Origin of the sequence: Demequina sp. NBRC 110054, assembly GCF_002090115.1 — a bacterium.
In the GTDB taxonomy this organism is placed as follows: domain Bacteria; phylum Actinomycetota; class Actinomycetes; order Actinomycetales; family Demequinaceae; genus Demequina.
Window position 1 is genome coordinate 566,302 of record NZ_BBRK01000004.1, and the last position, 57,415, is coordinate 623,716.

Genomic DNA, 57,415 nt, shown 5'->3' on the forward strand with positions numbered 1-57,415 from the left:
ATCGCGAGGCGACGATCCCGCACGTCGTGGAGCGCCTCGAGACCTCCGGCGTCATGGACAACCTCCGTCGCGTCGTCGGCGAGTCCGACGCCGACTACCGGGGTTTCAACTTCGCGGACTCCGACCTCCACAAGACGCTCGAGGCGATCGCGTGGGAGGCCGCCCGCGTACCTGGCGACCAGCCCTGGGAGGAGTTCACCCGCGACGCCATCGCGCTGCTGAACAAGGTCCAGGAGCCCAACGGCTACCTCTACTCGCACGTGCAGTCCGGCAAGTTCCAGGGCCCGTGGGAGGACATGCGCTGGGGCCACGAGCTGTACGTGCTCGGCCACCTCGTGCAGGCGGCCGTCGCCCGCTCGCGCGCGACCGGCAACGACGACCTTCTCGAGGTCGCCCGCCGCTTCGCCGACCTCGCGGTCGAGCTCTTCGGCCCCGACTGCGAGCGCCCGGACGGCTACGGCGGTCACCCGGAGATCGAGACCGCACTGGTCGAGCTCTACCGCCACACCGGCGAGAAGAAGTACCTGGACGCCACGATCGCGATGCTCGAGCGCCGTGGGCACGGCGCGCTCGGCACGGGACCCTTCGAGTCCGCTTATCACCAGGACCACCTGCCCATCCGCGAGGTGGACGAGGTCCTCGGCCACGCCGTGCGCCAGCTGTACCTGGCGGCCGGCATCGCCGACGTCGCCGCGGAGACGGACGATGCGCAGCTCGCCGAGGTGCTCGACCGCATGTGGGACTCAGCGCACGGCACCAAGGAGTACATCACCGGCGGAATGGGCTCGCGCCACAAGGACGAGTCCTTCGGCGACCCGTTCGAGCTCCCGCCGGACCGCTCGTACGCCGAGACCTGCGCCTCGATCAGCGCCCTCCACTGGAACTGGCGCATGCTGCTCGCCACGGGCCGCTCCAAGCATGCCGACGCGATGGAGCGCGCGCTGTACAACGGCATCGCGTCGTCCACCTCGCTCGACGGCACCCGCTTCCTGTACTCGAACCCGCTCCAGCTGCGCAGCGACCACGACGGCTCGAGCGAGTACCAGCCGTCCGAGCGCCTCGACTGGTTCGCCTGTGCGTGCTGCCCTCCGAACCTCGCGCGGCTCGTCTCCTCGCTCGGCGCGTACGTCGCGTCCGGCACGGAGACCCAGGCCCGCATCCACCTGTACGCGCAGGGACAGATCCGCCTCGGCGCCACCACGCTCACCGTCACCACGGACTACCCGTGGGACGGGCGCGTGACCGTCGAGGCCGCGGGCCCGCTCGAGACGCTGGCGCTGCGCGTCCCGGCCTGGTCTCACGACGCGACGCTCAGCGTTGACGGCACCTCGGCGCCCGCATCCGCGGACGAGGACGGCTACGTCCGCGCCTCCGTGCACGACGGATCCACCGTGGTCCTTGACCTTCCCATGCCGGCCGAGCTGATGGTGCCGCACCCCCGCGTCGATGCCGTGCGCGGCTCGGTCGCGATCCAGCGCGGCCCCGTCGTGCACTGCATCGAGACGGCAGACGTGCCCGAGGGCGTCGTCCTCGAGGACGTCCGCATCGACGCGTCCGAGGCGCCGCGCGTGGGTCCCGCCCTCGACAGCATCCGGGCGGGCGCGACCGTGGTGGCGACGGGCGTGGTCCGCCCTGCGTCCGAGGCACCGCTCGGCACCTCGATGAGGCTCTCCGCGGCTCCTGCGGCGGACCCCGATCCGACACGGTTCGACCTGCGCGCGGTGCCCTATGCCCGCTGGGCGAACCGCGGCAAGGGCGCGATGCGAGTGTGGATCCCCGTCGACGAGGGCCGCTGATGGCAGGCACGGGCAGCGGCGGCACCGTCACGATGAACGACGTGGCCCTCGAGGCCGGCGTGTCCATCAAGACGGTGTCGAACGTCGTCAACGACTACCCGCACATCCGGCCGACCACGCGCGCCAAGGTGGAGGCGGCGATCGAGAAGCTCGGCTACCGCATGAACTTCTCTGCCCGCCACCTGCGCCAGGGCCGCACCGGGATCATCGGCCTCGCGCTGCCCGAGCTCTCGCTGCCCTACTTCGCCGAGCTTGCCGACTCGGTGATCCGCGCCGCGGAGGCGCGCGGAGTCGTCGTGCTCATCGAGCAGACGAGCGGGGGGCGCGACCGCGAGCTCGACGTCCTCACCTCGGACCGCCGCCAGCTCACCGACGGCCTGATCTTCTCGCCGCTCGAGCTCGGCCCGGAGGACGCCCAGGCACTCAAGGTCGACTACCCGCTCGTCGTGCTCGGCGAGCGCATCTTCGGCGGCGACTGGGACCACGTGACGATGAACAACGTCGACGCAGCCCGCGCGGCCACCCAGCACCTGATCGACCAAGGACGACGACGCATCGCAGTGATCGGCGCGCACCACGGCGAGTCCATGGGCTCCGCCGCGCTGCGCGTCCTCGGCTACCAGGCCGCGCTCGCCGCCAACGGCATCGCGCTCGACACTGACCTGATCGTCGAGGGCGGGCTGTGGCACCGCAGCACCGGTGCGGACGTCACCGCCTCCCTGCTCGACTCGGGCATCGAGGTGGACGCGATCTTCGGCCTCAACGACGCGATGGCGCTCGGTGCGCTCCGCACGCTTCACGCGCGCGGCGTCAAGGTCCCCGAGGAGATCGCGGTGATCGGCTTCGACGACATCGAGGAGTCAGAGTACTCGGCCCCGTCGCTGTCCTCCGTCGCCCCCGGTCGGGAGCAGATCGCGGAGACCGCGGTGGACCTGCTGCTCGCAAGGATCGCCGGAGACGATCAGCCGTTCCGCCGGGTGATCACCGACTACTCGGTCAAGGCGCGCGAGTCGACGCGCGCGTAGAACGGGGCCGGCAGGAGACCCCCGCCGCCCTCCTGTCAGCGTGAACGCGGATCCCGGAACGCCCGCGCGAGCGAGTACAGCACCGCCGCTGAGCTCGCGAGCACGATGAGCGCGGTGCCCGCGCGGTCGACCAGGGTGGGCCCGCACATCGTCGCGCTGCCCGACGCGCATGAGGTCGTGGACTGCGCCAGGAACAGCGCGACGCCGAGGGCGAGCGCTCCGCACGCGGCCGCGATCCAACTCCATCGCACGTACATCTGCTCTCCTTCGGACCACTGCGTTCCACTATTTGACACTAATGGAAAGACCTTGGCAAGGGAAGGCCTTGTGCGGGATAAATGCGCAGGCAGATGGGGTCAGTCCTACGATCGGGGGCTGGGAGGGCCGAAGGTGGGCGCGGGCCAGCCTCTCGCCAGCACCGGCTCTACGCGGAGGCCGCGCGCGCGTCGATCCTGTCGAGCCAGCGGTCCACGAGGAGACCGGTGAGGAGCAGGGGGATCGACAGCCCCGCGAGGATGAGCACCGGGAGGAACTTGATGCCGACCACGGTGAGCGCCACGGCCGTCAGGATGCAGCCGACGGCGGTGAGCGGCGACAGCAGCGCCGAGACCGCCACGAAACGCAGGGACGGCCCGATGGGGTCGGTGTAGCGGCGAAGCACGTGAGGCGCGTACGCGAGGCACGCCACCGCGTAGCCGCCGACGGCGAGCACCGCACCGATGAGGATCGCACCGATGGATCCCGCCGAGTTCACGAGCAGGATCAGCACTTCGTACCAGGACATCGCGATCACGAGGATGAACGGCACCGTGACCGCGGCGGCGCGCCTGAACTGGGCGCGGTAGATGCCCCAGAAGTCCTTCCAGAGCTGGTCGGACGGGTCCCCGTCGACGATGCGACGGAGCAGGGTGGAGCCGGCGACGGCGGCCGGGCCCAGGCCGAGAAGGCCCAGACCCAGCGCCGTGCCGAGGATCATGAGCAGCTGGATCACGACGAGCTGCGCGGCGACGCGCAGCCACACCATGATCCGGCCGGACCAGCCGGGGATCTCGGCCGCATCCGCCGGCGATCCTTCGAGCGGAGTGAGGCGCTGGCGCGCGCGCCGCTGCTCTCGGTTTCCTTGCTGATCCACGAGAGCCATCATCCCACCTTGGTGCCCGCGAGCGCCGTGCCCTTCGGCCCACGAGCGACGAAGCAGAGCGTGGCCTGCTGACGCACCGAGTCCCACGCGGGGAACACGACGGCGTCGACCGGGGAGTCCCCCGCACGCGTGAAACGGCCCCTGCCGTGGGCGACGAGGCCCTCGAGCATGTCGTCCGTCACTGTGACGCGGCGCGAGTCCTGGACGGTGTCCGACGGAAGCGACCAGTCCACGATCTCCCACTTGCCCCGCACTGCGGCGACGTCGGCGGGCCAGGTGGCCTCGTCGTCGTCCTCGTGCGCACCTGCCCAGGGCTGGATCGAGACGAGGGGCCAGCCCTCGTGCGTCCAGACGAGCCTGCGCGCCTGCACCTCATGCTGCGTGGGCGTCTCGGCGAAGCGAGTGTGGTGGACAAGGAGCTGGTGGCCCTCCTCGGTCAGCACCGAGGCGTGCCCCGGGGCCAGGATGCCGCACTCCGCGCCCTCGAGCCGATGGCTCGCGAGCACGTTGAGGCCCACTTCGAGCGGGTCGGCGTCGAGGTCGGTCAGCTCGCGACCGGCCGGGTCCACGTACGGGCCGTACAGGTCATCCGAGACCCCGACTCGCACGTGATACGTGTTCACGAGCGAGTCGTAGGAGACGATCAGGGCCCAGCCGCCACCCGGACGGGGGATGATGTACGGCCCCTCGATCGCCGTGTCGACGGACTTGGGACGACGAGCGATCAGGGTGCCGAAGTCGGCGGCGGGCTCGCCCGGCGCGGGCGCCGAGAGCGCGAAGCCCGTCACCGGGTCGATCTCGAGGATGTGCAGTCCGCCGAAGAAGGATCCGTAGACCATGTGGTGGCGGTCGCCGTCGATGATCAGCTGCGCATCGATCGCGTTGTGCCCGTCGCGATCGTGCTGCGTCGCCACGACGATGCCTCGATCGGTCCAGGGGCCGGCGGGGTGCGACGCGACCGCGAGGCCGATCGCGCTGGTCCGCGAGCCGAAGGACGAGGCCGAGTAGTACATGCGCCACTCGGTCCCGGACGGGGTCTCGACCGGGACGACGTCGGGGGCCCAGAGGCCCTCGGCGCCCGCCCAGTCCTTGGCCGGCTCGGGCACTCCGTCGAGCGCACAGCCGACGAACTCCCAGGTCACCAGGTCGGTCGAGCGACGGATCTGCGCTCCGGAGTCCCGGAGCGGGCCGTCGGCGTCGGCGTCGGTGGAGAAGAGCCAGTACACACCGTCGGCATCGCGCACAGCTGTCGGGTCGTGGGCGTTGCGCGCGCCCCACGTGGACGGTTCGGGCCGTGAAAGGCCCGCGGGCCCGGCGATCGCCGGGCCCGCAAGCTGGTCGTTCGTCATGTCAGGTCTTCGATCCGGTCAGAGCGATGGACTCGATGATCTGGCGCTGGAACACCAGGAACACGATGAGGATCGGGATCACCGAGATGACCGACGCGCCCATGATGAGCGGGTAGTCGCGCTGCGTGGCGTACTGCACGTTCATGTTGGCGATCACGACCTGGAGCGTCTGCTTCTCGGGCGAGTTCAGGTAGATGATCGGCGCGAGGTAGTCGTTCCAGACGAACATGAACCACAGGATGAACTGCGCGGCGACGGCCGGGCGGATCAGCGGGAAGATCATCGTCCAGAAGATCTTCCAGTAGGACGCGCCATCGATCTTGGCGGCCTCGACGAGCGAGTCCGGCACGTTGTGCAGGTACTGGCGGAGGAAGAAGATCATGATGACGTTGCCCAGGATCACGGGCACGATCAGCGGCAGCAGCGTGTCGACCCAGCCGAGCTTCGAGAAGAGCACGAACTGCGGGATCATCAGCGTCGGGAACGGGACCATCATGCCGGACAGCAGCATGATGAAGATCACGTTCTTTCCGGGCAGCCGCATCTTCGCGAGGGCGAAGGCCGCGAGCGAGGAGAACACGGTGCCGACCACGGTCACCGTGACGGCGACGATCAGCGAGTTCTTGATGCCGGACAGGACGTAGGTGTCGTCGAAGACGCGCACGTACGTGTCCCACACGAAGGGGTCCGGGATCCACTGCGGGGGCAGCGAGTACACCGCGTCCTTCGTCTTGAGCGACGTGGAGACCATCCAGACGAGGGGGGCCGCCATGACGACCGCGCCGAGCGACAGGATGATCGTCAGGATGAAGTTGACGACGGGGCTCTCCTGCGTCGCGCCGGACTTCCTGAAGAGGCCGCGCTTGAGCTTGGGCGCCGGGTTGTCGTCGGTGGTCCGGTCGGGTTCACCGGCGTGGGCGAGCGCGCCCGAGGCGACGGTGGCCGTGTTCGAGTTGAGGCTCATCGTGATTCTCCTTTGCCTCAGTCGATCGAGAAGTCGTTGCGGGCGTTCATCCGGAACTGGATGGCCGTGACGATCAGGACGAGGATGCCGAGCACGAGCGCCATCGCGGTCGCGTAGCCCATGCTCAGGTTGCGGAACGCCTGGTTCCAGACGTACCAGACCAGCGAGGCCGTGCTGAAGGACGGACCACCGGTCGACGTCATGATGTTGATCTCGGTGAAGATCATGGATCCACCGATGATGTTGGTCACGACGAGGAAGAAGGTGACGGGGCGCACCATGGGCCACGTGATCTTCGTGAAGCGCTTCCAGCTGTTCGCGCCGTCGAGAGCGGCGGCTTCGTAGAGCGAGCGCGGCACGGCCTGCACGGCCGCCAAGTAGAGGAGCATCGAGTAGCCGAGGCCCTTCCAGACGGTCATGATGATGATCGCGGGCTTGGCCCACATCGGGTCGGCCAGCCAGTTGGGGCCGTCGATGCCGATGAGCGCGAGCGCCTGGTTCACGAGACCGAAGTCACCGTTGTAGGCCCACTGCCAGAGGATCGCGATCGCGGCGAGCGACGAGATGACCGGGATGTAGTACACGGTGCGGAAGAACGTGCGGCCGCGGATCTTGCGGCTAAGCGCGAGGGCGAGCAGCAGCGAGAGCGCGAGGCCGATCGGGATGCCGATCATGTAGAAGACGGTGTTGTACAGCGCCTGCCAGAAGTACTGGTCCTGCAGCAGCCTCGTGTAGTTGTCGAGGCCGATGAAGGTCATGTTGCCGATGCCGTTCCAGTTGGTGAACGACGCGTAGATCGAGAACGCCATCGGGAACAGGAGGAAGACCACCCAGCCGATGACTGGAGCCGCCATGAAGGCCGCGGCCCACCCGTACTCCTTGCGGTGAAGCTTCGCGTTGGCCTTGCGGGAGGCCTTCTGGTCCTCCTTGGTCCACACGCTGGCGCTGGTCTCCGCGGGGGGAGCTGAAGTCGACATGATCCGTCCTTAACGTTCTCGCGAGTGTGGGGGCCGCCGCCGTGGCGGCGGCCCCCACCTTCGCTTCAGTGCTGCTTAGCCCTGGGCCTTGGCGGCGTCAGCCGAGGTCCACGACTGGTCGAGGAGCTTCTGCATCTCCTCCTGCTTGCCGGCGAGGAACTCCTCAGCCGTCACGGAGCCGTTGTCCACGACGTTCTCGATGCCGATCCAGAAGTTGTCGTACCACTCCGGGGTGTAGGTGTACGTCGCGGGCAGCGGACGACCCTTCTCCATCGCGATGTCGAGGAAGATCTGCGAGTTCTCGGGCCAGCCGGTCTCGGTGGCGTCGGTCGTGATCCAGTCGCCCTCGGCGTAGTCGATGAGGTTCGGGATCTGGATCTGGCCGGCGGCCAGCGTCTTCTGAGCGTCGAGGTCGGTCGACAGGTACTCGGCAAGCTTCGCGGCGAGCTCGACGTTCTCCGAGTCGGCCGAGACACCGATGCCGAGCGAACCGAGCCAGGTCGACCAGTCGTCGCCCTCCTCAGCAACCGGGTAGGGGATCATGGCGTAGCCGAAGGTGTCGGGGTTCTCCTCCGCGACGGCGTTGTAGGTCGCGATGTCCCACGGGGCCACCGGGAAGAAGCCGATCTCACCGGCCATCCAGCGCTGGTAGGTGTCGAGCGTCTGCGCCTGCTCGACCGACGGGGTCACGCCCTCGACGAGGCCCAGGTCGGCGAACCACTGCAGCGCCTCGGCGAACTCAGGGGTGTCGACCGTGACCGTCTTCTTGTCCTCAGAGATCCAGTCCGCGCCGGCGCCCCAGATGAAGGCCTGCGAGTTCCAGGTGACGTTGAGGCCGGTGCCCCAGTGGTCAAGCTCGCCGTCGCCGTCCATGTCGACCGTGAGCGCCTTGGCCAGCTCGACGAACTCGTCGAAGGTCATGGGCTCGGACGGGTCCGGGTAGTCCAGGCCGAGCTCGTCGAACAGCACCGTGTTGTAGCCGAAGGCGAACGGGCCGACGTCCTTGGGCAGGGCGTAGAAGGGGTCGCCATCCTGGCCGCGCTCGCCGGTCTCGACGTTGAAGCGGTAGGCGTCGACACCGAAGTCCCACAGGTTGTCGACGACCGAGTCGTCGACGTACTCGGACAGATCAGCGAGGACGTCCGCGTAGACGTAGCCCATCATGTTGGCGGGGTCGACGTAGAAGACGTCGGGAACGTTGCCGCCGGCGATGGCCGCCTGAAGCTTGGTGCTGTACTGGTCGGCGTCGGTGATGATCATCTTCACCGTGGCGCCGGTCTCCTCCGTGAACGCCGTGATGGCGGTCTCGTAGGCAGCCTTGTCGTAGTCGCTTCCGCGGTACATGAAGGTGAGCTCGACACCCTCGCCGTCACCGACGACGGTGCCCTCGTCAGCGCCGCTGGAGCTGCAGGCCGTGAGAGCCAAGGCTCCCGCCATGGCCACGGCTCCCGCCGCTAGAACGTTCTTCCTCATCTTCTTTCCTCCCTGATCATCATTGATAGGTAAGTGAGGTCCGGCCCGACCCTGGGAGCTGCATCTGCGATGCCGGTTCCGCTCCCGCGGGTCTTCTTTGACCTCTTGCTGGCCGTGCCGATGGGAATCACCGGCTTCCGGGTTATTTACAACGATGGAACTGTGACACACCGCTGAGGCAAGGTCAAGTCAGCGAAGATCACGATTCGGAATACATCGATGTATATGCTTTTTTACCAGGCTTGATGATCGTCTCAAGCGTCTTGTGGGATATGCAGTACGGTCCAGCTGCCTCGCGCGCGAGCCCCGCGAGGGCTCGGCCTGAACACCTCTCGGCTGCCGAAATCTCAGAATTGCGACGGATATTCGGTACAACGATGTAATGCGCGAAAGGTGCGGCCGTCGCACGCCTCACGCGTGCGGCGACTCAGGATAGGGCGCGCGAAGAATGCACTGAGGGGACCAAGGGCCGAGCCTCGCCTGTGAGCGGTCCACACCCCCGCGCACCGATCGGACCGGGCACACGGCCGACGAGGACCGCGCGCACGAACGACTCCCCTGCAGCGCGCGACACGACCACGGCCGCCGCTCGCGAGTAGTCCGCACGAAGCCCTGCAACGTCGCAGAACTCGGCGTGAGCGCCCACCTGCAGGGAGGAGCCCCGGAACTCGGGGTGGGGAGCGGCCGCGACGCGCCCCTTGACACATCGTTCCTGATAGAAACCTACACAAGGCAACTTCAGCATCGTCTGTGAAGGCACTTTCAGAAGGCGTCGCGGGGAGCCGTGCGCCCGTGCGCGTCGATCACATATCGATGCAAGGAAAGTCGGCCCCGGGTCTCGTGCGCACTGCCTTCGAACCACTAGAATCAACGCAAGCGTACCTGTCGCGGCTCACCTGCCACAGGCGCCGAGAAAGGAACCATGTCGGGACAACGACGCCCCGCCACGATGCGTGACGTGGCGCAGTTCGCAGGCGTGTCCGTGCGCACCGTCTCCAACGTGGTCAACGACCAGCCGTATGTGAAGGACGAGACGCGGCGCCTGGTGCAGAACGCGATCGCCGTGCTCGGCTACCGCCCGAACCTCATCGCGCGCAACCTTCGCGTGGGCTCGACGCACACGCTCGCGCTCGTGCTGCCCCGCATGACTCAGCCCTACTTCGCCGAGCTCGCCGACGACCTCCTCCTCGCCGCTCGCGATCGCGGCTACGCAGTACTGATCGACCCGACGGACGAGAACGACACCCGCAAGGTGGACGACGTGTTCGCCAGTCTCGGCATGATCACCGATGGTATCTTCGTCGACCCCACCCACCTCCCCGGCAGCGTCGACCTCGCGAGCCTGCCCGTCCCCGTGGTGGCGCTCACCTCGCACAGCAGCCGGTACGGCGAGACCGTCGACCGTGTCGCGATGGACGACGTGGGCGGGGCAAGGCTCGCGACGGCGCATCTGCTCGCCTCGGGCCGCACGCGCATCGCGGCCGTCGGGCTGCCGCCCGCAGCGATCGCAGGATCGACCGGGCGGCTGCGCCTGGCCGGCTTCCTCGATGCGCACGCGGAGGCGGGCATCGACGTGGGCCCGCGACGGCTCCTCGCGGTCAACGCCTGGGATCCGACGGAGGGCTACCGCGTGATGTCCGAGGCGCTCGAGGCCAAAGTGCCGATCGACGCCGTGTTCGCGTTCAACGACTACATGGCGATGGGCGTGATCCACGCCGTGCAGGCGCACGGCCTGCGCGTCCCCGAGGACATCGCCGTCGTCGGCTTCGACGACCTGAACTTCAGCCAGCACACCTCGCCACCGCTCAGCTCCGTCTCGCCAGGGCAGCGTCGCATCGTCGAGGCAGGTCTCGACATGCTGATCGGTCGCATCGACGGCAGCCGCACCGGCCCTGCCGAGGTCGCGGTCGTGGACGCCGAGCTCAGCGTGCGCGGATCCTCACAGCAGTCGACCGGCCTCGTGGAGTAACCCTCGAGACCGGTCGACGAGCGATGGCTGACTCGGCGCGGTGGCGTCAGTCCTCGAGATCGAGCTCCAGCCAGACCGCGGAGCGCGCGGGCAGGGTGAAGCGCAGCGCATCCCCGCCCTCGACCGCGAACTCCTCCCAACGTGCGGGCTCGGTGTCCGCAGGGGTGGCCCTCAGCGAGGGCGCCGAGGCGTAGATCTCGGCGGAGCGGACGCTGCACGGCAGAGGAACCTCGATGGCGTCCTCGCCCTGCGCGCGGTAGCTTGCGACCAGCAGCGTCACCCCGCCCTCGGGCTTGAGCAGCGCCGTCGCCCTCACGAACGGAACGCTCGCCTCGACCCTGCCCGAGTCGGCGGGGGCGTCGATGCGGAACGTCGGACCCGAGACCTCCACCGGCAGCGGCAGACTGCCTGCGAGGGTGCGCAGACGCGCGATCATCGCGTACGCGGGATCCGGGTACACGACACCGGCACCCTTCATGATGCCGCCACCGTGCAGGAACCCGTTGGGGCTGCACATGTCGATCCGGTCGCCGAAGGTGGTGAGGCCCCCGAGGAACGCGACCGCCCACACTGCGCCGTCGGCGTTCTCGATCGACACCGCGCCGGGGCTGGCGCCGATCGGACCCCACTCGGTGATGCTGAGCCTGATCGGCGCATGGCCCGCAGGAGTGCCCGCGTCGAGCTCGGCAAGCAGCTCCGGCAGCTGGGACTCGAGCGCCGTCTCGCACCAGCCCATGAGCGACTGGTGGATCGTGTCCGAGTCGACGCCTTCGAAGAAGCGGTCGTTGATCGGGATGCCGTGGAGGGAGACGACGTCCAGGTGCTCGACGGCCTGACGGAGCAGCTCGCCGTGCCATTGCCCGTCGTTGGAGACGTCGATGAGCCCGTCGCGCGCGGGCGCGAGGTCGAACCAGTCGCCCGCCGCGTGAAGCGTGAGGGGGATCGGGCTCGCGGCGCGCATCGCCTCCGCGTACTCCGCGAATCGGCGAGCATTCTCCTCGGGTCCCACGAAGCCGCCCTGCCAGGATCCGTACGTCTCGTTGCCGAGCTCCCAGCGATCCACGCCGTAGGGCTCGGGATGGCCGTTCTGCGCGCGCAGTCGACCCATCGGCGTCTCGACCGAGCCGTTGCAGTACTCGACCCACGCCGCGGCCTCCTCGGCCGTGCCTGTGCCGAGGTTCACCGTGATGTGGGGACGGGAGCCCATCCTGCGGCACAGTGCGAGGTACTCGTCCGTCCCGATGTGGTGGCTCTCGATCCCGCCCCACGCATAGTTGGGTCGGGACGGCCGCAGCGACTGCGGGCCGATGCCGTCGCGCCAGTGGTAGTAGGAGACGGCGTTGCCCCCCGGCCACCGCAGCTCGGGGACGTTCGCCTCGACGGCGAGCGCGATGACCTCGGGGTCGAGACCGCCCTCGTGGTCGGAGGGGAGCACGCTGACGCGATCCAGGGTCAGCCCATCGCCGTCGAAGAGCAGGAACAGCTCGACAGGCTCCGTCGGCGCGACCGCCGCATCGATGTCGAGCGCCACGCTCTGCTCGGCCCAGCGGTCGCTCGTGATCTCCACGGAGGCCTCCGCGAGCAGCTCGCCCGCGGCTCCGGCGTCTCCGTCCCAACGGCGCCTGAGCTCGACGCGCAGCTCTCCCGCGTCGTTCACCGTACGTGCCCACGCCGAGACCTCGATCCGGGTCGTCCGGTGGGTCGGCACGAAGACGACCTGCCGCAGCCCGCCGCGGCGGATACGCACGCCGTCGCCCACCCGTCCCACGCACGGCCTGACCTCGCCGACGGCGCTCCAGGCGAACGGCACCCCGTCGGCGGTCTCGTCATGGAACAGGTGGACCGCGACGCCGCTGGACGTGGGCGCGCCCGCCCATCTGGTGGTCGGCTCCTCGCCCTTCCAGATCGCATCGGCCCACTCGCCGTTGGCGAGCAGCTCCTCGACCTGCCACTGCTTGAGCAGGGTGGTCTGGACGAACGTCGGGTTCACCACCAGCTCGGCGCTGAGACCGCCGATGGTGGCGTGGCTCATGTGCTCGAAGAACTGGCTGAACAGCTCGGCCCTCACCGGGGTTCGGGGCTGCGTCGGGTCGAAGCGGATCTCCGTCATCGCCCCACCCCGTTGAGCTCCTTGAGGACCGCGATCTCCTCGGGGTCGTAGGGCGTGAAGTCGTCGTGGAAGATGTCGTGCATCCACAGCCGCGTATCGACGCCGTCGATCCCCTTGATGAAGTCCCACGCCTCGTGGAGCTGGCACTTGCCGTTGACGAAGCCGAAGAAGTAGCTGCCGATCTCCTCCCGCTTCCACAGCGGCAGGTGGGTCTGGATGATGCTGCCGTACGGACGGTGCATCCACTCGGTGTTGAACAGCGGCCTGTCGAACTGCCTGAGGGTCGCGATCAGCTGGCGCGCATGGGTGTAGTCGCCGTAGTAGTGGAACGACACCACGTCGGACAGCTCGACGGCCCGCAGCTCGGGGCCGGGGATCGTCACCGGGTCGTTCATCCACGAGAACGGCGACGTCGCTCCCCCGCCCCACACCTCGGCGGTGAGCGGCTGCTCGACGTCTGCGGCACGCAGCCACTCGAACGTCTTCTCCATCATGCCGACCGAGCGGTCGCCTCGCTGGGAGTTGCCGACCTCGTTCCACACGTTCCAGAGCAGCACGCGCTCGTCCTGGCCGTACCGAGTGGCCAGCGACGTGACGTACTCCGCGAACAGCGGCTCGAGATCAGCCTCGTCGGTGATGACGTAGCCGACGGCGTCGCCGGACTGCACGTCATCCGAGAACGCGCCCTCCGCATCTCCGGCGAAGTAGCCGGGCACCGGCTCGGGCTGAGGCCCGAGCGCGGGCTCGCGCCAGCGGTCCCTGGGCACCGAGCAGTCGTTGAAGATGACCGGCATCATCGTCATGCCGTGCAACTCGAGCAGGTCGAGCAGCTGGTCGAGGTTCGCGAAGAACGCGTCCCTCTCGTAGCGCCAGACCTCGAACGGGAGGTAGAACCGGATGCTGTTGAGCCCAAGGGACGCGGCGAGCGCGATCTCGCGCGCCGCGTCCCGATAGGCGGCGTCGTGGTCGTAGGACTGGATCAGCCACAGGGGTCCGTCGATCGCCCCGCTCGGGATGAAGTTGAATCCCGAGATCCACTGCTTGTCCTCGTACCACCGACGCGCCTCGTCGGGCGTCCACCTGGGACGCATATCGATCAGCCCTTCAGTCCGGCGGTCGCGACACCCTCGATGAAGCGCTTCTGGACGATCGCGAACATGATGACCAGCGGCGCGACCGAGATGAGCGACCCCGCCATGGTGACGCCGTAGGGGATCACACCCTGAGCGGTGCCGTTGAGCAAGGCCAGGCCTGCTGTCAATGTTCTGTCCTCGGCGCTGTTGGTCATGACCATCGGCCAGAGCATGTCGTTCCAGTTGCCCACGAAGTTGAAGATTCCGAGGGTCAGGAGACCGGCGGTCGCGTTCGGCATCATGACCCGCCAGTAGATCTTCCACTCCGAGGCGCCGTCGATCATGGCGGCGGAACGAAGCTCCTTGGGGATCATGATGAAGAACTGTCGCAGGAGGAAGATGCCCGCCACGTCGGCGGCACGCGGCACGATCAGACCGGTCATCGTGCCGATCCAGCCGAACTCGGAGAGCATCTTGTACAGCGGGATGAGCAGCGACTGGAACGGGATCATCATCGTCGCGATGAGCAGACCGAACAGCAGCCCGCGTCCCTTGAAGTCGATGAACGCCAGCGCGTAGGCGACCATCGAGTTGAGGATGAGCGAGAAGAAGGTCACGCCCACCGACATCATGACGGTGTTCGCGAGCTGGTCCCAGACCGGGATCCGCTCGAACACGCCCGCGAAGTTATCGAGCGTGAAGGTGCTCGGGATGAGCTCGGGCGGGTAGGCGATCGTCTCGTTCTGCGGCGTGAACGCCGTGACGAGCACGATGACGAGGGGGAAGATGGCCAGCAGCGAGACGGCGAGCACGAGGATGTTCGCGCCGATCGTCCCGGGCCTCCGCCACAGCGGGATCTTCTTGTTCATACGAGGTCCCTTTCCTGCTTGCGGCTGATCGACAGCTGGATCAGGCCGATCGTCAGCGTGATCGCCATCAGCACGAAGGACAGTGCAGAGGCGTAGCCCTGGTTGAAGTTGCTGAAGCCCTCGACGTAGACGCGGTACACGATCGTCTCAGTGGACCTCAGTGGCCCGCCATTTGTCATGATGTAGATCTGGTCGAAGGTCTGGAACGCGGTATTGACCGCGACGATGATCACGTAGGTCATGGTCGGCCGCAGGCCCGGGAGCGTGACATTCGTGAACTGCTGCCACGCGTTGGCGCCATCGAGCGAGGCTGCCTCGTACTGATCCGACGGGATCCCCTGGAGGCCCGCGATGAAGATGACCATGAAGTAGCCGAAGTTCTTCCAGACCGCGACGAAGATCACGGTCGGCATCGCCCACGTCGTGTCGTTCAGCAGGTCCGGGAGGTTGATGCCGATCTTCGAGAACCAGTAGGGCATGAGGCCCGTGTTCGGGTTGATGATGAAGCTCCACGACAGCGCGGCGACCGCCATGGAGATGATGAACGGCATGAAGATCACGGTGCGCTGGCCGCCGCGGAACAGCAGGTCCTTGCGGTTCAGGAAGATCGCGAGGAACAGCGCGACCGCGATGACGATCGGGGTGTACGCGACCGCGTAGATGACGGTGTTCCAGATCGCGTTGAGCGAGTCGGGGTCGGTGAATGCCTCGACGTAGTTGTCGAAGCCGATGAACGTCGGCTCGTTGAGACCGCTCGAGTCGGTGAGCGAGATCCAGAAGGCGTAGCCCGCCGGGTAGAAGACGAATGCCAGCAGGATCGCGAGACCAGGGGCGGCGAAGAGCCAGCCGGTCCTGTTCGCGTGGCGCTGGAAGTTGTAGGTGCGCTGTCGCCGGCGCTTGCGGGGGACCTTGCCCGCGCTCTCGAGCGCGGCGCTCTCAACGACTGGATTGGTAGTCACGATGCTCCGATCATGAAGGGGCCCCGGCCCGGGCGTCCCTGGGGGAGGGACGCCCGGGCCTGGGCTTCCTCATCAGTTGTCCAGGTAGCCCGCGATCTTGGTCTGGGCGTCGGCGAGGAGCGTTGCCACGTCGCCGCCGGCCAGGATCTGCTGCTGAGCAGCATTGGACTCCGACTGGATGTCGGTGATGTTGGTGTCGATACCCGTCGCGTAGTAGTACGAGGTCGACGCCATCTCGGAGAGCATCGAGACCAGCGGGTCGTCGATCTCAGCCACGTCGATGTCCGTGCGGTTCGGCGGGTAGTAGGACTCGGTCCAGATGATCTGCTGGTCGTAGCTGTTCCAGAAGTCCGAGAACTCGAGCGAGCAGGTCATCTCCTCGTCGGTGTCGTTCATGCTGGTCGCGTACCAGTAGTTGTAGACACCGGCGACCCAGTCGCTCGGCCAGCCGAAGCCCTCGATCGGGACGCCGAAGCTCTCAGCGGAGGTGATCTCCCACGGGCCGTTGAAGATCATCGCCGCGCGTCCGGAGCCGAAGAGCTCCATGGCGCCGGTGCTGTCCATACCGGTCGGGCTGATCATGCCGTTGACGAAGGCGTCCTGCCAGGCCTCCATGGTCGCGATGTTCTCCGCCGAGTCGAGCGCGGGAACTCCGTCGGTGATGTAGTCGCCGCCGCCCGAGTGGAGCAGCGTCGAGAACATGCCCATGTCCTGGTCGGGCATCGCGAAGCCATACTGCTCCGGGGTGCCGTCGCCGTCCTCGTCGATGGTGAGCTCCTCGGCCACCGCGATGAGCTCCTCGATGGTGGTCGGGTAGTCGGCCTCGGTCAGGCCAGCAGCCGCCCACAGGTCGCTGTTGACCCACACCGCCATCGGGGTGGTGCCCATCGGGATGCCGTAGGCCTCGCCGTCCCAGGTGACCTGGTCCTTGGCCTGCGTGTACATGAAGTCGGCGCTCTCGTAGTCGCCGGACGAGTAGTACGCGTCCATCGAGAGGAACGCGCCCTGGTTCTTGTAGCCCTCACCGGTGTCGACGCCCTGGACCACGAGGTTCGGGCCGTTGCCGGCGCCGAGGCTCGTGACGAGCTTCTCCGTGATGCTCGACCAGGCGATTGGCTCCTGGCTCACCGAGCACGTGTCGGACTGGGCGTTGAAGTTGTCGACGATCTCGGCGAGGACGTCGCCGTCCGCCTCGGTGTAGCCGTGCCAGAGCAGCAGGTCGGTCTTCTCCCCGCTGGATCCGCCCGACGAGTCAGCCGAGGAGTCGGTGTCGCCGCCTCCCGAGCAGCCCACGAGCAGGAGCGCCGCAGCGGCTCCCAGAGCGATCGTGCCGTGCATCTTCTTCATGAATGCCTTCTCTCCTTTGAGCCGTCGCGGCATCTTTGCCGAGACGTGCGATCCACGTGTTTTGCAATATTGCAGGACTTTGCAACGTTGTCAATGGATCAGTGCGCACACGCAAGGTCACAAAACGGTTACAGCTCCGGAGGGTGCCGAGGGCGCCGCAGCGAGGTCAGGATGCGCGCGCATTGCTCGCCGCGACAGCTCCCTCGAGGCCTCGCCGGGGCGCGGCGCGGCGCTCTCCAGGGCGCCTCGAAACGCCTCTCGGGGAGAGCCGCGAGGGAGTCCGCACCCCTGGACGTCTGCGGCCAGCGCGCTGGCGTCCAGGCGACCTCAGGCGCGTTCAGCGCCGAAGCCAAGGGCCCGCGGAGACGTCGACGGACAGCGAGTCGGATTGCGCATCATCCCAGGTAAAACACCTGACAGTCGGCATCTGGTGACACCGGAGGCGTCGGCGGGCGCAGCGCACCATGCACCGCCCATTCCTCACTCCGCACGTGGTTCCCGGGGAGCATTCACGAGGACCACCCTTGCCCCACGCCGCCCCTGGGGCGCAGCGGGCTCCGTGACGGCACAGGTACCGCGACGGCATGCCCACCGTCCGGAGCCTCCGGTCGCGCGACGGCGACGATGGGGTGACACTGGACCCGGAGGTCCCCTCAGTTTCCCCGTACACCGTTGAACAACAGGCGTTTGGTAGGTACGGTTCTTGCAACGATGCACGAACCGAGCTCCCCTTGCTCGGGGCCGCCGAATTGACGAAGTCATCCCGCGGTGTGCACCATGTGGTTACAACGATGTAGAAGGAGGTGCCCGATGCCGCGCGCCACCACGCCCCCCATGGGCTGGAACAGCTGGGACTCGTACGGGACGACCGTCACCGAGGATGAGGTCCTTGCCAATGCCCGCCACCTGGCGGACCACCTGCTCGCCTCGGGGTGGGACACCGTCGTCGTCGACATCGCCTGGTTCGACCCGACCGCGCGATCGCACGGCTACAACGCGGACGCTCCCCTGGTGCTCGACGCGCACGGCCGCCTCCAGCCCGATCCCGTGCGCTTCCCGTCCGCGGTCGACGGCACCGGATTCACCGCGCTTGCGGCAGCGGTCCACGACATGGGCCTCAAGTTCGGCATCCACCTCATGCGAGGCATCCCCCGGCGCGCCGTTGCGCTCGACCTGCCCATCGAGGGCACCGAGTGGACCGCACGGGACATCGCGCTCACCGAGGACGTGTGCCTGTGGAACCCCGACAACTACGGCCTCGACTTCTCACACCCCGGCGCGCAGGCGTTCATGGACGGCCAGATCGCCCAGATCGCGGCGTGGGGAGTCGACTTCCTCAAGGTCGACGACATGCTCAGCCCCTACCACGACGATGCGATCGAGGCGCTGCACCTCGCGATCGAGCGCGCGGGCGCGGACATCACCGTCTCCCTCTCCCCCGGCACCGAGCTGTCGACCGAGCACGCGGAGCACCTGCGCGAGAACGCCCAGATGTGGCGCATCTCCGACGACCTGTGGGACCGCTGGATCGATGTCCACGCGCAGTTCGCGCGCCTCGCCCGTTGGGCCCCGTTCCAGCAGGAGGGCGGGTGGGCCGACGCCGACATGCTGCCGCTGGGCCGCATCGGCATCCGCGCCGAGCGCGGTGAGCCCCGCGACTGCCGGCTGACCCTCGACGAGCAGCGCACGATGATGGCGCTGTGGTCGATGGCCCGCTCGCCGCTCATGGTCGGCGGCGACCTGCCTTCGTCGACGCCCGAGACCACCGAGCTGCTCGCGACCCCGGCGATCACCGAGGTGCTGCAGGGCTCCGTCGGGGGACGAGAGATCCTGCGCGAGCCCCTCGAGGGCGACGACCCCGGCGAGCACATCGTCTGGACCGCGCGCAGCGCCACCACCGACCGCACCTACGTCGCCGTCTTCTGGACGGGCGACCAGGAGCGCGCAGGCCGCGTGCCGCTGACCTCGATCCTCGGTCGCAGCCACGCGCCCCAGGCCACGACAGACCTGTTCTCGACGTCCGCCCCCTCAGCCGTCGCCGATGGTCACCTGACCGTCACCGTGCCCTCGCACGGCGTCGCCTGGGTCGCGCTCGACCCGGTCCCCGCCGCCTGACGACATCCGCAAGACCCCCGCGACGATGCGGGAGACAAGGAACCACCATGACCTCCAAGGCCAGCCTTGCCGTCGACCCCGCATTCGTGGTCGGCCCGGTGCGCCGCCGCACGTTCGGCTCCTTCGTCGAGCACCTCGGACGATGCGTCTACACCGGCATCTACGACCCCGAGGCCCCGACCGCAGACGAGGACGGCTTCCGCTCGGACGTCATCGACATGACGCGCGAGCTGGGAATCTCGACCGTCCGCTACCCGGGCGGGAACTTCGTCTCCGGCTACCGGTGGGAGGACGGCATCGGCCCGGTCGACGAGCGTCCCACCCGCCTGGACCTCGCCTGGCACTCGTCCGACCCGAACAAGGTCGGCGTCGACGAGTTCATGAAGTGGTCGAAGAAGTCGGGCACCGAGCCGATGATGGCCGTCAACCTGGGCACGCGCGGCGTCCAGGAGGCACTGGACCTGCTCGAGTACTGCAACATCAAGGGCGGCACCTACTGGTCCGACAAGCGCCGCGAGAACGGCGCCGAGGAGCCGCACGACATCCGCATGTGGTGCCTCGGCAACGAGATGGACGGCCCGTGGCAGATCGGCGCGATGACCGCCGACGAGTACGGGCGCCTCGCCGCCAGGACGGCGAGCGCGATGCGCATGATGGACCCCGACATCGAGCTCGTCGCGTGCGGGTCGTCCGCGTCGATGATGCCGACCTTCGGCGAGTGGGAGCGCACCGTGCTGAACCACTGCTACGAGCACGTGGACTACATCTCGGCGCACGCCTACTACTTCGAGGATGAGGGCGACCTCGGCTCGTTCCTTGCGAGCGCCGTGGACATGGACCACTTCGTGGAGTCCGTCGTCGCGGCGGCAGACCAGGTGCGGGCGGCCAAGAAGGGCACCAAGCGCATCAACATCTCGTTCGACGAGTGGAACGTCTGGTACCAGCAGCGCGCCGAGTCCAAGCCCCCGACGGGCGACGACTGGCCCGTCGGCCCGGTCCTGCTCGAGGACCGCTACAACGTCGCGGATGCGGTGGTCGTCGGCAACCTGCTCATCTCGCTGCTGCGCCACACGGACCGCGTGCACGCGGCGTCGCTCGCCCAGCTCGTCAACGTGATCGCGCCGATCATGACCGAGCCCGGCGGCCGGTCGTGGCGCCAGACCACGTTCCACCCGTTCGCGCAGGCCTCGCAGCTCGCCAAGGGCGACGTGCTCCGCGTCGCGATCGAGTCGCCCACCTACGAGACGAAGAAGTTCGGCGAGGTCCCGGTCGTCGACGCGGTCGCGACGTACGACGCCGAGTCCGGCGAGGTCGTCGTGTTCGCCGTCAACCGCTCGCTCACCGAGGACGTCACCCTCGACGTCGACCTGCGCGGAGTCGCGGGCGTCGAGGTGCTCGAGGCGACGAGCCTGTCCCACCCCGACCACACGTGGTCCGCGACCGCGGACGACGACACCACCGTCGCGCCGGTCGCCAACGCCTCCGCCTCTGTCGCGGACGGTCGCCTCACCGCGGCGATGCCCCCGGTGTCGTGGAACGTCATCCGACTGGGAGGCGCCCGATGACCGACAAGCCCGCGAACGAGGACCATATGAACGCGCAGGACCACCAGGACGCCCCGAACGTCGAGGACGCCCCAGCGCCAAGCAAGAGCCGTAAGGGCCTGATCGTCGGCGGGATCGCCGCAGCGATCGTGGTCGTACTCGCGGTCGGCACGCTCGTGTGGGCGCCGTGGAGCGGTGCCAAGGCGACGGCACTCGACATCTCCGGCGACATCTACATCCACGACCCAGCGATCGTGGCCGGCATCGACGACGGCGAGGGCGACTGGTACGTCTACGGCACCGGCGACGCAGCGATCGGCGCGGGCTCCCCGCGGATCTTCCGCTCGCAGGACGAGGGCAGCACCTGGGAGGAGGTCGGCACCGCGTGGGACACCGACACCCGACCCAGCTGGGTGTACTCGATCGTGCCGACGGTCGGCAACTTCTGGGCGCCGGAGCTCTATGAGCACGACGGCACCTGGTACCTGTACTACTCGGCGTCGACCTTCGGCTCGAACCGCTCGGTGATCGGCCTCATGACCTCGCCGACGCTCGACATCGACGACCCGGACTACGGCTGGACCGACCAGGGCCAGGTCTGGGCCTCCGACCCGAACCTCAACAACTACAACGCGATCGATCCCGGCATCATCGAGGACGAGGACGGCACCCCCTGGATGGCCTTCGGCTCATTCTGGGGCGGCATCCAGATGATCGAGCTCGAGTGGCCCTCGGGCCTCGCGGCGGATGATGCCGAGCCCGTCACCATCGCGACCCGCAACGACGCGCTCGACGCGATCGAGGCGCCGTACATCGTCGAGCACGACGGCTACTACTACCTCTTCGTGTCACGCGACAGCTGCTGCCAGGGACTCGACTCGACCTACAACATCGCGGTGGGACGCTCGGAGTCCGTCACGGGCCCGTACGTCGACAGCCTGGGCAACGACATGCTCTACAACGGCGGCGAGTCGCTCCTCGTCACCGACGGCGACATGATCGGCCCGGGTGGCCAGTCGTACTCGAACGGCTACCTCGCGTTCCACTACTACGACGGCGCGAACAACGGGCAGTTCCGCCTCGAGATCCGTGAGCTCGCGTGGACCGACGACGGCTGGCCCGTCGCGTGGACCGCGGGCGAGCCGAGCAGCTGACGCAGCACGGCCTCGACGAGGAGGACTCCATGACCACCATCACGCTGCACCCCGATTTCCGCGTCGGGCCGATCGATCGCCGTCTCTTCGGCTCCTTCGTCGAGCACCTGGGACGATGCGTCTACACGGGCGTGTACGAGCCTGGCCACGCCACGGCGGACGAGCACGGCTTCCGACGCGACGTCGCGGATCTCACCAAGGAGCTGGGCATCTCGATCGTCCGCTATCCCGGGGGCAACTTCGTCTCCAACTACGTGTGGGAGGACGGGGTCGGGCCCCAGGAGCAGCGCAAGCCGTTCCTGGACCTCGCGTGGCGGACGGTCGAGCCGAACACGGTCGGCACCGACGAGTTCCTCCAGTACTGCGAGCGCGAGGGACTCGAGCCGATGATGGCCGTCAACCTCGGCACGCGCGGAGTCGAGGCCGCCGCGGCGCTCGTCGAGTACTGCAACGGCGAGGCCGGCACCAGGTGGGCGGACATGCGCATCGCCAACGGCCGCGAGAAGCCGTACGGCGTGAAGCTCTGGTGCCTGGGCAACGAGATGGACGGGCCGTGGCAGATCGGCCACAAGGACGCCCACGAGTACGGCAAGCTCGCGGCCGAGGCCGGCAAGGCGATGAAGCTCGTCGACACCGGCATCGAGCTCGTCGCGTGCGGCTCGTCGTCCATGTACATGGACACGTTCGGCGAGTGGGAGCGCACCGTCCTGTCCTATACGTACGACGTGGTCGACCACATCTCGATGCACGCCTACTACGAGGAGCTCGACGGCGACCGCGCGTCCTTCCTCGGCTCGGGCACCGGGATGCACCGCTTCATCGAGCGCGTCGTGGCGTCCGCCGACGCGGTCGGGGCGCAGCGGCGCAGCGACAAGCAGATCACGCTGTCATTCGACGAGTGGAACGTCTGGTACCTCGTGTCGCGCTTCCCTGGCGAGAAGAACCTGCCGATCCAGCGCGACGCCCCGCGCATCATCGAGGACGCCTACTCGGCGCTCGACTCGGTGGTGGTGGGCGACCTGCTCGTCACCCTCCTCAACAACGCCGATCGCGTCGCCGTCGGCTGCCTCGCGCAGCTCGTCAACGTGATCGCGCCCATCATGACCGAGCCGGGCGGGGACGCGTGGAGGCAGACGACGTTCCACCCCTTCGCGACCACCTCGCGCCTCGCGCGAGGAGACGTGCTCGACCTCCGCATCGACTCCGAGACGATGCCCACCGAGAAGCACGGCGACGTGCCCGTCGTGACCGCCGCCGCGACGATCGATCCCGAGACCGACGAGGTCGCACTGTTCGTCACGAACCGCTCCGCGGAGGAGCGGACCGTGACGGTGCGGCACCCCGGCGCGGTCCTCCGCCTGGGCGGAGGCGCTGCCGTCCTCGCGGACCACGAGGGCGCGCGCGAGTCCCAGGAGGCCGCCGAGGCCTACGGGATGGTCGACGCGCTCCCGGTCGCGCACGGCGAGGACGAGATCATCCTCCGGCTCGCGCCGGAGTCCTGGACTGCCTTCAGCGGCGCTCTCCACCGCTAAGCGAAGGGGGCAGGGCGCTCGGGAGGGAACGGATCTCCTCCACCTTCATCCCCCCTCCCGAGCGCGTCCCTCCTCAGGCCTTCCCCAGAACTCGTGGCGGCCCTCGGCGAGCAGCGTCGGTGTCGACTTACCGATTCGTCGAAGGACTCCCCATGCTCACCTCGAAGCCCTCCCGCCGTGAACGCTCAGTCGCCAGCCAGGAAGCCGTCGATGTGGTCGAGGAACTCCTGCCAGGCGGGCTCTGACTCCCCGATGAGGTGGCTCGCGCTGTCGAGCAGCACCAGCCGGCTGTCCGGGATGAGCGACGCGAGCTGCGTCGCCTGAGAGACCGGCACCCTCCTGTCGTCCCGCGAATGGAGGATCAGCGTGGGACAGCTGACCTTCGGCACGAGCGCGGTGACGTCGATCCGTCCGAACTCCTCGAGGAAGGCGACCGCATTCTCACCGGGACAGGTGCGCTGCTGGAACCGCGTGAAGTCGTCCCACTCCGCGACCGAGCCGTGCGGCAGGAACTGAGAGGCGAAGACCCGCATGAAGGTCGCGTCCTCCTGCTCCCAGCCGACGCGGGCGAGATCGAGGTCGAGGTCGGCCTCCGCGCGCTCCTCCTGCGTGCGCGCCCGGACCCGCCGGCCCTGCGCGTACGCGCCGGCCAGGATCAGCCGGCTGACGCGCTCGGGGTGACGCACCGCGTACGCGAGCGCCACCGCCCCTCCCTGCGAGACGCCGAGCAGCGGGAACCGCTCCAGCCCGGAGGCCTCGACAACGGTCTCGAGATCGCTGACCCAGTCGTCGAAGGTGTTGCTCCTGGCGGCGTGATCCGACATGCCGCACCCGCGCTCGTCGTAGCGGACCAGCGTGCGGTCACGCGCGAGTCCGTGCAACCAGTGGCTCCACACCGGGCTCTCCCATTCGAGATCCAGGTGGGTGATCCAGTTGGCCGCCTTCAGCAGCACGGGGCCCGCGCCCACAGTCGCATAGGCGATCCGCGTGCCGTCAGCAGCGCTGCAGAACTCGATGCGCTGCGGGAGCACATCGTGAGGCGGCCGCGGCGGGTCGTCAAGGCGGTCCTGCGTCACCTCGCCGACGAAGCGGTAGCCGCGACCGTGAGAGGTCTGGATCAGCCGCTGCTCACCCCCGCTGTCCCCGACGGCCTTGCGGACGGACCTCAGCGCGGTCGTGAGCGCGGACTCGGACACGAAGCGCGTTCCCCAGAGCTCGTCGAGAAGCTCCTCCTTCGTGACCACACGGTCACGATGCTCGATCAGGTGCCTCAGCAGGTCGAACACCCGGGGCTCGACGCGCACCGTGTCACCGCCACGGCGGAGCTCGTAGGCGGCGGTATCGAGAGCGAAATCATCGAATCGGTACAGAGACCCGGTCACATCGCGAGGATAGACCGCTGGACCGCGCGATGCCCGCACGCTCCACGCGCGCGGGCATCGCGTCAGATCAGTACGAGAAGGCTCGCACCTTGTCGTGCATGCGCTGCGCGAGCTGGGCAAGCTCCTCGACCGCGGCGTTCATCTCGCCCAGCACGGTCGCGGAGGTGGAGGCCGCCTGGGCCACGCCGCTGATGTTCGAGGCGATGTTCTGAGACGAGCCCGCCGCATCGGAGACGCCGCGCCCCATCTCGTTCGTGGTGGCGGTCTGCTCCTCGATCGCCGAGGCGATCGTCGACTGGAACTCGTTGATGCGCTCGACGATCTGGCTGATCTCGGCGATCGCGGAGACCGCGCCGTCGGCGTCGGCCTGGATGGTCTGGACGCGGTTCGCGATGTCCTCCGTCGCCCGCGAGGTCTCGCGCGCGAGCTCGCCGACCTCGCCGGCGACGACGGCGAAGCCACGACCGGCGTCGCCCGCGCGGGCGGCCTCGATCGTCGCGTTGAGCGCGAGCAGGTTGGTCTGGTCCGCGATGCTCGTGATCACCTTGACGACGTTGCCGATCTCCTGGCTCGAGACGCCGAGGCGACCGATCTGCTCGTTCGCACCGTCCGCGGCGGTCGCCGCCTGCGCGGCGACGCGCGCGGCCTCGGCTGCCGAGTGCGCGATCTCGCGGATCGACGCGGACATCTCGTCCGAGCCCTTGGAGACATCGCCGAGGTTGTCGGACACCTGGGTGGCCGCGGAGGACACCGCGTCGGCCTGAGAGGTCATCTGAGCGGCGCCCGAGGCGACCTGGCGGTTCGAGGCCGAGAGCTCCTCAGACGCTCCCGCGACCTGGGTCGCGGACTCGGCGACGCTCTCCATCGTGGAGGCGAGAGTGGCCGTCGCGGCGTCGAGAGCCTGGCCCATCCGCCCGAGCTCGTCGGTCGTGGTCGCTCCCGAGCGGACGGTGAGGTCGCCGCGGGCCAGCGCGTCGGCGACCCCGTGAACGCCGGCGATCTGCTTGCGGATCGTGTTCGACGCGATCACCGCGATGGTGAGGCCCAGCGCGAGGCCCACGAGGAGCACGATGATCGCGAGGGTCGTGTAGGCCGACGCGGTCGAGGCCGCCTCGGCTGACAGGTCGCTCGACGCGGTCGCGACCAGTGTCTCCTCGGCCTCGAGCGAGTCGATCGCGGCGGAGAGCGTCGCGGAGGCCGCCTCGAAGGCCGCCTGGAACGCCTCGCGGTCGCCGGTCGCGGCGGCAGGGAGCATGACGCTGTCGCGCTCGGCCTTCCACGCCTCCCAGGACGCGTTGAAGTCCGCCCAGTCGGTGCCTCCGAGCGTCGCGGTGGCGTCGCCGAGCGACGCGATGCCGGCCTCGTAGTCGGCGGCGGCCGCCGCGAGGTCAGCATCGGTCTCCGAGATGCTCGCCTCCCACTGCGCCACCTCGTCCGCGGTCGAGAGCGGCATGGCTGCCGCGGTGCCGATGAGCATGCGCGCCTTGAGCTCCTCCTGATGCACAAGCCCAATCGTGAACGAGACGTCGTTCTGGAGCGTCGTGAGCTCGTCCGCGGCGCTGGCGACCTTGCCGAGCGCGTAGATCGACGTGCCTGCGGCGAGCGTCGCAACGACGGCCAGCCCGACGACGAGGGAGACGATCTTGGTGCGCATGCCCCAGTTGCGGTAGCTCTTGACCAGGCCCAGGCGGCCCGTCGAGACGGCGCCTTCGGCGGCGACAGGGGTGGCGGAAGAGGTGGCGGTCATCGGTGAGGGTCCTTTCATGGACGGTCACCCGAACAGATCGACCGAAGTGTCAATTAGATGAGGGACCCGGCACGGCCAGTTCTGAGAACGTCACCGCGTGACGCAAGAGGCCTGGTGCTGCTACTCGTCGGAGGACGACGCGGAAGCGCTCGGCGTGGCGGTCGCCGTCGCGAGCGGGTTCTCCGGGATCGTCGCGGGCGCGGGCTCCTGCGCGATCTGGGTCCACGGCAGGCAGTCCTCGTCCGTGTAGAGGTCCACACCTGAGGCGAGCGCGGAGTCGTAGATGCTCACGAGCGACTCCGACGCGTCGTACTCCTCGCCGACCACCAGGTCGACTGTGGAGCCCTCGCGGTTGTCGAGCACGAGCTTCGCGTCGGTGAAGTGGAGCGCGAGCGTGTAGGCCTGCGCGATCCCGTTCGGGCCGAACATGATGCGGACCACGCCGTCGTACGACCTCGACCAGTTGGTGGCGCCCAGCATCGTGAAGCCGCGTCCCTCGAGCGTGTTGCTCACGTCGGTCGCAAGACCGTTGGTGCTCGTGCCGTTCATCACGCGCACCGCGACCTCGCTCGCGTCGAGCGGCGCGGTGTCCGCGGGCGGGCATGCGAGGGTGATCGTGGACTGATAGTCCTCGAGCGAGGTGACGAAGGACGCATCGAAGGGACCCTCGGCCTCGCCGCGGTACACAGCAGCGGCGCCGACTGAGAAGGCGGCGATCACGATGAGGAGAAGGCCGAAGACGACGACCTGGCGCTCGCGACGATGCCGACGCACGACCTCGCGGCGGGTACGGAGACGACCGCCCCTTCTCTCGCTCACGTGCCCCACTCTCGACGACGGACCGGGTTGCCACGATCCGTGGCGCAATCTGGCGGAGGATGGGGGATTCGAACCCCCGAGGGCTTGCACCCAACACGCGTTCCAGGCGTGCGCCATAGGCCGCTAGGCGAATCCTCCAGGCCCGTAGATGATACCCGAGCATGGCCGAACCGCGAAAACGGCTCGCGACGGGGCCTCACGGACGATGCTGGGGTGGGGTCGGGGACGATGCGGAGGGATGGTCGGGGACCGCGCGCGAGCGGGGATTCGACGCGCCCTCGCGGCACGTTAGACTTGTCCGCAGACCCCCCACGTGGCGCTATCTCGCCCAACTCCCCCAGGTCAGGAATGAAGCAAGGGTAAGCGGGCTCTGGCGGGTGCGTGGGGGGTCCTTTCATGCCCTCTGCGGGCTCGACCGCATCGTCTCGTGACCGCAGGTTCAGTTGAAGTGCGGGATGTCCTCGCCGGTGCGGTTCCCGGCCTCAAGCGCATCGATCGCACCCATCTCGGCCTCGGTGAGCACGAAGTCGTCGACCGCCAGGTTCGCGACGATCCGCTCCGGGTTGACGGACTTCGGCAGCGGGACGGTGCCGTGCTGCACATGCCAGCGCACGATCACCTGGGCCGGCGTGCGACCGTGCCGCGCCGCCGCCTCGACCACGGCGGGGGCGCTCAGATCGGCCGACCGGCCCAGCGGGCTGTACGCCTCGACGACCATGCCGTGCGCGCGGCTGAGCTCCTGAAGCGCGCGCTGCTGGTAGGTCGGGTGGACCTCGATCTGGTGCACGGCAGGGACCTCGTTCGCGGACGCGAGGAGCTCCTGGAGATACGGCTCGATGAAGTTGGACACGCCGATCGACCGGGCCCCACCCTCCGCATGGAGCCGCTCGAAGGCCGTCCACGTCTCGGCGAACAGCCCCCGCTCGGGAGCCGGGAAGTGGATGAGGTACAGGTCGATCTCGTCGAGCCCGAGCAGCTCACGACTGCTGTCGAACGCGCGCAGCGCGCTGTCGTAGCCCTGATCGGCGTTCCACAGCTTGGTCGTCACGAAGATCTCGTCGCGGTCGATCCCGGATGCCGCGAGCGCCTTGCCGACCGCGCCCTCGTTGCCGTAGGCCGCTGCGCCGTCGATATGCCTGTAGCCGGCGGCGAGCGCTTCCTCGATCAGGCGCTGCGCGTCGTCCGACGGGACCTGGAAGAGGCCGTAGCCGATCGCGGGGATCGTGTTCCCGTCCCGCAGCTCGAGTCGCGGGAGTCTCTCTGCAGTCATCATTGGTCTCCATTTCTTGGGCGGACGCGCCGGATCACGAAGGCGCGCGGGTCAGGGGTGCCCGAGCGCCAGGCGGCGGCAGGGGCGAGAAGAGAGGCGGTCGTCACCGCCGGCCCGAGAGCTCGAGGGATGCCGCGGCGTGACCTCGGAACCTGTCGACGGTCGAGGTGCGGACCCTGCGGAGCGATCCGTCGGCCTCGGGCACGAGGCTCCAGAGCCCCTGGCGGGTGACGTAGTCGTGAAGCGGGGCCCTCTGCTCACGGTAGTTCCACGTGTACCAGTCGAGGACGGCCCACCACGTGTATCCGAGGATCGGCATGCCCTCGGAGCGCAGGCGGTGCACGGTCGCGACCGAGGCGTCCAGCCACCGCGTCTGCGCGGCGGCGTCGCCGGCGACGCTCGTCTCGGTCAGCATCACGGGAGCCTGATACCGCTGCCAGAACCTCGTGAGGACGTCGACCAGGCCCTCGGTCCCCTCGTCGACCCTCGGGCGGGGGTCGTCCAGGGTGCCCGCCGGGACGCGGGACCCGCTCACGAAGGCCTCGGTCGAGACCTGGGGGTAGTAGTTGACGCCCATGACGTCGGGAAGCGCGACGTGGTCGCGATGCCACGCCAGGGACTCCTCGGCGAACCCTTGCGCGAGCAGCCACGAGGCAAGCGGATGGTCCTGGCCGATGCGGCCCGTGACGAGGTCCTCGACCACGAACTGACGCTCCCTCAGGAACGCGACCTCCTCGGGGAAGCGCTCGGTCTCGCCCGTGAAGCGATAGGACGCCTCCACGTGCACGAACTCGGCCTCGCCGCCCGACACCTCGGCGATCGCCGCCTGGCACTCCACGATCCCTCGTCCGAGGCGCTCGAGCAGCGTCGCGAACCCTCGCTCGCCGGTCAGGTGCGGAGGCCAGATCCCGAACTCGCCGCAGTAGATGGCGTTGAGCAGGGGCTCGTTCAGAGGCGTGAAGGCGCGGAAAACGTCGCCGTACCGCTCGGCGATCTTGGCCGCGTAGGCGGCCATATGCTGCGGGTAGTCGGGATTCGCGAACGAGCCCTCGAGCCATAGCGGCGTGCCGTAGTGCATGAGGTCGATCACGGGCCGCAGCCCGAGTTCGCGGAACCGGTCGGCCACCTCGTCGATCCAGGCGAAGTCCCACACCCCGCGCTCGGGATTGACGCAGTACCAGGGGATGCCCCACCTCGCGTAGTCGGCACCGGCATCGACCGCGAGACCGAGGTCGGCGGCCCAGTTCTCGTAGTGCTGCGTCAGCTCGTACTCATCGAGGGCGCGCCGGCCCGCGAACGGCTCGACGATGAACGTGTCCTCGTACCCGACGCCGAACAGCAGTCGCTTCGTGTCGCTGATCCTGGACCGCGCGGGCGTCATCGGACGGGCCCCGGCGCAAGGACGGCGAACGCAGCCGCGACGGCCGGCATGGACTGCGGTGTGCGAGCGTGCATCGTCTCCACCTGTCAGGGTGCGAGGACCCGCCGCTCGACAGTGAGCCGGCCGGCAGGACCGGAAGGTTCAGGGTTGGTACAACGTTGTATTCCAACGTTGTACCGTGCTGCGAGACCCATGTTCGTGAAGCATCGTCCGGATGTCAACCCGGTGCAGCGCACGCGCGCGCCCGTGCCGTGGCGGCGGTCAGCCCGTCGTCGACGCCCTCGGCACCAGCGCGAACGGCGCGGCGACCCTGCGAGGCGTCGACGGCGTCACCTCACCGTTCATCTGCTCGACGAGGAAGCCGACCGCGGTGTCCGCGATGACCTTGCGGTTGGGGTCGACGCTGGACAGCGGGGGCACGGCGTAGCGCGCCTCGTCGAGGTCGTCGAAGCCGATCACTGCCACGTCCTCCGGCACGCGGATGCCTCGCATCTCGAGCGTGTGCATCCCGCCGAGCGCCAGCAGATCGTTGAATCCGAGGATCGCGTCGAACTCGATCCCCCTCTCGAGCATCGACACCACCGACGCCGCACCCTCGGCTCGATGCCAGACCTCCGCCTCGTTGACGAGGCTCTCGTCGAAGGGCACTCCCGCCTCCGCCAACGCCTGGCGGTAACCCTCGAGCCGCAGCCTCGAGGAGCCCGAGTCCATGACGCCGAGCAGGGCGATCCGCCGCCGGCCCAAGGACAGCAGGTGGGCCGTGGCCGCCTTGGCGCCGCCGACGTTGCCGATCGCCACGTGGTCGACCGGCGGGCTCGCCATGCTCTCGCCCAGCAGCACGAGCGGGAAGCCCACGTCGAGGAGGTCCTCGTCGCCATCGCGCAACGCGAACGTGCTCATGATCAGGCCGTCGACCATCGCGAGGCGCGGCCCCCGGAGCATGTCGAGCTCGGTTTCGCGGTCCCCACCGGTCTCCTCGATGAGCACTCCCATGCCACGCCTCTTCGCCGCGGCGATGACCTCACCCGCGAGCTCGGCGAAGTAGGTGTGACGCAGCTCGGGGATCGCGAGCGCGATCACCCCGCTGCGGCCGCTCCGAAGATGCCTGGCAGAGAGATTGGGCTGATAGCCGAGGGCGCGGATGGCCTCCTCGACCCGCTCACGGGTCTCGGGCCTGACGCTCGGGACGCCGTTGACGACGTTCGAGACCGTCTTGATCGAGACTCCGGCACGCGCCGCCACCTCGCGGAGCGTCACTGAAGCCATCGCAACCTCGTCCCTCGTAGTGGCTTGACCGCAAACATACAGCGTCGGCACCGCGTCCTCACTGGATCATCGCGCCGTCCGCCGCCCGCCGGCGCCGTCCACACCCCGACGGACGATGGCCCGCGTGCACCCACTGGTCCCGGCAGCATCCGGGTGTCCGACCCGCCGGATAGGCTCGTACCCGTGACCACAGCCCTGTACCGCCGCTACCGTCCGGACGACTTCGCCGACGTCGTGGGACAGGAGCACGTGACCGTGCCCCTCATGCAGGCGCTGCGCGCCGACAAGGTCAACCACGCGTACCTGTTCTCGGGTCCGCGCGGCTGTGGAAAGACCACCTCGGCCCGCATCCTCGCGCGCTGCCTCAACTGCGCGGCCGGCCCTACGGACACCCCGTGCGGCACGTGCGACTCGTGCGTCGAGCTGGCGCGCGGCGGAGCAGGGTCCGTCGACGTCGTGGAGATCGACGCCGCGAGCCACAACGGCGTGGACGACGCGCGCGAGCTGCGCGAGCGCGCTGCCTTCGCCCCCGCGCGCGACCGCTACAAGATCTTCATCCTCGACGAGGCGCACATGGTCACGCCTCAGGGCTTCAACGCTCTTCTCAAGCTCGTCGAGGAGCCGCCGCCGCACATCCGCTTCATCTTCGCGACCACCGAGCCGGACAAGGTGATCGGCACCATCCGCTCGCGCACGCACCACTACCCCTTCAGGCTCGTCCCGCCGCCCATCCTCACGGACTACCTCGGGCGCCTGTCGGAGGCGGAGTCGGTCAAGGTCGACTCCGGGGTGCTTCCGCTCGTCGTCCGCGCGGGCGGCGGATCGGTGCGCGACTCGCTCTCCGTGCTCGACCAGCTCATCGCCGGCTCGGGCCCCGAGGGAGTCACCTACGACCGTGCGATCTCGCTGCTGGGCTTCACCGACGCGACGCTCCTGGATGATGCGGTGGGCGCGATCGCGGCCGCCGACGGCGCAAGCCTCTTCGACGTGGTGTCACGGGTGATCTCGACGGGACACGAGCCTCGCCGCTTCGTTGAGGACCTGCTCGAGCGGCTGCGCGACCTCGTCGTGCTCGCAGCTGCCGGCCCCTCGGGAGAGAAGGCCCTCGGCGAGATCCCCGCCGACCAGCTCGAGAGCATGAAGGAGCAGGCGCGCTCGCTCGGTCTCGCGCGCGCCTCACGCGCCGGGGACCTCGTGAACGATGCGCTGACCAAGATGGTCGGCGCCACGTCGCCGCGGCTGCACCTCGAGCTGCTCTGCGCTCGCCTGCTCGCCGCCGACGTCCCGGCGCAGGCGGTCGCGGCACCCGCCGCGGTCCCCCAGGCGTACCCCGCACAGGCATCCCCCGCGCCCACCGCAGTGCCTTCGCACACGGCCCCTGGTGCCGCACCCGCCGCCTCGAGCGAGCCGCCCGCCGCCAGCGGTCTCTCGGGGGCACAGGCGGCCCTCGCGGCCGTGCGGGCGGTGCGCGAGGGTTCCGGCGCTGCTCCCGCGGGCGCCCCGCGACAGCCGGCCGCTCCGCAGGCCGAGCCCGCACAGGCACCCGCGCCCCAGGCACCTGCTCCCGCAACGCCTGCCCCCACCACGCAGACCCGCGCCGCCACCCCGCCCGCGGCGGCGAGCGCCTCCTCGTCCGAGCCTCCGCCGTGGGACGAGGAGCCGGGAGCGCCGTGGGACGAGCCGGCGCCGCCCACCTCGGCGACACCGGTCGTGCGCCAGGAGGCACCCGCTCCTCGGCCGGCACCCTCGGCGCCCGCAACTCCCGCGCCCGCTCCTGCGCAGCACGCAGCCACACCTGCACCTGCACCTGCGACAGCGGCGCCCGCCGCGCCCAGTGCTTCCGCGCCGACCGCCGCGGGTGGGGCCGAGGACACCGAGCTCGTGCGCCGTCGCTGGCCCGAGGTGCTCGGCACCCTCGAACGTCACCGCGTCACGTGGGCCATGGTCAGCCAGAGCGCGCAGGTCGGACGCATCGACAGCGGGGTCCTTCACCTCGCCTTCGACTCGCCCGCGCTCGCGCAGCGGTTCGGCAGCGGCCCCCACTCCGAGAACGTCGCGCTTGCGGTGAGGGAGACCCTCGGCCTCAAGGTGCGCGTCGAGGGATCCCACGGCGTCTCACCCGCGGCCGCCTCGCCTGGTGCCTCGACGCCGGCGCCCGGCGGTGCTCCGTCGGCCGCGAGCGCGGCGGCACCGTCAGCACCCAGCGCGCCTGCCGCATCGTCCGCTCCCGCAGACGACTACGAGGACATCTCGGACGACGACGCGGTGGCGGACGACTCCGCCTCGGCAGGAGTCGAGGTCGTGACGAAGCTGCTCGGCGGCCGCATCGTCGAGTCCTGAGGCCTGCGGCGCGGCGAGTCCGTGGTGCCGAGGTGACCCGCGAAGTCAGCGGGGACGCCTACTCTTGACCCCATGTACGACGGCGCAGTTCAGGATCTGATCGACGAGCTCGGGCACCTGCCCGGCGTGGGCCCCAAGAGCGCCCAGCGCATCGCTTTCCACCTGCTCGCGGCCGACGCGGTCGACGTGAAGCGTCTTGCCGACGCGATCACCACCGTCAAGGAGCGTGTGCGCTTCTGCGCGACGTGCGGCAACGTCGCGGAGTCGGAGGAGTGCCGCATCTGCGCAGACCCGCGGCGCGCGGAGGACCTTCTCTGCGTCGTCGAGGAGCCCAAGGACGTCGTGGTGATCGAACGGACCCGCGAGTACCGCGGCCGCTACCACGTGCTCGGCGGCGCGATCGATCCGATGAACGGCGTCGGCCCGGACGACCTGCGGATCCGCGAGCTGATGGGCCGACTCGGCGACGGCAAGATCCAGGAGGTCATCATCGCGACCGACCCCAACATCGAGGGCGAGGCGACCGCGACCTACCTGTCCCGCATGCTCGTCCCGATGGGCGTCGAGGTGTCGCGCCTCGCCTCGGGCCTGCCCGTCGGCGGCGACCTCGAGTACGCCGACGAGGTCACCCTTGGCCGCGCCTTCGAGGGGCGCCGCAAGGTCAGCTGACGCGGGAGCGCTCGCCGCACCCGCATCGTCCCGTTCGCCCGCCACCGCCGGGGAAGACGACGACGGCCGCGCACCGACGGGTCGATGCGCGGCCGTGCCGTGCGATCGCGGGCATAGGGGATCCGCGATCTGGTCCGTGACCACCGTGGAGGAGGGGTGTGGTGGCCTCGGGGCGCTAGGAAGAATGACCTCCCGGGACCGCCGACCGCGAGTGACGTCGCGGAGAGGCGGTCCCGGGAGCGGTGTGGCGCAGGGCCGGGAACCAGCGGCCCTCGCCAGAGGACACGGCACCATTGAGGGGGTGCACGGCGCGGCCAGCACGGGGCGTCGCGGAGACGGCATGGAGGAAAGGGATTCCCCGCGATGCTCGCTCGATGCGGCTGGCGCCGTATTCGGTGACCGTGTCCATGTCTCCGATTCAACGCCCGCACCCTGAGAGAACGCGCAGAGCGAACCCAGAGGATGCACCGAGTTCGGCACCGCGTGCCGCCAGGCCTCAGCGCAGCGTCACGCGGACCGCTTCAGGCGACCCTGGTGCCCCTCGGCAGGGTTCCGTACGGGACGGCGACGCGCCTCACCGCGATGAGCACCGAGCCCGTCGCCAGGAGCGCGTGGAAGCCGAGCCCCCACGGCCACGTGGGCGACAGCCCCTCGCGCGCCTCGCGCCGGTACAGCTCCTCCTCGGACAGGCCGGGCTGGCAGTAGTCGTCGGTGGTCGCCGGAGGAAGCCGCAGCTCGCGCACGCCCTGCTTGATCGCGTCGAGGATCCCGTAGAACTCGTAGTAGTCGTCCGAGTCCTCGTCGATCGCGGGGGTCGGCGCCGAGTCGGCGACGATCACGTACGGGTTGACCGCGAGCAGCCACCAGAGCCGATCGGTGCGGTAGGTCGTCGTGGTGTAGGTCTCCTCGATGCAGCGATAGGGCTCCCCGTACTCGTCCATGTACGGGTACTCCGAGTCGTCGACGCCGCTCCCGGCGTACGAGTAGTCCCGCCACGTGCTCGTGACCTCGCGCTCGACGGGCATCGTGAGCATGAGCAGGGGGAACAGGATCGGCAGCACGACGACGAGCACCGCGACGGTGACGTAGGTGAGGACCGCGGACGATGCGGTCCGTGCGGTGAGCGCGGACCAGGCCAGCCCCATCGCGCACACGACGAGGAGCTCGGCGGCGAGGACGGCGATCACGGTGAGCAGCGCGGCCGGGTGGGCGTCGGAGCTCAGCATCGCGAAACCCAGGAACGGCACCGCGACCGCGAGGATCGCGAGGGACGCGAACCACGACGCGAGCAGCTTGCCCAGCACGATGTCCCAAGCCGACAGCGTCGTTGCCTGGAGCGGCGCGAGCGTGCCCTCCTTGGAGTCTCCGTTGATCGATGTCGCGGTGAGCGTCGGCGACACGACCAGCCCGAGGAAGAGCACGAAGTACGTGACGAGGCCGAACACCAGGTCGCCCGTGCCCCACTCGTCGCCGGGCACCGCGATCGCGATGAGGCCGGTCACGACGGCGATCAGCGCGGCGATGAGCGCGAGCGCCCACTTCCACTTGGTCGAGCGCACCCGCTGGCGGAGCTCGAGACCGATCACGAGCGTGAGCCCCGACCAGCTCAGGCGGCCGAACGACGGCCGCCCGCGGCGTGGTCCAGGCGACGGCGGCATCGTCCCGGTGGCCTGACCGCCCGACCCTGGCATCGTCTCGAAGGGCGAGTCCTGCGGGCCCCGCGCGGCACCCTGCGCACCCATGCTGTCCCCCGCGCTCATCGCCGCTCCTGCTCGATCGTGAGATACGCCTGCTCAAGCGCCGAACCCACCGGGCCGAACGCGCTGATCCTGATCCCCTGCCCGACGAGCGAGGCCAGCAGGTCTGCCGCATCGTCCGCGTCTGCCACGTGGACGACAGCGACCGAGGCATCTGCGCCCTCGACCGGCGACCAGTCGCGCGCCGCCTGGGACAGCGCCGCATGCACATCGTGGCCCGGCAACGCCGTCACCCGCCATCGAGCTCGGGCGCGCGCGACCTCCGCGTCCGCGCTCTCGCCGAGGGTGACTCCCCTGGACATGAAGACGGCCTCGTCGACCATCTCGTCAAGCTCGCTGAGCACATGCGAGGAGATCAGCACCGCGCGGCCCTCGGACGCGAGCGCGCGCACCAGGTCGCGCAGCTCGATCCGCGAGCGCGGGTCGAGGCCCGACGCGGGCTCGTCGAGGATCAGGACGGCGGGGTCTCCCATGAGGGCGCGCGCGAGCGAGAGGCGCTGCTTCTGGCCTCGGCTGAGGACGCGCGCCGGCTGCGCGGCGAGGTCGGCGAGATGGACCTTCTCGAGCATCGCGAACGCCCGCTCGGTCGCCTCGTTCCTCGGGAGACCATAGGCGCGGCCAAAGGTCTCGAGAGTCTCGGCGCACGTGAGCGAGTCCCACATGCCGAGCACATCAGGCATCCACCCGATCCCTCTGCGCGCTACCGCGCCAGCGGTCACGGGATCATGGCCGAGGACCTCGACCGTGCCGCCATCCGGGCGCAGCAGGCCCGCGAGCATCAGCATGAGCGTCGTCTTGCCACAGCCGTTGGGACCGATGAGCGCCGTCACAGTGCCCGGTGTGAGCGTCAGCGACGCGTTGATCACCGCCTGCACCGACCCGAACGAACGCCTGACCCCCTGCGCGTGCAGCGCGTGCCCGCTCGGCGCCTCTGCCTGGACCGTCATGGTCACCCCCTTGGTGACCGCAAGCGTAGAGCCAGGATGGGCTCAGCGGCTAGACATCCGCGGGTATCGCGGGCGTGGTCGCCTCGGCGAGCACCCGCTCCTGTGCATAGCCGGGCGCCTCGACGCGGGACTCGCCGCGATCGGGATCTCCGTAGAACACCGTCGCGTGGTCGGCCGCGTGCGCCGACGCCTCGACGCGCCCGGTCTCGATCAGCGTGAGCCAATCTCCGTGGACCGCGTCTGCGAGCTCCTGCGGAGCGTCCTCGCCGCACCGCCGCACGGCGACGTCGTCGTTCAGGATGTCGAATCCGAACGGCAGATCCAGGCAGTGCACCGCGAGGCCCAGGTCAGGCATGGGGCTGCACCACCGGAAGTCGTACGCCCACGTGCGCTCCGCGGCTCCGCCTCGCGCGCGCAGGTCCGCCCATCGCGCGACATGACGGCGGAACACCGCGTCCGTCATCGCCTGACCGGCGATGTCCGTGATCCCCGCGCGAGGGCTGCGCGCGATCAGGGCCGCGTGGAGCTCCTCGGGAAGGCCGGCCCTCGTCAGCAGCTCCGCCGCGGACACGTCTGCGAGCGCCTCCGCGGACCCTCCCGTGACGTGGTTGAACTCGTGCGCGGTCGCGCCCACGAGCAGCGCGACGTCGTCGCCCACTCCCGACGCGAGCGCCTCGGCGACCCCCTCGGGGATGAGGTCACCGTCGATCGCGGGCGACAGGAAGAGATCGGGACCCGTGAAGATCCCCGCGAAGGGCTCGCCCTGCTCGGCCCCGAACGAGTCCTGCGCGGCGATGATCGTGCGCTCGGGGACCGCGCGCATCCCGTCGAGGTCCGGCGTGACGCCGAGCCCGCGCGCTCCTCGCTCCGCGATGCGGCGGGCATCGTCCACGGTCATCATCGTGTCCGCGGGAGACAGCGCGAGCGCTCCCGCGAAGAGTCCACGCGCCGCGGGCATGGTCAGCAGCCGCATGACGGCCGCGCCGCCGGCGGACTGCCCCGCGATGGTCACCCTGCTGGGGTCTCCGCCGAACGCGCGGATGTTGCGCTGCACCCATGCGAGCGCGGCCATCCAGTCCAGGACGCCGCGGTTGTGGGGCGCGCCGTCGATCCAACCGAAGCCGTCGTAGCCGAGCCGATAGCTGAAAGCGACAGTGACCACCCCGTCGCGGTGGAAGGCGTGGCCCTGGTACCACGGACTCGCATGCGATCCCCCGACGAAGCCGCCGCCGTGGATGTACACGAGCACCGGCAGCCCGACGTCCGCGCTCGGATCAGGCGTGCCCACGTCGATCGACAGCAGGTCGTCCCCGGGGATCGAGGGCTCCGGCACGAACGGGTCGTCGCCGTAGGGCGACCACCGCTGGGGAGTGGCACCGTGAGCGACGGCGTCGCGCACGCCGGACCACGCCGCACGAGGCGCCGGTGCGAGGAAGCGCAGGTCCCCCACGGGCGGCTCGGCGTACGGGATGCCGAGGAAGCGCGCCGAGCGGCTCGTGCCGCCGTCGCGCGACACCCAGTCCTCCCAGAAGCCGCGCACGGCTCCGGACTCGGTGCGGACGACGGGACGATCTGCGGCGGCGTTCACCCCTCCACCCTAGGCGTGCTCGAGGCGCGGGCGGGCGGGTCGGAAGGCCCGCACGAAGGGTGCGGGCACTCTGTCTAGAATGGGGTGCCGCGACGTACGCGTGCGCGGCTTCCCCTTGATCAGTTGAAGGAGTGCGCCGTGCCCCTCGTGGTGCAGAAGTACGGAGGCTCGTCCGTCGCGGACGCCGACGCGATTCGTCGCGTCGCCCGCCGCGTGGTCGAGACGCGCAACGCAGGCAATGACGTCGTCGTGACGGTGTCCGCCATGGGCGACACGACGGACGAGCTCATCGACCTGTCGAACGACGTGTCGGGCCAGGAGCACCCCCGCGAGATGGACATCCTTCTCACGGCCGGCGAGCGCATCTCGATGGCACTGCTCGCGATGGCCGTGCGCGACCTCGGCGTCGGCGCGCAGAGCTTCACGGGACCCCAGGCGGGCGTCATCACCTCCGGTGCCTACGGCCGCGCCCGCATCATCGACGTCGCCCCCGGCAGGCTCCGCCAGACGCTCGAGGGAGGCGAGGTCGCGATCGTCGCGGGCTTCCAGGGCCTCAACCAGGAGACGCAGGACGTGCAGACGCTTGGCCGCGGCGGCTCCGACACGACCGCGGTGGCCCTCGCGGCTGCGCTCGATGCCGACGTCTGCGAGATCTACACGGACGTCGACGGTGTCTTCTCGGCGGACCCCCGTGTGGTCCCTGCCGCGCACAAGCTCGACACCATCACGTACGAGGAGATGCTGGACATGGCGGCCTCGGGCGCGAAGGTGCTCATGCCGCGCTGCGTCGAGTACGCGCGCCGATTCAACGTACCCATCCACGTGCGCTCGTCCTTCTCAGGACTGCAGGGCACGATGGTCGTAGGACCCACCGAAGGAGAGGAAGCCATGGAGCAGCCGATCATCGCGGGCGTCGCCCACGACACTTCCGAGGCCAAGATCACCGTCATCGGCGTGCCGGACGTCCCCGGCTCCGCCGCCCGCCTGTTCGAGGCGGTCGCGACGGCCGAGGTCAACATCGACATGATCGTCCAGAACGTGTCCGCGACCCACACGGGCGTCACGGACATCTCGTTCACGCTGCCGACGGCGCAGGTCGAGGCCGCGCGCACCGCTCTTGAGGCCGACCACGAGGCGATCGGGTTCCGCGAGCTCGTCGTGGACGACTCGATCGGCAAGATCTCGCTCATCGGCGCGGGCATGCGCTCCGCGACGGGCGTCTCGGCCAAGTTCTTCTCGGCGCTGCGCGACTCCGGCATCAACATCGAGATGATCTCGACGTCGGACATCCGCATCTCCGTCGTCACCCGCGCCGAGCTCGTGAACGACGCCGTGCGCGCGATCCACACCGCTTTCGGCCTCGACTCGTCCCAGGGCGAGGCCGTCGTCTACGGAGGTACCGGACGATGACCCTCTCCCTCGCAGTCGTGGGCGCCACCGGCCAGGTGGGCGCCGTCATGCGTGAGCTCGTGGCCGAGCGCTTCCCCGACGCCGACGTGCGCTTCTTCGCGTCGTCGCGATCGGCGGGCAAGACGCTCGAGCACCTGGGCCGCGAGATCGTCGTCGAGGACGTCGCGTCGGGCGACTACTCCGGCATCGACATCGCGCTGTTCTCGGCCGGTGGCGGCGCCTCCAAGGAGTACGCGCCCAAGTTCGCCGCCGCAGGCGCGATCGTGATCGACAACTCGTCGGCGTGGCGCAAGGACCCCGAGGTGCCGCTCGTCGTGTCCGAGGTCAACCCCGACGCGCTCGATGAGATCCCCAAGGGAATCGTCGCGAACCCGAACTGCACCACGATGGCCGCGATGCCGGTCCTCAAGCCGCTGCACGAGGCGGCCGGCCTTGAGCGCCTGGTGGTCTCGAGCTACCAGGCCGTGTCCGGCTCGGGCCTCGCGGGTGTCGAGGAGCTTCACGGCCAGGCTGCCGCCGTCATCGACGGCGCCAAGGGACTCGCTCACGACGGCGCCGCCGTCGAGTTCCCTGAGCCCGTCAAGTACGTCGCGCCGATCGCATTCAACGTGCTCGCGATGGCGGGTTCCGTCGTGGACGACGGCTCGAACGAGACCGACGAGGAGCAGAAGCTGCGCAACGAGTCGCGAAAGATCCTCTCGCTGCCCGACCTGCGCGTGAGCGGCACGTGCGTGCGCGTGCCCGTGTTCACGGGACACTCGCTGTCGATCAACGCCGAGTTCTCGCGCGACATCACGCCTGAGGAGGCCTACTCGCTGCTCCTCGGCGCCCCCGGCGTGAAGGTCGAGGAGGTGCCCACGCCGCTCGCGGCCGCGGGCGGCGACCTCTCCCTCGTGGGACGCATCCGTCAGGACGGTGCGGCCGAGGGCAAGAAGGGCCTCGCGCTGTTCGTCTCGGGCGACAACCTGCGCAAGGGCGCGGCGCTCAACGCGGTCCAGATCGCGGAGCTCGTGGCGGAGAGGCTGACCGCGAAGGCCTGACGCCTCGGCGCACGCGCCACCCCAAGGCTCTCGGGGCCCCTTGCACACCGCGAGGGGCCCTTGCCTTTGCCCCCGCTGTCGTGCGCCTGCGAGGCCCCGCGCTCGGCTGTCCTCCGGAGACGACGAGAGCCCCTTCCGAAGAAGGGGCTCTCGCTGCTGATGACCTCGGTCATCTCACGGTCGGGGTGACAGGATTTGAACCTGCGACCTCCTCGTCCCGAACGAGGCGCGCTACCAAGCTGCGCCACACCCCGTGATTTGAGCCTGCTCAGGATACCGGACGAGTAGCCCATTCAAGAAATCGGCGGATCGCGGAACAGCGTCGCCCCGGAAGGCGCGTCCGGGGCGAGTGGCCGGGTGACGCTCAGGCCCGCGGAGTGAGCGTCAGCAGCGTCGCCTCGGGACGACACGCGAAGCGCACCGGCGCGTAGGGCGAGTGCCCGAGCCCTGCCGACACGTGAAGCCATGTGGAGTCGACCCCGCCCCGGTCAGGACGATCGCCGGGCCACCCGGTGAGGCCCTTGACGCGCCCCGTGTCGATGTCGCAGTTGGTGACGAGCGCGCCGAGACCAGGGACGCAGACCTGACCGCCGTGAGTGTGCCCGGCGAGGATCAGGTCGCAGCCGTCCTCCCACAGGCCGTCCAGGACGCGCGTGTAGGGCGCATGCGTGACGCCGATGCGAACGTCCCCGCGGTCCTCGGACGGTTCGGGCATCGCGTCCCTGCCGATGTGCGCATCGTCGGTCCCGACAAGGCTCAGCGCGACACCGTCGACGACAATTCCGCCGCGGGTGTTCGTGAGGTCGACCCAGCCCGACTCCCGCAGGATCGCGCGCAGCAGCTCGTGAGGAAGCTCCGCACGATCGGGGTGGAGCGTCGACGGCCCCGAGAAGTACTGGAACGGGTTCAGCCGACGCGGCCCGAAGTAGTCGTTGGAGCCGAAGACGAACGCGCCCGGCCGCGCGAGCAGCGGCGCGAGCGCTTCGACGAGCGACGGCACCGCATCGGGGTGGCCCAGGTTGTCACCGGTGTCGACGACAATGTCGGGCTCAAGGCTCGCGAGGTCGCGCACCCACGCCACCCGGTCACGCTGGGAGGGTGTGAGGTGCAGGTCGGAGATCTGCAGCACGGTGAGCGGCGCGGCGCCGGCGGGCAGCACCGGAACGGTCACGTGCCGAAGCACGTAGCGGTGCGCCTCGAGCAGCCCCCATGCGAGGCAGGCGGCTCCGACGCCGACCGTCACGGCCGCACCGCGACCGACGGCCGTGCCGAGGCCGTGCGACCCCGCCTCGCGGCTCATCCGTCGCCGGACGACCGGTCGGAGTTGTTGCCGCGCCCGTTGTTGTTCGAGTTGGCGTTCGGCGACGGGTCAGCGGTCTCTTCCTCTTCCGCGGCCGGCCACCCGTTGGGCGGGTTGCTCGCGAACTCGGAGGGCGGCCAGGTGGAACCCCAGTAGTCGTCCGGCGCGACGCTCGCGTCCCAGCCGCTCGGCCAGTTGTACCACCAGTCGGGCAGGCTGTCGGTCGCGACCGAGATGGAGATGTACGCCCCGGGCAGCGCCTTCGAGTAGGACGACGGCGACTGCGAGGTGACGACGCCCGACGAATAGACGGTCGAGTAGACCGTCGAGGTCGAGACCCTGAACCCGGCCGCGAGCAGCGCGGACCGCGCGGCGTATTCGCTCATGCCGATCACGTTCGGGATGCTCTGCGGCGTGCCGTACATGACCTCGCTGCTTGGAGTCTCGATGAAGTCGATGTTCTCCTCGCCCTCGAGCGCGCGATCCATGTACGCCTTCCACGTGGGCGCGGAGATCGTTCCTCCGTAGATCCAGCCCCAGTAGTGGGTGCCGTTGAGCGTGATGTTCTGGCCGTTCTCGTCCTGGTTCGGGTTGCCGAGCCACACCGCGGTCGTGAGCTGCGGCGTGTAGCCGACGAACCAGAGGTGCGCGTTGAGCTGCGAGGTACCGGTCTTGCCCGCGGCCTCGCGTCCGTTCGCGAGCTGGGCCCTGACACCGGATCCATACTCGATCACCTTGGACATCGCGTACTGGACGCCGATAGCGATCTCCTTGGAGATCACCCGTTCACAGTCCTGTCCTGGCAGCTTGAGCTTCTCTCCGTCGGACAGGACCGGGACGTTGCCGTCGGAATCGGTGATCTTCTTGATCGCGTACGGCTCACAGTGGACGCCGTCGTTCGCGAAGGTCTGCATCACGGATGCCATCGTGAGCGGCGACGCGTTCTGGGTGCCGAGCGTGATCGACGGCACGTACTCGATGTCCGCGCCGTCGGCCCGCTCGAAGCCGAGCCTCTCCGCCATCTCCACGACGTCGCACAGGTCGAGCTGCGACGACATCGCGACGTACGCCGTGTTGACCGAGTTCGCGGTCGCCTGCAGCACCGTCATGCTGTTCGCGCCCGTGCCACCGACGTTCGATGGCTTCCACGTGCCGCCACCCGTGAGGTCGGTGCAGCTGGCCGGCCATTCGGAGACGTCGTACTCCTTGATGGATCCGCTGACCGTCTGGTTGAGCGATCTGCCGGATTCAAGCCATGTCGCGAGGATGATCGGTTTGAACGTCGATCCTGGCGAGAACCCTCGGGACCCGCCGTAGTCGCGGTCCGTCGAGTAGTTCACGGATGTCGAGTTCGGCGCTTCGGAGGTGGGATCGAACTCTCGGGTCTGACTCATCGCGAGGATCTGACCGCTCTGGGTGTCTAGCGACACCAGAGCCATCGCCCACCCCGAGGGGTCGTCGATGGGCAAGGAGTTCGTGAGCTCCTCGTTGGCGATCTTCTGGTACCTCACGTTGAGCGTCGTGACGATGTCGAGGCCGCCCGAGTACAGCAGCTCGGTGCCCTCGCCCTTGAACGCCTCGTCCTGCTTGATGATCTTCGTGACGTAGTCGCAGAAGAACGGCGCAACCGCGGAGGCAGAGCACGAGAACTTGGGATAGGAGATGTCCATGTAGTCCTCGAGCTCCGTGGCGACGTACTCCTCGTACTGCGCCTCGGTGATGACGTCCTGGTCCCTCATGCGCTTGAGGACGATGTTGCGTCGCTCGATGGATGCCTCGGGGTTGCGGACGGGGTCGTACCGCGAGGGGTTCTGGGTCACGCCGACGATCGTGGCGGCCTCGAGGGCGTTGACCTCGGCCGCGGACTTCGAGAAGTAGTACTGCGCGGCGGCCTCGACGCCGTACGTGTTGGTGCCGAACTGCGCGATGTTGAGGTACTGCTCGAGCACCTTCTCCTTGCCGCAGTCGACCTCGGGTGCGTCGGTGCACTCGGTTCCCAGCGCGTTGTTGAGCTTCTCCTCGAGCGCGAGCGCGAGGCGCCACTCCTTGATCTTGCGGTCGACCGAGGTCTCGGTCGCGGCCTCGATGGCCTCGTCGTCACCGGAGTCGATGGCCTTCTGCAGAAGCGTGTTCTTGACAACCTGCTGCGTGAGCGTGGATCCGCCCTCGGTGTCGTCGGAGGTGAGGTTCGTGCGCACCGCGCGCAGGATGCTCTCGCCGTCGACGCCGTTGTGCTGCCAGAACCTGGTGTCCTCGACGGCGACCACGGCCTTCTGCAGCCACGGGGAGATGTCCTCGAGCGCGACGACGACGCGGTTCTGCGAGTAGAAGGTCGCGATCAGCGTCTTGCCGTTGCGAGCGTAGATGTTCGACTGCTGTGGCAGCGTCACCGAGTCGAGCTCGTCTGGCAGCTCCTCGAACAGGTCGGAGGCACCCTGCGCCGTGTTGCCTGCCACGGTCACCACTGGCAGCGCGAGACCCGCGACCAGGATTCCGGCCACGACGGACAGCACGACGAACGCGATGAGCCCGCCGATGAGCTGTGGGAACGTCACGCGACCATCCCGGCGCGCGCGTTCAGAGACGAAGACACCCATGCCCCAACCTTACGTTGCCCAGCCAACGCCCCAGACGCACCTGAGGTTCCCTTGGGGATAGGCTCGACCTCATGACTCAGTGGGAGTACTCGACCGTTCCGCTCATCGACCACGCGACCAAGCAGATCCTCGACCAGTGGGGCGAGGACGGCTGGGAGCTCGTCCAGGTGGTGACCGGCCCCACCGGCGGGCTCGTCGCCTACATGAAGCGCCCCAAGGGCGTCGCATGAGCGCCACGCAGCGACTCGCCGCGCTCGGGTTGACGCTTCCTGAGGTCGCGATCCCCGTCGGCACCTATGTGCCCGCGCTCCGCCAGGGCAGCCTGGTGCACACATCGGGGCAGCTGCCCTTCGTCGACGGGGCCCTGCTCGCCACGGGTCACGTGGGTCAGCGAGCGGACGACGTCACGCCCGAGAAGGCTGCGGAGTGCGCCCGCGCGGCGGCGCTCAACGCGCTCGCGGCGGCGGCACAGGCCGCGGGCGGCCTCGACTCGATCGAGTCCGTCGTCAAGGTGACGGGCTTCGTCTCCTCCGCCCCGGACTTCACGCAGCAGCCGGCCGTCCTCAACGCCGCGTCGGCCCTCATGGTCGACGTGTTCGGCGAGGCAGGTCGCCACGCCAGGTCGGCCGTCGGCGTCGCGGCGCTGCCGCTCGGCGCGCCCGTCGAGGTCGAGATCGTGGTCGCGGTCCGCCACTAGGCGCAGCCGCGTTCGCCCGGGAGTCGCGCGTCAGCGCGAGCGGGCACGCAGGCGGTCCGGCTCGTACACCTCGACGGAGCCGATGTGCACATCGATCCAGCCGCGTGACGCGAAGTCCGCGAGCGCCTTGTTGACGGTCTCGCGAGAGGCGCCGACGAGCTGAGCCAGCTCCTCCTGCGTCAGCCCGTGACGCACGGTCACGTGGCCGCGCTCCATCCGCCCGAAGCGGTGCCCGAGGTCGAGGATCGCCTTCGCGACGCGACCCGGGACGTCCGAGAACACCAGGTCAGCCATCGTGTTGGTGGTGCGACGGATGCGCTGTGCGAGCGCGCGCAGCAGGTGACGCGACATGTCGAGGTGCTCATCGAGCCACGCGTCAAGCGTCGCCTTGGGAAGCTCGTAGAGGACGGACTCCTCGACCACATGCGCACGCGAGAGGCGTGGGCCTGGGTCGAAGACCGAGAGCTCGCCGACCATGTCGCCGACGCCCATGAGCCCGAGCAGGTTCTCGCGGCCGTCGCGCGCGGTGCGCGCGAGCTTCACCTTGCCCTTGACGACGACGTACATCACGTCGCCCTCGTCGCCCTCGTTGAAGATCGTCTCGCCCTTGGAGAACTCGCGCCGGATCATCTCCGCGATCAGCGAGCGCGCATTCGCGGCGTCCATGCCTCCGAACAGCGGGGACGACCGCAGCAGCTGCTCCTCGCGAGCAGTGTTCGCCGAGCCCTGGGGTGCCTCAGGCATAGCGCCGCTCCGCGACATCGCGCCGGTGTGCCTCACCCATCGCCTTGACCATCAATGCCGTCACCGTCTCCAGGTTCTCCGCGACCCGGGCCTCGTAGGCCTCGAGCCGCACATCAAGAGCATCCAACTCCTCGATGCTACCGGGCGCGACGGCTCCTGCCTCGGGCCACACCGCAGAGACCAGTTCTCTCGCGCTCGGAGCGTCGGCCGCGAGGGCCTCCCAGATGTCGTCGAGCACGAGCGCCTCGGCGCCTCCCGGCCTCGCGAGCGCGGCCACGGTCAGCTCGCGGCGGGCGGCGACCAGTCGCCTCCACCACCGCACACGAGCGATCTCACGGCGGATATCGCGACGCCGCTGCCGCAGCTCCGCGATCCGTTCCGCGGTAGCCATGGTGCTCATGCAACTCCCTGGGGCTCGCGAGGGACTCCATCCCTGCCGGACCACTGTCCCCACCTCTATCGGATCGGAAGGCGTCCGCCTTAAGGGTCGTCAGGCGCCGAGCGTCGCCTAGGGTTGACGCCATGCCGAGCCGCACCCCGCTCACCGTCGCGTCGTCCACGGACACCACGCCTCCCGTGGCGCTCGTGCGTCGCGCCCGAGCCGTCAACCGCGAGCTCGCCGAGGTCTACCCCGACGCGCACTGCGAGCTCGACTACCGCACGCCGTTCCAGCTGCTGACGGCGACCGTGCTGTCCGCACAGTGCACGGACGTCCGGGTCAACCAGGTCACTCCCGGCCTGTTCGCGACCTACCCCGACGCGCACGCGATGGCTCAGGCGGATCGCGACACGCTCGAGGCGCTCATCAAGCCGACCGGCTTCTACCGCGCGAAGGCCGAGTCGCTGCTCGGGCTCAGCCGCGACATCGTCGAGAGGTACGACGGCGAGGTGCCAGGTCGGCTCAAGGATCTCGTCACGCTGCGGGGAGTCGGCCGCAAGACCGCCAACGTCGTGCTTGGGAATGCGTTCGACGTCCCCGGCATCACCGTCGACACCCACATGGGCCGGCTCGCGCGGCGCCTCGGCCTCACTGTGAACGAGGATCCCGTGGTCGTGGAGAGGGACCTCATGGCGCTCATCGAGCGTCGCGAGTGGACGCTGTGGTCGCATCGCGTGATCTTCCACGGGCGCCGACGCTGCATGGCGCGCAAGCCCGACTGCGGCTCGTGCGAGATCGCGGCGCTGTGCCCATCGGCGCCGGGCGCCAAGGTGCGTCAGCCCACGTCCTGACGGGACGATGCGTCGGCTCGCCCGGTCGGCACCGCTTCGGGCTCGTCCTGGCGGGACGAGGGGTCAGTGGGACTCGCGCTCGGAGTCCTCGGGGGCGGGCGCGGCCTCGCCACCGATCTCGCGGGCAAGTGCGTGGGCGTCGCCCATGCGGTCGTGCCCCACGACAGGGATCGACCGCGACTCGTACATCTTCCGGTAGCTGCGGTCGCGCCAGAACAGCATGAGGGCGCCGATGAAAGCGGCGAGCAGCGAGGCCGCGAGGACCGACATCTTCACCTCTTCCACGCGCTCGCCGTTGAAGGCAAGGTCGCCGATGAGCAGCGAGACGGTGAAGCCGATACCCGCGAGGAAGGCCATGCCCAGGACGTCGGGCCAGCTGATTCCTCGATCGAGCTGTGCCTTGGTGAAGGTCGCCACGAGCCATGTGGCGAGCACGATGCCGAGCGGCTTGCCGATCACGAGACCGACGACCACGCCCTGCGCGACCGGATCGGCGATCGCGGCGCTCACGGCCTCGGACGAGATCGTGACGCCGGCCGCGAAGAGCGCGAAGACCGGAACCGCGAAGCCGGCGGAGATCGGGCGCCACTTGTGCTCCCAGTGCTCCGCGAGCGCGTGCTTCTCGCCCTTGGCCTTGATCGCGGGGACCATGAGGCCCAGGGCGACGCCTGCGATCGTCGCGTGCACACCGGACGCGTGCATGAACGCCCACGAGGCGAAGGCGATCGGGAACAGGAGCCACCAGTACGTGATGCGCTTGGAGGCGAGGAAGCCGAAGACCAGGATGCAGGCCACCGAGGCGGCGAGCATGACGAAGTTGATGTCGTCGGTGAAGAACACGGCGATGATGATGATCGCAAGCAGGTCGTCGACGACCGCGAGCGTGAGCAGGAACGCGCGCAGCGCGTTCGGCAGCCACTTGCCGACCACGGACAGCACGGCGACCGCGAACGCGATGTCAGTGGCGGTCGGGATGGCCCATCCGGCGGTCGAGCCGCCGTCCTGAAGGTTCACCAGCGTGTACAGGATCGCGGGCATCGCCATGCCGCCGACCGCGGCGACGATCGGGACGATCGCGGTGGACGGCTTGCGGAGCTCGCCCACGACGATCTCACGCTTGAGCTCGAGGCCGACCACGAAGAAGAAGATCGCGAGCAGACCGTCCTTCGCCCAGTGGGCGAGGTCCAGGTCGAGGTGCAGTGCCTCGGGTCCGATCGTGAACGACTTCATGGCCTCGTACGAGTCCGACCATGCGGAGTTCGCCCAGATCAGCGCCGCGACCGTGCCGATCAGCAGCAGAATGCCTCCCGCGCGCTCGGTCCTCAGGACGTCGGCGAGGGTGCGCTCGGTCGACGGGGTGAGGCGCGAGAAGAGACGCGTGGGCTGGTTCGACATGCAGGCTCCTGGTTCGGGGGACGCGGATCCGCATCCAGACTACTCAGCCGCGCGACCGCCTGCCGTCGTGCTCGAGGATGACTGTGCTCTCGCGAGCACGGCCACGCTAGGCCTTCGCGGTCTCCTGATCGGCGGCCGGCTTGGGGGCGGGAGGGTCGAAGCGGTAGCCGACGTTGCGCACGGTCCCGATGAGCTGCTCGTGCTCCGATCCGAGCTTCGCGCGAAGGCGACGCACATGGACATCGACGGTCCGCGTGCCTCCGTAGTAGTCGAAGCCCCACACCTCCTGGAGCAGCTGGTCACGCGTGTAGACGCGGCCGGGGTGCTGCATGAGGTACTTGAGGAGCTCGAACTCCTTGTACGTGAGGTCGAGCGGCACGCCCTTGAGCCGGGCCGTGTAGCCGCCCACGTCGACCGTCAGGTCTCCCGAGGAGAACTCCGCGGCCTTCTCCAGAGGATCCTCGGAGCTCGCGCGACCCATCATGAGCCGGATGCGAGCCTCGACCTCGGCAGGTGAGGCGTCGGCGAGCACGACGTCGTCGGCTCCCCACTCGCTCGTCACGATCGACATCCCGCCGTCCCTGAGCACAAGCAGCAGCGGCACAGTCACGCCAGTGACCTGCACGAGCTTGCAGTTGTTGCGCGCCTGAGCGAGGTCGTTGCGAGCATCGACCACGAGGACGTCCGCGTCCATCGCGTCGAGCATCGCGGCCGGCTCGGGCTCCACGACGCGGGTCCGATGGCTCAGCAACGAAAGGGCAGGCAGGACTGCGCCTGCCCCGTCTCCGGACGGGGTGAGCACAAGCAGGTCTGCCATCGCCACCTCCCGATTGGCTTAACTGTAGCGGCGAGAGGCGTGCCAGACTAACCACCATGGCTCCGACCTCCCGCGCGTCGATCACTGCCGTCGCCGCGGCACTGGTCGCTGGCTCGGGATACCTCGGCCCGCGCTACCTCGCCGTCGCGGTCCTCGTGCTCGCCGTCGCCATGGGGATCGGCTGGTCGGGACTCGTCCACGTCGGTCACCGCTGGACCACCGCGGCCATCGTGGGCGGAGGCGGGGCCCTCGCGCTGATCGCCGTCGCGCTCGGCCGCAGCGAGCCGTATCTGCGCTTCATCGCCGTCGCGCTCGCGGCCGTGACCGTGGCCGCGCTCGTGGCCCAGGTGCTGTTCCCCTCTCCCCGCGGCCACGTGCTGAGCGCGGTCTCCGGCACGGCGGCGGGCGGCGCGATCTCGACCGCGGGCGCCGCGTGGGTCGCCGCCGTGCGCACGCCCGGCTCGGAGGACCTCGTGGTCGCGGGCGCCGTGACCCTCGCGATGGCGGCCGTGTTCTCCGCCGCGACGCGCAACCCCGGCATCAACGCCGCGCTCACGTTCACCCTGGGCGCCGGCGCTGGCGCCGCGATGGGACTGCTCTTCGAGACCCTCAGCTGGTACGGCGGCATCCTGGTGGGCCTGCTCACCGGTGCCGCTGTCGTCCTCATGGGAGAGCTGAACCGACGCGAGCCGCGACCGCGCAGCCGGTGGGCGGGAATATCCTCGGCGATCGCACCCGTTCTCATCGCCGGCACGCTCGTCTATCTCGCGGGCCGCCTGCTCATCGGCTGACGGAGGTCCCCCTTGCTCGTTCGAGTGCTGGTCGTGCTCGCCCTTCTCGCGATCGCGTCGCTCGCCTACTGGTGGTGGTCGCGCCGCCAGGGCCGCGTCACGCGCGTCGACATCCCCGGCGCGCTCACCCCCGCCGTACTGGGCGCTCCTCGCGGCTACCGCGCGACCTTCGTGCAGTTCTCGACCCCCGTGTGCGCGAAGTGCCCCCCCACCCGCACCCTGCTCACCCGGGTCGCCGCGGAGTACGAGGGCGTGAGCCACGTCGAGATCGATGCCTCGGAGCGGCTCGAGCTCGCGCGCGAGCTCGACATCATGCGCACGCCGACCACCCTGGTCCTCGACACCAACGGCGTCGTGGTCGCCCGCATCTCGGGAGCGCCGACCGAGGCACAGGCCCGCGAGGCCATCGAGGCGACGCCGCCCGGCGACTCCGAGTACGCCATCTGAGGACCTCACCCCCGCCGGCGCCGCTCCCCCCACTCGACCACCCGCGTCGTCCCGATACCTGCCCGGGCATGACGCCGGACCGCATCGTCCCCGTACAATCCCCGGCACGTGCTTCCCCCGCACGGCCGCCCCACCCCGGAGGAGAACCCATGGCCAAGGACATCCGCATCGATCCGCGCGGCCCGCGCTTCGGCGCCGCCGTGACGCTCGTGATCGCGGTCGCGGCCCTCATCATCGGCGCGAACAACGTCGGGCTCGTGCTCGCGTTCGCGCTCGCTGCGCTCTTCCTCCCCGGCGCGATCGTCGGCCCGCAGGCCACGGTGCAGTCCGCGATCTTCGCGAAGTGGGTGCGCCCCCGGCTCGACCCGCCCGCCGAGACCGAGTCGTTCCGCGCGCCGCGCTTCGCGCAGCAGGTCGGCCTCGCCTTCGCCGTGCTCGCGATCGCGTTCCTCGGCCTGGGCGTCGTGCTCGGCTTCTACATCGCGATCGGCTTCGTCGTGATCGCGTCGTTCCTCAATGCCGTCTTCGACTTCTGCCTGGGATGCGAGGTCTACCTCCTCGCGACCCGTGCGACGCGACGCGCCTGAGGCGAGCGGGCGCGGATGCATGACGCCCGGTCGCGCGAGCCTGACTCGGCAGGGCCTTTCGTCCTAGGATGAGCGCATGACAGCACTGGGGCTCCTCTTCACCGTCCTCGCGGTGCTCGGCTTCGCGGCCACCGCTTGGGTCGTCGGCATCGTCGCGTACCGCCTGCTGAAGGACGGAGCGCGGTGACCTTCACTCTTCCCGACGGCCTGGCACCCGAGGTCTATCCGCTCGCGTGGCTCGTGGGCGAGTGGGAGGGCTCGGGAGAGCTGTCCTACCCCGGGATCGAGCCGACGGCCTTCCGTCAGCGCACGTCCTTCGACCACGACGGCGGCCCGTACCTCACGTACTCCTCGACGATCACTCTCATGGGGCCCGACGGCGAGGAGGGCCACGTCTGGCAGGTCGAGTCCGGGTTCTGGCGCGTCGCCCCTTCGGCCCCCGAGGGCGTCGAGCTTCAGGACTTCCAGCACCCGCTCGAGGTCATCATGACCGAGGCGTCCGGCGTCATCTCGGCGTACATGGGCGCGGTCGGCAACGGCCGTGTCGATCTCGCGACGCGCTTCATCGCCTCGACCGAGAGCGGCCCCGAGGTGCGCGGTGCGACCCGCATGTACGGCAACGTCAAGGGCGAGCTCATGTGGGCGTGGGACCTCGCGGCCTTCGGGCAGGAGCTCCAGTCCTACGCGGCCGCGCGGATGTCGCGCGTCGACGCTGCGGTCGACCCCGAGGCCACCGGCGATGAGGACGATGCGCCTGCCGGGGAATCCCCCGCCTAGCCTCGGACGTTCCCTCCGCATGAGCACCACGACCACCAGCCCCCTGCTGAGCCGCCCCGGCGCCGTCGAGGCGACCGGGCTCGACGCCGGGGTCGCCTGGCACTACGGCGACCCGACCGCGGAGCAGCGCGCTCTCGCGCAGGGCCGCGCGGTCGTCGACCAGTCGCACCTCGGCATCATCACCGTGACCGGACCGGACCGGCTGTCGTGGCTGAACTCGCTGTCGACGCAGGAGGTCGCGGCCCTCGCGCCCGGAGTCTCCACCGAGCTCATGATCCTCAGCCCGCAGGGCCGGATCGAGCACGTCGCGGGCGCGGTCGACGACGGCGAGACGACGTGGCTGATCACCGAGACGCCGTCCGGTCTCGCGACCTTCCTGGACCGGATGCGCTTCATGCTGCGCGTCGAGGTGATGGACGCGACGCCCGAATGGGCCGCGCTTGGCGAGGCCGTCCGCGCACCCGCCGCGCCCGGCGAGCCGGTCACCTGGGTGGACCCCTGGCCGCACGTCGCCGAGGGCGGCACCACGTACGCGGCGTCCCAGGACACGCACCCCGGGACGATGCGCCCGTGGCGCCTCGTGCTCGTCCCCCGGGCCTCGCTGGACGCCGAGATCGACGCACGGCTCTCCTCTGGCTGGTCGCTCGCCGGCACGTGGGCCTCGGAGGCTCTCCGCATCGAGGCCTACCGACCGCGCGCGGCCGCCGAGGTGGACGACACCACGCTTCCGCACGAGCTCGACTGGCTGCGCACCGCCGTGCACCTGCACAAGGGCTGCTACCGGGGCCAGGAGACCGTGGCGAAGGTCCACAACGTCGGACGCCCGCCGCGTCGGCTCACGCTGCTCCACCTCGACGGCTCGGCGCACGCGCTTCCCGAACCCGGGGCGCAGGTCATGCTCGGCGAGGGGGACGAGGCGAGGATCGCCGGACACGTGACGTCCGTCGCTCGCCACCATGAGCTCGGCCCGATCGCACTGGCCGTGCTCAAGCGCTCGACCGACCCGTCCGCCACGCTGATCGTGCCGTCGGACGGCGGGCCGCTCGCTGCGGCACAGGAGCTCATCGTGAACGCGGACGGCTTCAGCGCCGACCGCCCGCCCAAGGTGGGGCCCACGATGAAGGGCCTGCTGATGGGCAAGGGCTGCGCCGCCGACGGCGGCGACATTCCGGAGTGAGTCACTCGCGCGCTACCCTGGTGCGCGTCTGTCCGCACGTCCCCTGAGGAGTCAGCCTTGTTCGCGTTCCTGCAGTCCGCCGTGATCTTCCTGATCTCGATCGCCGCACTCGTCGGCTCGGTGTGGGCGCTGATCGACGCGGCCAAGTACTCCAACGAGGCCTACGTCGCCGCGGGCAAGCAGACCAAGACGATCTGGCTCGTGATCCTCGGCATCGCGACGCTCATCGCCTTCATCTCGGTGCCTGCGCCCATCGGGGTCGGCAGCGGGATCATCGGCTTCTTCGGCCTGCTCTCGATCGTCGCCGTGCTCGTCTACTTCGTCGAGGTCCGCGTGAAGGTCGCACCGCACCACCGCCCGGGCTCGCGTGGGCCCAAGGGCGGGACCTGGTGAGCCTGTCCGCTCCCGCAGCGTCCGGCCTGTCGCGATGAAGGCCGTGCTCCAGCGCGCCTCGCGCGCCTCGGTCACGGTCGAGGGCGAGGTCACCGCATCGTTCGACCGCCAGGGCGTGGTCGCGCTCGTCGGCGTCACCCACGACGACGGCGCGGAGCAGGTGGAGCTGATCGCGCGCAAGATCGCCGACCTGCGCATCCTGGACGACGAGCGCTCGGTGCTCGACGAGGGCGCGCCCGTCATCGTCGTGTCGCAGTTCACCCTGTACGCCGACACCCGCAAGGGCCGCCGCCCCACGTGGAACCAGGCGGCGCCCGGTCCCGTCGCCGAGCCGCTCGTCGACGCGGTGGTCGAGTCCCTGCGCGGCCGCGGGCTGTCCGTGGGCACCGGCGTCTTCGGCGCGGATATGAAGGTCGAGCTCGTCAACGACGGGCCGATCACCATCGTCCTCGAGGCCTGAGCCCTCCGGTCCCGGCGACCTCCCGCTCCCTCGAGCCCCTCGGCGGGGCTCCGTCCCCGGCTCAGCGCCGCATCGTCCCCGTGTTGCCGGGACGTGTCGCATCGTCCCCGTCTGAGACCCCCGTCACACGTTCTGTTTCCTGTGGGTGAACAGCATCACGCCCCTGGCGAACACGGGCATTCGGTGCCCCTGCCGCTGGTTAGCCTGGAACAGCACGGGGGCGGTGTATCCCGTGTGGCGACCCTTGGCAGTGTGCGAGGGCCGCGACTCCCGGCCTCGGCCGGACAACTCTTTGGGAGGTTCACATGTTCGAGCGGTTCACCGATCGAGCCCGGCGTGTGGTCGTGCTTGCGCAGGAAGAGGCGCGCATGCTCAACCACAACTACATCGGGACGGAGCACATCCTGCTCGGCCTGGTGCGCGAGGGCGAGGGCGTCGCAGCCAAGGCGCTCGAGGCCATGGACATCTCCCTCAACGGCGTCCGCGAGCAGGTGCAGGAGATCATCGGCGAGGGCTCGCACGCCCCCTCCGGTCACATCCCCTTCACGCCGCGCGCCAAGAAGGTCCTCGAGCTCTCGCTGCGCGAGGCGCTTCAGCTCGGACACAACTACATCGGCACCGAGCACATCCTGCTCGGCCTGATCCGCGAGGGCGAGGGCGTCGCAGCCCAGGTGCTCGGCAAGCTCGGCGCCGACCTCGGCGGGGTGCGCCAGCAGGTCATCCAGCTGCTGTCCGGCTACGAGGGCAAGGAGCCCGCCGCCGCCGGTACAGGCTCCGGTCCCGCCGAGGGCACGCCCGCCGGCTCGACCGTGCTCGACCAGTTCGGCCGCAACTACACGCAGGCCGCGCGCGAGGGCAAGCTCGACCCGGTCATCGGCCGCGAGCTGATCCAGGAGCGCGTCATGCAGGTCCTGTCGCGCCGCACCAAGAACAACCCCGTCCTCATCGGCGAGCCCGGCGTCGGCAAGACCGCCGTCGTCGAGGGCCTCGCCCAGGCGATCGTGCGCGGCGACGTGCCCGAGACCCTCAAGGACAAGCACCTCTACACGCTCGACCTCGGCTCCCTGGTCGCGGGCTCCCGCTACCGCGGTGACTTCGAGGAGCGCCTCAAGAAGGTCCTCAAGGAGATCCGCACGCGCGGCGACATCATCCTGTTCATCGACGAGATCCACACCCTCGTCGGTGCGGGTGCCGCCGAGGGCGCGATCGACGCCGCGTCGATCCTCAAGCCCATGCTGGCCCGCGGTGAGCTGCAGACCATCGGCGCGACGACGCTCGACGAGTACCGCAAGCACGTCGAGAAGGACCCCGCGCTCGAGCGCCGCTTCCAGCCCATCCAGGTGCCGGAGCCCGAGCTCGCCCACGCGATCGAGATCCTCAAGGGTCTGCGCGACCGCTACGAGGCGTTCCACCGCGTCACGATCACGGACGATGCGATCGTCGCCGCCGCGCAGATGGCCGACCGCTACATCTCCGACCGCTTCCTGCCGGACAAGGCGATCGACCTCATCGACGAGGCGGGCGCGCGCCTGCGCATCCGCCGCATGACGAGCCCGCCCGAGCTGCGCGACCTGGACGACAAGATCGCGAACGTGCGTCGCGACAAGGAGTCCGCGATCGACGAGCAGGACTTCGAGAAGGCCGCGTCGCTGCGCGACGTGGAGCGCCGCCTCACCGAGGAGCGCTCCACCAAGGAGGAGGCGTGGAAGTCGGGCGACCTCGACGTCGCCGCCGTCGTAGACGAGGACCTGATCGCCGAGGTGCTGTCGATGTCGACGGGCGTGCCCGTCACGCGCGTGTCCTCCGACGAGTCCGGCCGCCTCCTGCGCATGGAGGAGGAGCTGCACAAGCGCATCATCGGCCAGGAGCAGGCCGTCAAGGTGCTGTCGCAGTCGATCCGCCGCACGCGTGCCGGCCTCAAGGACCCGAAGCGTCCCGGTGGCTCGTTCATCTTCGCCGGCCCGACCGGTGTCGGAAAGACCGAGCTCGCCAAGGCGCTCGCCGAGTTCCTGTTCGGCGACGAGGACTCGCTGATCTCGCTCGACATGTCCGAGTACGGCGAGAAGCACACGGTGGCCCGCCTGTTCGGTGCGCCTCCCGGCTACGTCGGCTTCGAGGAGGGCGGCCAGCTCACCGAGAAGGTCCGCCGCAAGCCGTTCTCCGTCGTCCTGTTCGACGAGGTCGAGAAGGCCCACCCGGACATCTTCAACTCGCTGCTCCAGATCCTGGAGGACGGCAAGCTGACCGATGCCCAGGGCCGTGAGGTGAACTTCAAGAACACCATCATCATCATGACCACCAACCTCGGTGCGGACGCGATCTCGCGCCGCCAGGCGACGGGCTTCTCGGTCCAGCGCGAGGGCGGTCAGACGTACGAGGAGATGCAGAGCCTGGTGAGCACCAAGCTCAAGGAGCACTTCCGCCCCGAGTTCCTCAACCGCGTCGACAACACGGTGGTCTTCCCGCAGCTCACGCAGAAGGAGATCATCCAGATCGTCGACCTCATGGTCGCCCGCCTCGACGAGCGCATGAAGGACAAGGACATGGGCATCGTGCTCACGCCCGCGGCCAAGGAGCTGCTCGCGGAGAAGGGATACGACCCCGTGCTCGGTGCACGTCCGCTGCGCCGCGCCCTCCAGCGCGACATCGAGGACACGCTGTCGGAGAAGATCCTCTTCGGCGAGGTCGTCTCGGGCCAGATCGTCCGCGTGGACGCTCAGGGCGAGGGCATCCTCGGCGAGTTCACCTTCGAGGGCCTCGACAAGGACGACGTGACCGGCGAGCCGACCGCGGAGGCGATCGTCGGCACCGCGACCGACACGACCGACCACAAGGCCGAGGGCGCCGACGTCGAGTCGCACCGCGGAGACGCCTCCTAGCCTCTGGCTTCACCGAGGGCCCGTCATCCCGTCAGGGGTGGCGGGCCTTCGTCGTTCCTGGACGATGCGGGGGGCGGGTGGGCGCGCGCCGCCGTAGGTGCCGCATCGTCC

At 69.3% G+C, this 57,415-nt stretch carries 48 protein-coding genes, 2 tRNA genes and 1 other RNA gene (1 of these 51 cut by a window edge); 23 read left to right on the plus strand and 28 right to left on the minus strand.

The window, feature by feature from the left end:
• Both B7K23_RS02600 and B7K23_RS02605 read left to right on the plus strand, forming a co-directional pair.
• Window positions 1-1,796 carry the 3' portion of a glycoside hydrolase family 127 protein gene (locus B7K23_RS02600; protein WP_084124849.1) on the plus strand. Its footprint begins 130 nt before the window's first position, so 1,796 of the gene's 1,926 nt are visible here — the last part of the coding sequence; the start codon falls outside the window, past its left edge; its stop codon occupies window positions 1,794-1,796.
• Window positions 1,796-2,821 carry a LacI family DNA-binding transcriptional regulator gene (locus B7K23_RS02605; protein ID WP_234996392.1) on the plus strand — a complete coding sequence of 342 codons (1,026 nt, stop codon included), beginning with the start codon at window positions 1,796-1,798 and terminating at the stop codon, window positions 2,819-2,821. The genes B7K23_RS02600 and B7K23_RS02605 overlap by 1 nt, the downstream gene beginning before the upstream one ends.
• A 35-nt stretch (window positions 2,822-2,856) precedes the next feature.
• On the opposite strand, the gene B7K23_RS02610 is transcribed toward B7K23_RS02605, so the two are convergent.
• The 6 genes from B7K23_RS02610 to B7K23_RS02635 all read right to left on the minus strand — a co-directional run bounded on the left by B7K23_RS02610 (window position 2,857) and on the right by B7K23_RS02635 (window position 8,725).
• Complete coding sequence (locus tag B7K23_RS02610; protein WP_084124851.1) at window positions 2,857-3,078, minus strand: hypothetical protein; 222 nt, start codon at window positions 3,076-3,078, stop codon at window positions 2,857-2,859.
• A 167-nt stretch (window positions 3,079-3,245) separates the two neighbouring features.
• Window positions 3,246-3,962, minus strand: a complete 717-nt coding sequence (locus B7K23_RS02615; protein ID WP_159451278.1) for a YesL family protein — start codon at window positions 3,960-3,962, stop codon at window positions 3,246-3,248.
• Window positions 3,962-5,311, minus strand: a complete 1,350-nt coding sequence (locus tag B7K23_RS02620) for an arabinan endo-1,5-alpha-L-arabinosidase (RefSeq protein ID WP_084124855.1) — start codon at window positions 5,309-5,311, stop codon at window positions 3,962-3,964. The genes B7K23_RS02615 and B7K23_RS02620 overlap by 1 nt, the downstream gene beginning before the upstream one ends.
• Before the next feature lies 1 nt (window position 5,312).
• Window positions 5,313-6,275 (minus strand): carbohydrate ABC transporter permease, encoded by a 963-nt coding sequence (locus B7K23_RS02625; RefSeq protein ID WP_084124858.1) that lies wholly within the window; start codon window positions 6,273-6,275, stop codon window positions 5,313-5,315.
• Between the two features lie 17 nt (window positions 6,276-6,292).
• Window positions 6,293-7,252 carry a carbohydrate ABC transporter permease gene (locus B7K23_RS02630; protein WP_084124860.1) on the minus strand — a complete coding sequence of 320 codons (960 nt, stop codon included), beginning with the start codon at window positions 7,250-7,252 and terminating at the stop codon, window positions 6,293-6,295.
• A gap of 75 nt (window positions 7,253-7,327) precedes the next feature.
• The gene (locus B7K23_RS02635; protein ID WP_084124861.1) at window positions 7,328-8,725 is read right to left on the minus strand and encodes a sugar ABC transporter substrate-binding protein; all 1,398 of its coding nucleotides are present in this window, start codon (window positions 8,723-8,725) and stop codon (window positions 7,328-7,330) included.
• A 958-nt stretch (window positions 8,726-9,683) separates the two neighbouring features.
• On the opposite strand from B7K23_RS02635, the gene B7K23_RS02640 reads away from it, so the two are divergent.
• Window positions 9,684-10,694 (plus strand): LacI family DNA-binding transcriptional regulator, encoded by a 1,011-nt coding sequence (locus B7K23_RS02640; protein WP_159451279.1) that lies wholly within the window; start codon window positions 9,684-9,686, stop codon window positions 10,692-10,694.
• Between the two features lie 46 nt (window positions 10,695-10,740).
• Here B7K23_RS02640 and B7K23_RS02645 read toward each other — a convergent pair whose 3' ends face one another.
• The 5 genes from B7K23_RS02645 to B7K23_RS02665 form a co-directional block, all read right to left on the minus strand.
• A complete protein-coding gene (locus B7K23_RS02645; RefSeq protein WP_084124865.1) occupies window positions 10,741-12,804 on the minus strand; it encodes a hypothetical protein in 2,064 nt (687 codons plus the stop codon).
• A complete protein-coding gene (locus tag B7K23_RS02650; RefSeq protein WP_084124866.1) occupies window positions 12,801-13,895 on the minus strand; it encodes a cellulase family glycosylhydrolase in 1,095 nt (364 codons plus the stop codon). The genes B7K23_RS02645 and B7K23_RS02650 overlap by 4 nt, the downstream gene beginning before the upstream one ends.
• A 5-nt stretch (window positions 13,896-13,900) precedes the next feature.
• The gene (locus B7K23_RS02655) at window positions 13,901-14,746 is read right to left on the minus strand and encodes a carbohydrate ABC transporter permease (protein ID WP_084124867.1); all 846 of its coding nucleotides are present in this window, start codon (window positions 14,744-14,746) and stop codon (window positions 13,901-13,903) included.
• The gene (locus B7K23_RS02660) at window positions 14,743-15,705 is read right to left on the minus strand and encodes a carbohydrate ABC transporter permease (protein WP_159451280.1); all 963 of its coding nucleotides are present in this window, start codon (window positions 15,703-15,705) and stop codon (window positions 14,743-14,745) included. Before B7K23_RS02660 ends, B7K23_RS02655 begins: the two co-directional genes overlap by 4 nt.
• 72 nt (window positions 15,706-15,777) lie before the next feature.
• Window positions 15,778-17,052 carry an extracellular solute-binding protein gene (locus B7K23_RS02665; protein ID WP_159451281.1) on the minus strand — a complete coding sequence of 425 codons (1,275 nt, stop codon included), beginning with the start codon at window positions 17,050-17,052 and terminating at the stop codon, window positions 15,778-15,780.
• Window positions 17,053-17,862: 810 nt separating this feature from the next.
• Between B7K23_RS02665 and B7K23_RS02670 the strand changes: the two genes are divergently transcribed.
• The 4 genes from B7K23_RS02670 to B7K23_RS02685 are packed head-to-tail and all read left to right on the plus strand — an operon-like array spanning window position 17,863 to window position 23,397.
• Window positions 17,863-19,167, plus strand: coding sequence for an alpha-galactosidase (locus B7K23_RS02670; protein WP_143338050.1), 1,305 nt, complete (start codon window positions 17,863-17,865; stop codon window positions 19,165-19,167).
• A 47-nt stretch (window positions 19,168-19,214) separates the two neighbouring features.
• A complete protein-coding gene (locus B7K23_RS02675; protein ID WP_084124871.1) occupies window positions 19,215-20,732 on the plus strand; it encodes an alpha-N-arabinofuranosidase in 1,518 nt (505 codons plus the stop codon).
• Window positions 20,729-21,865: an arabinan endo-1,5-alpha-L-arabinosidase gene (locus B7K23_RS02680; RefSeq protein ID WP_234996393.1), complete on the plus strand. Its 1,137-nt coding sequence runs from the start codon at window positions 20,729-20,731 to the stop codon at window positions 21,863-21,865. The genes B7K23_RS02675 and B7K23_RS02680 overlap by 4 nt, the downstream gene beginning before the upstream one ends.
• Window positions 21,866-21,894: 29 nt before the next feature.
• Complete coding sequence (locus B7K23_RS02685) at window positions 21,895-23,397, plus strand: alpha-N-arabinofuranosidase (protein ID WP_084126087.1); 1,503 nt, start codon at window positions 21,895-21,897, stop codon at window positions 23,395-23,397.
• Between the two features lie 185 nt (window positions 23,398-23,582).
• On the opposite strand, the gene B7K23_RS02690 is transcribed toward B7K23_RS02685, so the two are convergent.
• The 4 genes from B7K23_RS02690 to B7K23_RS02705 form a co-directional block, all read right to left on the minus strand.
• Complete coding sequence (locus B7K23_RS02690) at window positions 23,583-24,779, minus strand: alpha/beta fold hydrolase (RefSeq protein ID WP_084124872.1); 1,197 nt, start codon at window positions 24,777-24,779, stop codon at window positions 23,583-23,585.
• Between the two features lie 67 nt (window positions 24,780-24,846).
• Window positions 24,847-26,526 carry a methyl-accepting chemotaxis protein gene (locus tag B7K23_RS02695; RefSeq protein ID WP_159451282.1) on the minus strand — a complete coding sequence of 560 codons (1,680 nt, stop codon included), beginning with the start codon at window positions 26,524-26,526 and terminating at the stop codon, window positions 24,847-24,849.
• A 120-nt stretch (window positions 26,527-26,646) separates the two neighbouring features.
• Entirely contained in the window at window positions 26,647-27,345 is a 699-nt protein-coding gene (locus B7K23_RS02700; RefSeq protein WP_143338051.1) for a LytR C-terminal domain-containing protein, read from the minus strand.
• Between the two features lie 50 nt (window positions 27,346-27,395).
• Window positions 27,396-27,483, minus strand: a tRNA-Ser gene (locus tag B7K23_RS02705).
• Between the two features lie 162 nt (window positions 27,484-27,645).
• Between B7K23_RS02705 and ffs the strand changes: the two genes are divergently transcribed.
• Window positions 27,646-27,742, plus strand: an RNA gene (gene ffs / locus B7K23_RS02710) — signal recognition particle sRNA small type.
• Window positions 27,743-27,784: 42 nt separating this feature from the next.
• Here the strand turns inward: ffs and B7K23_RS02715 are convergent.
• The 3 genes from B7K23_RS02715 to B7K23_RS02725 all read right to left on the minus strand — a co-directional run bounded on the left by B7K23_RS02715 (window position 27,785) and on the right by B7K23_RS02725 (window position 31,262).
• On the minus strand, window positions 27,785-28,615 hold the full coding sequence (locus B7K23_RS02715; protein ID WP_084126088.1) for an aldo/keto reductase: 831 nt from the start codon (window positions 28,613-28,615) through the stop codon (window positions 27,785-27,787).
• A gap of 103 nt (window positions 28,616-28,718) precedes the next feature.
• Window positions 28,719-29,996 (minus strand): family 1 glycosylhydrolase, encoded by a 1,278-nt coding sequence (locus tag B7K23_RS02720; protein ID WP_084124875.1) that lies wholly within the window; start codon window positions 29,994-29,996, stop codon window positions 28,719-28,721.
• A gap of 261 nt (window positions 29,997-30,257) precedes the next feature.
• Window positions 30,258-31,262, minus strand: coding sequence for a LacI family DNA-binding transcriptional regulator (locus B7K23_RS02725; protein ID WP_084124876.1), 1,005 nt, complete (start codon window positions 31,260-31,262; stop codon window positions 30,258-30,260).
• Window positions 31,263-31,445: 183 nt separating this feature from the next.
• On the opposite strand from B7K23_RS02725, the gene B7K23_RS02730 reads away from it, so the two are divergent.
• A complete protein-coding gene (locus B7K23_RS02730) occupies window positions 31,446-33,602 on the plus strand; it encodes a DNA polymerase III subunit gamma and tau (protein WP_084124877.1) in 2,157 nt (718 codons plus the stop codon).
• Between the two features lie 72 nt (window positions 33,603-33,674).
• Window positions 33,675-34,271: a recombination mediator RecR gene (gene recR / locus B7K23_RS02735; protein ID WP_084124878.1), complete on the plus strand. Its 597-nt coding sequence runs from the start codon at window positions 33,675-33,677 to the stop codon at window positions 34,269-34,271.
• Window positions 34,272-34,792: 521 nt separating this feature from the next.
• On the opposite strand, the gene B7K23_RS02740 is transcribed toward recR, so the two are convergent.
• From B7K23_RS02740 to B7K23_RS02750, 3 genes are read right to left on the minus strand one after another with little or no spacing between them, the layout of a single operon-like run.
• The gene (locus B7K23_RS02740; protein WP_084124879.1) at window positions 34,793-36,031 is read right to left on the minus strand and encodes an ABC transporter permease; all 1,239 of its coding nucleotides are present in this window, start codon (window positions 36,029-36,031) and stop codon (window positions 34,793-34,795) included.
• Window positions 36,028-36,975: an ABC transporter ATP-binding protein gene (locus B7K23_RS02745; RefSeq protein WP_084124880.1), complete on the minus strand. Its 948-nt coding sequence runs from the start codon at window positions 36,973-36,975 to the stop codon at window positions 36,028-36,030. Before B7K23_RS02745 ends, B7K23_RS02740 begins: the two co-directional genes overlap by 4 nt.
• A gap of 49 nt (window positions 36,976-37,024) precedes the next feature.
• Window positions 37,025-38,563, minus strand: coding sequence for a carboxylesterase/lipase family protein (locus B7K23_RS02750; protein ID WP_084124881.1), 1,539 nt, complete (start codon window positions 38,561-38,563; stop codon window positions 37,025-37,027).
• Window positions 38,564-38,701: 138 nt separating this feature from the next.
• Here B7K23_RS02750 and B7K23_RS02755 point away from each other — a divergent pair, with 138 nt between their 5' ends.
• Both B7K23_RS02755 and B7K23_RS02760 read left to right on the plus strand, forming a co-directional pair.
• Entirely contained in the window at window positions 38,702-39,973 is a 1,272-nt protein-coding gene (locus B7K23_RS02755; protein ID WP_084124882.1) for an aspartate kinase, read from the plus strand.
• On the plus strand, window positions 39,970-41,013 hold the full coding sequence (locus B7K23_RS02760) for an aspartate-semialdehyde dehydrogenase (protein ID WP_084124883.1): 1,044 nt from the start codon (window positions 39,970-39,972) through the stop codon (window positions 41,011-41,013). The genes B7K23_RS02755 and B7K23_RS02760 overlap by 4 nt, the downstream gene beginning before the upstream one ends.
• Window positions 41,014-41,193: 180 nt before the next feature.
• Here B7K23_RS02760 and B7K23_RS02765 read toward each other — a convergent pair.
• The 3 genes from B7K23_RS02765 to B7K23_RS02775 form a co-directional block, all read right to left on the minus strand.
• Window positions 41,194-41,267 (minus strand) — tRNA-Pro (locus B7K23_RS02765).
• A gap of 110 nt (window positions 41,268-41,377) precedes the next feature.
• Window positions 41,378-42,313, minus strand: coding sequence for a metallophosphoesterase (locus B7K23_RS02770; RefSeq protein ID WP_084124884.1), 936 nt, complete (start codon window positions 42,311-42,313; stop codon window positions 41,378-41,380).
• Window positions 42,310-44,868 carry a transglycosylase domain-containing protein gene (locus tag B7K23_RS02775; RefSeq protein ID WP_159451283.1) on the minus strand — a complete coding sequence of 853 codons (2,559 nt, stop codon included), beginning with the start codon at window positions 44,866-44,868 and terminating at the stop codon, window positions 42,310-42,312. Before B7K23_RS02775 ends, B7K23_RS02770 begins: the two co-directional genes overlap by 4 nt.
• 113 nt (window positions 44,869-44,981) lie before the next feature.
• On the opposite strand from B7K23_RS02775, the gene B7K23_RS02780 reads away from it, so the two are divergent.
• Both B7K23_RS02780 and B7K23_RS02785 read left to right on the plus strand, forming a co-directional pair.
• Window positions 44,982-45,140 carry a DUF4177 domain-containing protein gene (locus tag B7K23_RS02780; RefSeq protein WP_084124886.1) on the plus strand — a complete coding sequence of 53 codons (159 nt, stop codon included), beginning with the start codon at window positions 44,982-44,984 and terminating at the stop codon, window positions 45,138-45,140.
• Window positions 45,137-45,607, plus strand: a complete 471-nt coding sequence (locus tag B7K23_RS02785) for a RidA family protein (protein WP_084124887.1) — start codon at window positions 45,137-45,139, stop codon at window positions 45,605-45,607. The genes B7K23_RS02780 and B7K23_RS02785 overlap by 4 nt, the downstream gene beginning before the upstream one ends.
• Before the next feature lie 30 nt (window positions 45,608-45,637).
• Here the strand turns inward: B7K23_RS02785 and B7K23_RS02790 are convergent, their stop codons facing one another.
• Window positions 45,638-46,351, minus strand: a complete 714-nt coding sequence (locus B7K23_RS02790; protein ID WP_084124888.1) for a Crp/Fnr family transcriptional regulator — start codon at window positions 46,349-46,351, stop codon at window positions 45,638-45,640.
• Window positions 46,344-46,751: a hypothetical protein gene (locus B7K23_RS02795; RefSeq protein ID WP_084124889.1), complete on the minus strand. Its 408-nt coding sequence runs from the start codon at window positions 46,749-46,751 to the stop codon at window positions 46,344-46,346. Before B7K23_RS02795 ends, B7K23_RS02790 begins: the two co-directional genes overlap by 8 nt.
• A 122-nt stretch (window positions 46,752-46,873) precedes the next feature.
• On the opposite strand from B7K23_RS02795, the gene nth reads away from it, so the two are divergent.
• Window positions 46,874-47,581 (plus strand): endonuclease III, encoded by a 708-nt coding sequence (gene nth / locus B7K23_RS02800; RefSeq protein WP_084124890.1) that lies wholly within the window; start codon window positions 46,874-46,876, stop codon window positions 47,579-47,581.
• A 63-nt stretch (window positions 47,582-47,644) separates the two neighbouring features.
• Here the strand turns inward: nth and nhaA are convergent, their stop codons facing one another.
• Complete coding sequence (nhaA, locus tag B7K23_RS02805; RefSeq protein WP_084124891.1) at window positions 47,645-48,976, minus strand: Na+/H+ antiporter NhaA; 1,332 nt, start codon at window positions 48,974-48,976, stop codon at window positions 47,645-47,647.
• A 106-nt stretch (window positions 48,977-49,082) separates the two neighbouring features.
• Window positions 49,083-49,793 (minus strand): response regulator transcription factor, encoded by a 711-nt coding sequence (locus B7K23_RS02810; protein WP_084124892.1) that lies wholly within the window; start codon window positions 49,791-49,793, stop codon window positions 49,083-49,085.
• A gap of 56 nt (window positions 49,794-49,849) precedes the next feature.
• Between B7K23_RS02810 and B7K23_RS02815 the strand changes: the two genes are divergently transcribed.
• The 8 genes from B7K23_RS02815 (at window position 49,850) to B7K23_RS02850 (ending at window position 57,304) form a co-directional block, all read left to right on the plus strand.
• Entirely contained in the window at window positions 49,850-50,584 is a 735-nt protein-coding gene (locus B7K23_RS02815; RefSeq protein WP_084124893.1) for a hypothetical protein, read from the plus strand.
• A 12-nt stretch (window positions 50,585-50,596) separates the two neighbouring features.
• Window positions 50,597-51,031, plus strand: a complete 435-nt coding sequence (locus B7K23_RS02820; RefSeq protein ID WP_234996395.1) for a thioredoxin family protein — start codon at window positions 50,597-50,599, stop codon at window positions 51,029-51,031.
• A gap of 149 nt (window positions 51,032-51,180) precedes the next feature.
• Window positions 51,181-51,618, plus strand: coding sequence for a DUF4395 domain-containing protein (locus B7K23_RS02825; RefSeq protein WP_084124894.1), 438 nt, complete (start codon window positions 51,181-51,183; stop codon window positions 51,616-51,618).
• 183 nt (window positions 51,619-51,801) lie between these two features.
• Window positions 51,802-52,395, plus strand: coding sequence for an FABP family protein (locus B7K23_RS02830; protein WP_084124895.1), 594 nt, complete (start codon window positions 51,802-51,804; stop codon window positions 52,393-52,395).
• A gap of 19 nt (window positions 52,396-52,414) precedes the next feature.
• A complete protein-coding gene (locus B7K23_RS02835) occupies window positions 52,415-53,572 on the plus strand; it encodes a folate-binding protein YgfZ (RefSeq protein WP_084124896.1) in 1,158 nt (385 codons plus the stop codon).
• A 57-nt stretch (window positions 53,573-53,629) separates the two neighbouring features.
• Window positions 53,630-53,965 carry a DUF2516 family protein gene (locus tag B7K23_RS02840; RefSeq protein WP_084124897.1) on the plus strand — a complete coding sequence of 112 codons (336 nt, stop codon included), beginning with the start codon at window positions 53,630-53,632 and terminating at the stop codon, window positions 53,963-53,965.
• A 34-nt stretch (window positions 53,966-53,999) separates the two neighbouring features.
• Window positions 54,000-54,425 carry a D-aminoacyl-tRNA deacylase gene (gene dtd / locus B7K23_RS02845; protein WP_084124898.1) on the plus strand — a complete coding sequence of 142 codons (426 nt, stop codon included), beginning with the start codon at window positions 54,000-54,002 and terminating at the stop codon, window positions 54,423-54,425.
• A 305-nt stretch (window positions 54,426-54,730) separates the two neighbouring features.
• Entirely contained in the window at window positions 54,731-57,304 is a 2,574-nt protein-coding gene (locus tag B7K23_RS02850; protein ID WP_084124899.1) for an ATP-dependent Clp protease ATP-binding subunit, read from the plus strand.
• The last annotated feature ends 111 nt before the right edge of the window (window positions 57,305-57,415 follow it).

Bases quoted from the DNA above. Each gene is read 5' to 3' on its own strand.
- B7K23_RS02605 (WP_234996392.1), top strand. From the start codon at position 1,796: ATGGCAGGCACGGGCAGCGGCGGCACCGTCACGATGAACGACGTGGCC.
- B7K23_RS02610 (WP_084124851.1), bottom strand. From the start codon at position 3,078: ATGTACGTGCGATGGAGTTGGATCGCGGCCGCGTGCGGAGCGCTCGCC.
- B7K23_RS02615 (WP_159451278.1), bottom strand. From the start codon at position 3,962: ATGGCTCTCGTGGATCAGCAAGGAAACCGAGAGCAGCGGCGCGCGCGC.
- B7K23_RS02620 (WP_084124855.1), bottom strand. From the start codon at position 5,311: ATGACGAACGACCAGCTTGCGGGCCCGGCGATCGCCGGGCCCGCGGGC.
- B7K23_RS02625 (WP_084124858.1), bottom strand. From the start codon at position 6,275: ATGAGCCTCAACTCGAACACGGCCACCGTCGCCTCGGGCGCGCTCGCC.
- B7K23_RS02630 (WP_084124860.1), bottom strand. From the start codon at position 7,252: ATGTCGACTTCAGCTCCCCCCGCGGAGACCAGCGCCAGCGTGTGGACC.
- B7K23_RS02635 (WP_084124861.1), bottom strand. From the start codon at position 8,725: ATGAGGAAGAACGTTCTAGCGGCGGGAGCCGTGGCCATGGCGGGAGCC.
- B7K23_RS02645 (WP_084124865.1), bottom strand. From the start codon at position 12,804: ATGACGGAGATCCGCTTCGACCCGACGCAGCCCCGAACCCCGGTGAGG.
- B7K23_RS02650 (WP_084124866.1), bottom strand. From the start codon at position 13,895: ATGCGTCCCAGGTGGACGCCCGACGAGGCGCGTCGGTGGTACGAGGAC.
- B7K23_RS02655 (WP_084124867.1), bottom strand. From the start codon at position 14,746: ATGAACAAGAAGATCCCGCTGTGGCGGAGGCCCGGGACGATCGGCGCG.
- B7K23_RS02665 (WP_159451281.1), bottom strand. From the start codon at position 17,052: ATGAAGAAGATGCACGGCACGATCGCTCTGGGAGCCGCTGCGGCGCTC.
- B7K23_RS02670 (WP_143338050.1), top strand. From the start codon at position 17,863: ATGCCGCGCGCCACCACGCCCCCCATGGGCTGGAACAGCTGGGACTCG.
- B7K23_RS02675 (WP_084124871.1), top strand. From the start codon at position 19,215: ATGACCTCCAAGGCCAGCCTTGCCGTCGACCCCGCATTCGTGGTCGGC.
- B7K23_RS02680 (WP_234996393.1), top strand. From the start codon at position 20,729: ATGACCGACAAGCCCGCGAACGAGGACCATATGAACGCGCAGGACCAC.
- B7K23_RS02685 (WP_084126087.1), top strand. From the start codon at position 21,895: ATGACCACCATCACGCTGCACCCCGATTTCCGCGTCGGGCCGATCGAT.
- B7K23_RS02695 (WP_159451282.1), bottom strand. From the start codon at position 26,526: ATGACCGCCACCTCTTCCGCCACCCCTGTCGCCGCCGAAGGCGCCGTC.
- B7K23_RS02715 (WP_084126088.1), bottom strand. From the start codon at position 28,615: ATGACTGCAGAGAGACTCCCGCGACTCGAGCTGCGGGACGGGAACACG.
- B7K23_RS02720 (WP_084124875.1), bottom strand. From the start codon at position 29,996: ATGACGCCCGCGCGGTCCAGGATCAGCGACACGAAGCGACTGCTGTTC.
- B7K23_RS02725 (WP_084124876.1), bottom strand. From the start codon at position 31,262: ATGGCTTCAGTGACGCTCCGCGAGGTGGCGGCGCGTGCCGGAGTCTCG.
- recR (WP_084124878.1), top strand. From the start codon at position 33,675: ATGTACGACGGCGCAGTTCAGGATCTGATCGACGAGCTCGGGCACCTG.
- B7K23_RS02740 (WP_084124879.1), bottom strand. From the start codon at position 36,031: ATGAGCGCGGGGGACAGCATGGGTGCGCAGGGTGCCGCGCGGGGCCCG.
- B7K23_RS02745 (WP_084124880.1), bottom strand. From the start codon at position 36,975: ATGACGGTCCAGGCAGAGGCGCCGAGCGGGCACGCGCTGCACGCGCAG.
- B7K23_RS02760 (WP_084124883.1), top strand. From the start codon at position 39,970: ATGACCCTCTCCCTCGCAGTCGTGGGCGCCACCGGCCAGGTGGGCGCC.
- B7K23_RS02770 (WP_084124884.1), bottom strand. From the start codon at position 42,313: ATGAGCCGCGAGGCGGGGTCGCACGGCCTCGGCACGGCCGTCGGTCGC.
- B7K23_RS02780 (WP_084124886.1), top strand. From the start codon at position 44,982: ATGACTCAGTGGGAGTACTCGACCGTTCCGCTCATCGACCACGCGACC.
- B7K23_RS02785 (WP_084124887.1), top strand. From the start codon at position 45,137: ATGAGCGCCACGCAGCGACTCGCCGCGCTCGGGTTGACGCTTCCTGAG.
- B7K23_RS02790 (WP_084124888.1), bottom strand. From the start codon at position 46,351: ATGCCTGAGGCACCCCAGGGCTCGGCGAACACTGCTCGCGAGGAGCAG.
- B7K23_RS02795 (WP_084124889.1), bottom strand. From the start codon at position 46,751: ATGAGCACCATGGCTACCGCGGAACGGATCGCGGAGCTGCGGCAGCGG.
- nth (WP_084124890.1), top strand. From the start codon at position 46,874: ATGCCGAGCCGCACCCCGCTCACCGTCGCGTCGTCCACGGACACCACG.
- nhaA (WP_084124891.1), bottom strand. From the start codon at position 48,976: ATGTCGAACCAGCCCACGCGTCTCTTCTCGCGCCTCACCCCGTCGACC.
- B7K23_RS02810 (WP_084124892.1), bottom strand. From the start codon at position 49,793: ATGGCAGACCTGCTTGTGCTCACCCCGTCCGGAGACGGGGCAGGCGCA.
- B7K23_RS02815 (WP_084124893.1), top strand. From the start codon at position 49,850: ATGGCTCCGACCTCCCGCGCGTCGATCACTGCCGTCGCCGCGGCACTG.
- B7K23_RS02825 (WP_084124894.1), top strand. From the start codon at position 51,181: ATGGCCAAGGACATCCGCATCGATCCGCGCGGCCCGCGCTTCGGCGCC.
- B7K23_RS02835 (WP_084124896.1), top strand. From the start codon at position 52,415: ATGAGCACCACGACCACCAGCCCCCTGCTGAGCCGCCCCGGCGCCGTC.
- dtd (WP_084124898.1), top strand. From the start codon at position 54,000: ATGAAGGCCGTGCTCCAGCGCGCCTCGCGCGCCTCGGTCACGGTCGAG.
- B7K23_RS02850 (WP_084124899.1), top strand. From the start codon at position 54,731: ATGTTCGAGCGGTTCACCGATCGAGCCCGGCGTGTGGTCGTGCTTGCG.